The sequence below is a fragment of the Rhodoferax saidenbachensis genome, assembly GCF_001955715.1.
Lineage (GTDB): Bacteria > Pseudomonadota > Gammaproteobacteria > Burkholderiales > Burkholderiaceae_C > Allorhodoferax > Allorhodoferax saidenbachensis.
Map to the genome: position 1 here is coordinate 4,209,276 of NZ_CP019239.1, position 55,580 is coordinate 4,264,855.

The window sequence follows — 55,580 nt, forward strand, 5'->3', positions numbered from 1 at the left end:
GCGTGACTTCCTGCAGCAGGCTGGAGACCATGAAAGCATTGCGCGCAGGGATGGCGCGCTGGCTCTCGTCCAGCACGGCTGGTGGCGGGGCTTCAAACACCACCTCACCACTGGCACGGGCAATGCGCTGGATCAGCAGCGGGCTCACCCGGTAGCCGCCATTGGCCAGCACGGCGTAGGCACCGGCCAGTTGCAAAGGGTTGGTGGAGCCCGTGCCCAGCGCCTGCGTCAGGTTGTCGGGCTGGCGCTCGATATCAAATCCAAACCGGCTGGTCCACTCGCGGGCGCCCTGCGGCGAGAGCAGTTGCACCAAGCGGATGGACACCAGGTTTTTGGAGCGCGCCAGCGCCTGGCGCAGCGTGATGGGGCCGTCAGTGCTGCCGTCGTCGTTCTCCGGCGCCCAGTCACCCACGTTCTGCAGCGGGGCATCGTTGATCAGCGTCTCAGGCTGCACGCCATTTTCAATGGCGCCGGAATAGATGAAGGGTTTGTAGCTGGAGCCGGGCTGGCGCCAGCCCTGGGTCACGTGGTTGAACTGGTTGCGGTGAAAGTCAAAGCCGCCCACCAGCGCACGAATCTCACCATTGGCCGGGTCCAGCGCGACCAGGGCGCCTTCGGTTTCGGGCCACTGCACCAGGCTCCAGGCCTTGCCCTGCTGCAACACGCGCACCACCGCACCCCGGCGCACGCGCAACTTGGCCGGTGCGGAGTCCGCCAGCCCGCTTTGCGCAGGGCGCAAGCCCGCACCGTCCACCGTGACCACCTCGCCCGAGCCCAGCACCAGCGTGACGGCTTTGGTACTGGCGCGTGTCACGATAGCCAGGCGCAAGTCCTCGTCGTCGTCAAAGTCGGCCAACGCCTGGGCCACGGCGGGGTTCTCGTCCTTGAGCGAGTCGGCCAAATTGATCTGCCCCTCGGGGCCGCGCCAGACCTGGCGCAGCGAATGCTCCACCAGCGTGCGGCGCAGTGCCTTGTAAGCCGCCTGCTGCTCGGCCGCGCGCAGCGTGGTGGTGACGTTGAGGCCGGTGGTGTAGCTGAGTTCACCGTACTGGGCATAGACCTGCTGGCGCACCATTTCGGCCGCGTATTCGGCGTGCACATCCACGTCATGCGGCTTGCGCACCACCAGCTTTTCCAGCAGCGCGGCGGCGTACTGGCCGCCGTCAATCACCTCCTGCGAACGCATGCGCCCCAGCGCCACGATCTGGCGCGCGCGGGCGCGGTCCAGGTTCTGGATCGGGTTGGCAAAGTAGGGGTTCTGCGGCAGGCCGGCCAGCATGGCGCACTCGGCCGGTGACAGCGCCGAGAGGGTCTTGCCGAAGTAGGTTTGCGCCGCCGCCTCAAAGCCGTAGGAGCGCGCGCCCAGGTAAATCTGGTTCATGTACAGCTCCAGGATCTGGTCCTTGCTGAGCTGCGCTTCGATACGGTAGGCCAGCATGGCCTCCTTGAGCTTGCGCTCCAGCGTGCGCGAGCGGCTCAAAAAGAAGGTGCGCGCCACCTGCTGCGTGATGGTGGATGCGCCCTGCATGCGCCCACCGGTGACGATGGCCACCAGTGCGCGCCCCACGCCAATCGGGTCCAGCCCACCGTGGCTGTAGAAGCGCGAATCTTCCACTGCCAGCAGGCTGTCTTTCATGAGCGCGGGGATCTGGTCGATGCGCTGGTAGACCCGGCGCTCGGCGCCGAAGCCGCCCATCTCCACCCCATCAGCCGTGAACACACGCAGCGGTTGTTTGGGCTGGTAGTTGGAGAGGGACGCGGTATCCGGCAGCTGGGTGTAGAAAAACGCCGTCGCGACCAACAGCAACACCAGCCCCAGGGCAGCCAGCGCCAGGGCCACTTGGAGCACGCGTTTGGGCCAGGGGCCCTGGAACTGAATTGGCATCTGCATTGGCATCGGCAATTGGGAAGTGAGGCCGGATTATGGGCACAAGCCCGCCGGCCCCCTCCAGGAAGGCATTCGCCATGTGTGTCGAACTGTTGCGGGCGCGGCGGCGGTGGCCGGCTCTGGGCTATGCTTTGAAGCCTCACTCTCTGGATTGCACGCCTTGCCTGCCACACCCCCTTCCACCGCCAGCGCCCCCGCCATGCTGCTGGCCGCCGGCCGCGGCGAACGCATGCGCCCGCTGACCGACCACACGCCCAAACCGCTGCTGGACGTGCGCGGCAAACCGCTGATGCAGTGGCCCATGGAAGCGCTGGCGCAGGGCGCAGGCTCGCGGCTGGTCATTAACACGGCCTGGCTGGGCGAGCAGATCGAAGCCCGGTTTGGGCATCAATTTAGCCTGCAGCCCGCATTGGATGTGCGCAAGCAGCTATCAAAATATGAGCGAATTGCACCGCTGCCGATTGCCTACTCCCACGAAGGCCGCGACTTTGGCGACGCGCTGGAGACCGCCGGCGGCATTGCGCGCGCGCTGCCCCTGCTGGACGACGTGTTCTGGGTGCTGGCCGGTGATGTGTATGCGCCCGACTTTGTATTCGCGCCCGACGCCGTGGCGCAATTCCAGGCCAGCGACGCGCTGGCCCACCTGTGGCTGGTGCCTAACCCGGCGCACAACCCGGGCGGAGACTTTGGACTGTCCGCCGAAGGCCTGGCGCTGAATTCCCCCAAGGACAGTGCCCAGCCCCGCTTCACCTACAGCACCATCGGCCTGTACCGCAAGGCGCTGTTTGCGGCGCCCTGGTGTGACATTCCCGCCGGCAACCCCGATGGCGTCAAGGCTGCGCTGGCGCCGCTGTTGCGTGCGGCCATGGACCAGGGCCGTGTGAGCGCAGCGATGTACACGGGCCGCTGGACCGACGTGGGTACGCCCGAGCGGCTGGCCCAGCTCAACGCCTGAACCCACACATCCACCCCCAGCGCCCAAATCCCGGACAATTCCCCCATGAACGCATCCATGTACCAACAGCGCCGCGCTGCGCTGGCCGCCCAACTGGGCCCCAAGGGCATTGCCATCCTGCCCACCGCGCCCGAACAGCAACGCAACCGCGACACCGACTTCCTGTTCCGCGCCGACAGCTACTTTTATTACCTCAGCGGCTTCGCCGAACCCAAGGCCTGGCTGGTCATCACCGGTGATGGCAAGACCACGCTGTTTTGCCAGCCCAAAGACCTGGAACGCGAAATCTGGGACGGCATCCGCGTGGGCCCCGACGCGGCACCGGCCACGCTGGGCGTGGACGCGGCCTATTCCGTGGACGCGCTGGACGAACACCTGCCCGGCCTGCTGGATGGCTGTGATGCGGTCTGGTACCCGTTTGCCACGCACAAAGGGCTGGAGACACGGGTGGACGGCTGGCTGAACAGCCTGCGCGTGCGGGTGCGTTACGGCACGCTGGTGCCGGAACAGGTGCGCGACCTGTGCGGCCCGCTGGACGAGATGCGCCTGATCAAGGACGCCTACGAACAAGACACCATGCGCCGCGCCGCGCAGATCAGCGCAGAGGCGCATATCCGCGCCATGCAGCTGAGCGCGCGCATGCTGCGTGCGGGCCAGGAGGTGCGCGAGTACCACCTGGACGCCGAGCTGCTGCACGAATTCCGCCGCCAGGGCTCGCAGTACCCGGCCTACGGCAGCATCGTGGCCGCCGGGGCGAACGCCTGCGTACTGCACTACCGCGCCGACGCGGCGCCCGTGCGCGACGGCGAGTTGGTGCTGATTGACGCGGGATGTGAACTGGACGGTTACGCCAGCGACATCACCCGCACCTTCCCCGCCAATGGCAAGTTCACCGGCCCGCAACGCACGCTGTACGACCTGGTGCTGGCCAGCCAGAACGCCGCCGTGGCCGCGACCAAACCCGGCGCGCGTTTTACCGACCCGCACGATGCCACGGTGCGGGTGCTGGCGCAGGGCATGCTCGATGTCGGCCTGCTCGATAAAAACACCGTGGGCACGGTGGACGATGTGATAGCGAGCCGCGCCTACTTCCAGTTCTACATGCACCGCACCGGCCACTGGCTGGGCATGGACGTGCACGACTGCGGCGCCTACACCGAGCCCAGCGAGATTGGCAACACCAGCGAACGCCGCGACGCGCTGACCGGCCAGACGCTGATCAGCCGCCCGGCGCGCATCCTGCAGCCCGGCATGGTGCTGACCATCGAGCCCGGCATCTATGTGCGCCCGGCACCCGGCGTGGCCGAGCAGTTCCACAACATCGGCATCCGCATCGAAGACGACGCGCTGGTCACCGCCACCGGCTGCGAGCTTATGAGCCGCGGCGTACCGGTGGACGCCGACGCGATTGAAGCCTTGATGCGGGCCTGAACGGGACTCCACTTTGACCATGTCTTTCATCGTTTTGACACGCCCCTGGGCAGCGGCCCTTGTGGTGCTGGCAGGCGTATTGGCGCTGCCCGGCCCTGCGCAGGCCCAGGCGTCGCTGCGCTATGGCGTGTTCGAGTCCATGGGGTACCCGCTCAACACGCGGGACCCGCAGGGGCGCTTGAATGGCGGGCTGCTCACGGACATGGGTGCTTTGCTGGCAAAAGAGCTGGGGCGGCAATTGCAGACGGTGCCGCTTTCCCGGCGACGGATTGAGCCGTCCCTGCTGCGCGGTGATGTGGATCTGGTGTGTTACCACAGCCCGGGCTGGACCGAACAACACGCGCAGTTCGGCTGGACCATTGCGACGCTGCCGCAGATCGAACGCATCGTGGTGCGCAAGGGCGCGCCGATGCCTGAGGACCTGCCCCAGGATGTGATGGGCAAGCGCATTTCCACGCAGCACGGTTATGGTTACCCCCCGTTGCAGCCGCTGTTCGAAGCAGGCCAGGCGACACGGGTCGATGACAGCAAGGTGGAATTCCAGTTCAAGTCCGTCGCGCTGGGGGCCAGCGACATGCTGGTGACGTCCGAGGCGGAAATCGAGGGTTATTTTTACGACCATCCGCAGGAGCGTGGGCAATTTGAAACGTCCAAGGCAATCTTCACCTCGGTACCCACACAGTGCGCGGTGTCGCCCAAGTCCCGCGCCAGCCTGACGGAAATCAACAAGGCCCTGGCCCATCTGATGCACACCGGTGCACTGGAGCGCCTGGCCAAAAAATACCGCCTGTCGATGCGCTAAAGCGCGAAGGCCTGCGCCCTAGCGGCAGCCCAGGCCTTCGGCTGCGGCGGGGCACGGCATGTAGTGCTCCCACAGTTGTTTGTAACGGCCGTCGGCCAGCATGCCATTGAGACTGCGGTCCAGCGCGTCGACAAAACCACGCGTGAGGGACTGGCGGCTCAGCGCCACCATGGCAGATTCGCTGGAGACAATGACTTTGGTTTTGACCACGCTCTGGCTGATGCCCAGTTGCTGCAGCTCCACCAGACCGGTCACCTCGTCGGCAATCATGCCGTCCAGGCGCCCGGCCTCCACCATCTTCCAGGCACTGCGGCGCTGGGTGATAGGCACCAAGCGCTCCACGAAGGCAGGATTGCTTTGCAGGGCCACATATTCCGGGCCGTAGGCCACGCCAATTTGGGCGCCCAGCCGAAAGTCGGTGCCCACCATGTCGGTCAGGTTCTTGAGGCGGTATTTCTCGGCCGCGGCCTTGCTGACAAACAGGACATTGGGCGAGCGGTTGATAGGGCGCGAGAAGTAGGCAAAACGCTCGCGCTCGGGCGTCTTCAGCGCACCGGGCAGGATGTCCAGGCGCCCGGCCTCCAGCTCCACCAGTGCACGGGCCCAGGGCATTTCGACAAACCGTGTCGTGCAGCCCATGCGCACCAGCGCCTCCCGGATCAGGTCCGAGGAGAAGCCCTGCACTTCCCCATCTACCCCCTTGAAGGCATAGGGTGCATCGTCGTACCAGCGCACGGTCTTGACGCAGTCACCCGCCCACACTGCAGACGGCAGTGCCAGCGCGCACAGCGCCATCCGCAGCGCAGGCATTGCGCTTTTCCAGGGGGCCAGATGCATGAGGGTCCTCATCAACGGCAGGGAACCGTTATGCAAAAAGCATAGCGCATAACGCAGTCCTGCCAAGGCTTGGGGGCACCTCATTCCTCCAGAAAGCGCACACCGGTCAGGTCTTGTGACAAATTCCACAAACGGGCCGCCGCTGCCACGTCCCGCGAGCGGCGGTTGGAGCCGACCTTGACGGGCGCGCCGCGCATCTGGCGGAACGACTGAGGGCCGCAGTAATCGCCGCCTTCGATGTCATCGCCCAATGCCGCATACAACACGGGCAGGGCGCCGCCAGCAGCCGTGTTGAAGACCAGCCCGACCAGCGGTGCGAACGGATGCAACATGACAGGCAGGTGCTGGAACAGGTTGGTGGCAGAGACGCCGGGGTGCGCCGCCACCGATAACGTGCCATGCCCAGCGCGCGCCAGGCGGCGCTGCAGCTCGTAGGCAAACATCAAGCAGGCCAGCTTGCTTTGGCCGTAGGCGCGGCGTTTGTCGTAGCCCCGGGCAGACTGTGGGTCGTCAAACTGGATATCGCCCCAATGGTGTGCCAGGCTGCTGAGCGACACGATACGAGAGTGGGGCGTCTGGACGATACGCGGCAGCAGCAGGCCGGTCAGCGCGAAGTGGCCCAGGTAGTTGGCCGCGAGCTGGCTCTCAAAGCCGTCTTCGCTGAGCGCATAGGGCGGCATCATGATGCCAGCGTTGTTGATGAGCAGGTCCAGGCGCTCAAAGCGTTTGCCAAACGCAGCGGCAAAAGCGTGCACCGACCTCAGGCTGGCCAGATCCAGCGCCATGCATTCCAGCGTAGCGCCGGGGTGGCGCGCCAGAATGCGCGCCTTGGCCGCCTCGGCCTTGTCTCGGTTGCGGCAGGCCATGACCACGCTGCAGTTCTTCGCCGCCAGCGCCAGCGCCACTTCAAAACCCAGGCCAATGTTGGCGCCGGTCACGATGGCGACGCGGCCGCTTTGGGTCGGCACCTGCTGCAGGGTCCAGGTCATGGTGTGCTCCAGTTGAAAATCGCGCCCTGAAACGTGGGGCGCATGGTATTGGCAAAACGCCTTGGTTGCGACGGTGCGCGAATTTGCTCTTTTTTTGATAGCTGCTTGCGCACTATACATGCTGGCTACAGGCCTGTTTGGCCTACAATTTCGACGCCCTCCCAGACAGTATGCGCTCCCTATGACACACCCCCGCTCCGGCGAACTCCAGGCCTTCTTCACCCAACACGGCATCCGCGATGTCGAGTGCATCTTCCCCGACATGGCGGGTTACCCGCGCGGCAAACTCATGCCGGCGACCAGTTTTGCCGCAGGCAACGAGCTGCGCATTGCGCAGGCCATACCGATGCAGTGCGTCACGGGTGACTACTCCTACGACCCCATCTTTCCCGACTCCGACCCCGATGTGCGCCTGGTGCCGGACTACAGCACCTTGAAACTGTCGCCGTGGTCCAGCGTGCCACGCGCGTTTGCGATCCACGACTGTGTGGAGCTGGACGGCCAGCCCTGCGCGTTTGCGGCGCGCTCATTGCTCAAAACCGTGGTGGCGCGATACACCGCACAGGGCCTTACGCCCGTGGTGGCGCCTGAGATCGAGTTCTACCTGACCGCGCCAAACACCGACGCCAGCCAGCCCCTGCGTGCGCCCGCCGCGCGCAACGGCCGCGCCGAAGTGGGCCAGTCGGCTTTCAGCATGAACATGCTCAACGAGCTGGCGCCGTTCTGGGACGCGCTGCGCAGCGCGCTCGATGGTTTGGGTGTGCAAGCCGACACCTGGATCCACGAGGTGGGCGCCAGCCAGTACGAGATCAACCTGCTGCACGGCGACCCGGTGGCCGTCGCCGACCAGGCCTTTCTGTTCAAGTACGCAGCCAAAGAAATTGCCATCCAGCATGGCCTCAACGCCATGTTCATGGCCAAGCCGATTGCGGGCGACCAGGGTAGCTCCATGCATTTGCACCAGAGCGTGGTGGATGCCGCCGGGCGCAATATCTTCAGCAATGCAGACGGCAGCGAGAGCGCCGCCTTTGGCCACTTCATCGCCGGGCTGCAGGCCTATGTGCCGGACATGATGCTGATCTTTGCGCCGTATGTGAATTCGTATCGGCGCTACGTCTCCAACAGCCAGGCACCGGTGAACCTGCAGTGGGGCTACGACAACCGCACGACCGGCCTGCGCATTCCGGTGAGCGGGCCTGCCGCCCGCCGCGTGGAGAACCGCATTGCGGGCGCAGATGCCAATCCGTATCTCGCCATCGCCGCCTCCCTGGCCGCAGGCCTGGCCGGGATGGATGAGACACTGGCGCCCACCGCGGCGTTGCCCATCACCGTGAATAGCAGCGACCTGGGCCACACGCTGCCGCGCAGCTTTTTGCCTGCGCATTCGCAGATGGCAAACAGTGCATCGGCACGCAAGCTGCTGGGCGATGTATTTGTGACCGGCTTCTGCGCGGCCAAGACCGTGGAGTACGACAGCTACCTGCACGAGATCAGCGCCTGGGAGCGCCGCTTCCTCGGGCCGCAGGCTTGAGGAAACGCTGAATGAATCCGTTCGCGTTGAGCTTGTCGAAACGCAGCCCTTGCACATCAAGGTTTCGCTGATGGCTTCGACAAGCTCAGCCCGAACGGGAAGTATGTTCTGCGCTGGTTAAAGCGTCCCTTCATCCCTGAAGCGATTCGTCGCGGCTACCAGCGCCGACGTAATGCCCGGCTCAAACGCGCCATGCCCCGCATCGGGAATCATGGTGAAGGTCGCCTCGGGCCAGGCCTGGTGCAGGCGCCAGGCGGAGAGCGGCGGGCACAGCATGTCGTAGCGGCCCTGCACGATGACGGCTGGCAGATGGCGGATGCGGTCCACATTGCGCACCAACTGGTCTTCCGAGAGAAATGCACCGTGGTGGAAGTAGTGCGCTTCAAGTCGGCCCACGCCCAGCCCCACAGCGGCACTGGCAAACTGCTCTTCCACCTGCGGGTCGGGGATCAGATGGATGGTGCTGCCTTCGTAACGGCCCCAGGTGCGCGCGGCGTGCAGGTTGTGCGCCGGGTCGTCGCTGAACAACTGGCGCCGGTAACCGGCCAGCAAGTCACCGCGTTCGGCCTCGGGCACCGGTGCGACAAAGCGCGCATGCTCTTCGGGGAAGAACCAGCGGATGCCGTTCAGGAACCAGTCGATCTCTGCCGGGGTACACAGGAAGATGCCGCGCAGCACAAACCCCGTGCAGCGCTCGGGGTGCGCTTGGCCATAGGCCAGCGACAGCGTGGAGCCCCAGGAGCCGCCAAACACCAGCCATTGCGCAATGCCCAGCATGGCGCGGATGCGTTCAATGTCTTCAATCAACAGCGGCAGCGTGTTGTTGCGCACCTCGCCCAGCGGTGTGGACTGCCCCGCGCCACGTTGGTCAAACAGCACGATGCGGTAGTGGGCCGGGTCAAAAAATTGGCGGTGTTTGGGCGAAAGACCAGCGCCCGGGCCGCCGTGCAAAAACAGCACCGGCACGCCCTGCGGATTGCCACACTCTTCCCAATACAGGGTGTGGATATCGTCCACCGGCAGCGTGCCGCTGCGGTAGGGTTCGATGGCGGGATACAGGGCGGTGGGTGGTGAAGACTGTTCGGACATGGTTTGCTGCAAACTGAAGACGGATCGTTACACGGCGCGCGATTTGCGGGGTTTGGCAGCTGGGGCCAGACTGCCGTGGGCCCGCATGGGAGCTCGGCTTTGGTCGTTCTGGATATGGACAAATTTTCTTAGCAAAGACATGAACACTTCCTGCTCTGCCGGGTCCAGTGCATCGAGCAGTTTTTCGCGCATCTGGTGTACGCCACTCACCAGGCTGGACAACAGTGTTTCGCCTTGTGCCGTCAGCGTCAGCTGCAGCTGGCGCCGATCGGCATCGGCCACTGTCCGCTGGATGAGCCCCTTGGTGGCCAACCGGGCCGCGGCCAGCGCGGTGGTCGACGTGTCCAGCGCAATGCTCCGCGCGAGACCGACCTGGTCGATGCCCGGCTTTTCATACACCATGCGCAGGATCGCGTACTGGATGGGCGTGATTTCTGGACCCACCAGATCATTGAAGATGCCTGCCGCAATCTGGTTGGCCCTGCGCAGCAAGTGGCCTGGTTGATCGAAAAGGTCCATGGACACTGCGTCTGGTGTCTCGGCGAGCGGGGCCTCCGGGGGCCGGCGTTTTGGGGGCATAGCGGTTTTGATTGCGTGTCTTTGGAGAGAGGTGATTGTCTCCGGGCACAACCGCCGCTCGACGCAGACGGCCATCTTGTTCCAGGGTAATCACCTAGAAACCACAGCTTGCGGCGCCCGCTTCTGGCGGATACCATTTAATCTTCAGCATACTGAACATTAAGCCACCATGAACAAACGACTCCTTCTTTCCAGCCTTGTCTGCGCAGCCTTTGCCGTGCCTTTGACCGCCATGGCGCAAGCAGAGCCCTTCCGCATCGGGCTGATCCTGCCAATGACAGGGCCATTTGCATCGACAGGTGTTCAGATCAACGCCGCCGTCAAGCTGTACATGGCGCAGAACGGCAGCACCGTGGCAGGACGCAAGGTGGAGGTGATTCTCAAAGACGATGCGGGTATTCCTGACCAGACCAAACGCCTTGCGCAGGAGCTTGTCGTCAATGACAAGGTTGCGGTACTGGCCGGGTTTGGCATTACGCCCGCCGCACTGTCGGTGGGGTCCATTGCCACACAGTCCAAGACTCCCGCAGTGATCATGGCGGCGGCGACCTCCAGCATTGTGGGCACGTCGCCGTACTTTGTGCGCACCAGCTATACGCTGCCACAAACGGCCGTGACCATGGCCGAGTGGGCGAACAAAAACAAGCTCAAGAAGTTCGTCACGCTGGTATCCGACTACGGCCCAGGTATCGACGCGGAAAAGAATTTCAAGGAACGTGTGCTGCTCAATGGCGGCCAGGTGGTGGGCGAGCTGCGCGTACCGATGCGCGCGCCTGACTTCGCGCCGTTTCTCCAGAAGGTGCGCGACCTTTCTCCCGACGCCCTGTTTGTCTTCGTTCCGTCGGGGCCCGCCACAGCACTGATGAAACAATTTGCGGAACGCGGCCTGGACAAGACCGGCATCAAGCTGATTGGCGATGGTGGCGTGACCGACGACGACCTGCTCAACGAGATGGGCGATGTGGCGCTGGGTACCGTGACGTCGTTCCATTACTCGGCGGCACATGACTCCCCGGTGAACAAGAAGTTTGTGGAGGCCTTCAACGCGGCCAACAAGGGCATGCGGCCCAACTTCATGGCGGTGGGCGGTTACGACGGCATGCGCGTGATCTACAAGGCGCTGGAGACCACGAAGGGCAAAGGCGGTGGCGAGGCTCTGGTGGCTGCGATGAAGGGACAGATATTTGAAAGCCCGCGTGGCCCCGTGCTGATTGACGCACAAACACGCGACATCGTGCAGGATGTGTACATCCGCCGCGTCGAACGCAAAAACGGCCAGTTATGGAATGTGGAAATTGACGTCAACAAGGCCGTCAAAGACACCGCCCGCGCCAACTGAAGGAACACCGCGCAATGAATGCAATCTTGAGCGCAGCCGCGCCGCTGTCGGCCATCGCCCCGTTCCCGCTCAACCGCTGGTGGGTGGCCGGTTTCACCTGGGAGTTGACGGACAAGCCCCTGGCGCGCACGTTTCTCAACCGCGCCATGGTGCTGTTCCGCACACCCGACGGCACCGTGTCTGCACTGGAAGACCGCTGTTGCCATAAGGACCTGCCCCTGTCGTGTGGCTCGGTCGAAGCGCGTGGGCTGCGCTGTGGCTACCATGGCCTGCTGTACGACTGCGCTGGGGTCTGCATCGAGATTCCAGGCCAGGAGCACATCCCCACCAAGGCGCGTGTCCCCGCCTATCCGCTGCGCGAGCAGGACCAGATTCTCTGGGTCTGGATCGGCAGCACGCCGGAGTCCACCCCGACAGAAGACCCTCCGCACTACGCCGTGCACAACGATCCGAAGTACAAATTCGGTGGCAACAGCGTTCACTACGACGCACCGTACCAGTTGGTGCATGACAACCTGCTGGACCTCAGCCATCTGGGTTATGTGCACCTGAAAACCATTGGTGGCAATCCGGGCTTGCACATGAATGCCGAGCTCAAGGTGACCGCCGTGGACGATGTGGTGCGTGTCGTGCGGCTGATGCCGGACTCCGAGCCGCCGCCCACCTATGCCGCGGCCTGGCCCTTCAAAGGCCGGATTGACCGATGGCAGGAAGTGGAGTTTCAGGTGTCCCATCTGCTGATCTGGACGGGCGGCATGGACGCTGGCAGTGGCGACATACGGGCTCCGGACCGCGAGGGCTTCCACATGCGTGGATTCCATGGCGTGACGCCGGAGACGGACCACACATCGCACTATTTCTGGACCATCGCCACCAACCCGCATCCGGACAAACAGGACGTCACGCAACTGGTGGTGGACCAGACGGCGATGACATTCGAGGAAGACCGGGTCATCATTGATGCGCAATGGCAGAACCAGCGCCGCTTCCCAGGACGCACGCAGCTGGGCATTCACGTGGATGCGGGCCCGGCCAGGGCGCGCCGGGTTATCGACGCACTGGTTCGCCAATCCCATCAGGCTTCGCCGGGCGGATAGCCTCGTTCCATCGGCAAGTTCAACCGGAAACTGTTCGCACACCTCTCAATAGTTCCTATCAATGACTTAGCAATAAGCGATTGGCCAAATAATCAGCCAAGAACTACCATTCATCCAGTGCTGATAGACAAACCCTACCAGACAAGTAACCCACCGCACTGGAGATGACCATGACCACACTGCAACGCCCTGAGATCAAGACCTTTGCCAACCTCGAAGCCGCTTTCGCGGGCGAGTCCATGGCGCACATCAAGTACCGCTACTTCGCCAAGCTGGCGCGCGAGATGGGCGACGAGGCGACGGCCCGCACCTTTGAAGAAACCGCGGACCAGGAAGTCATGCACGCCTTTGGCCATCTGGATCTGCTCTACCCCAAGGCCACGATGACACCGGCCAAGGCGCTGCAGATCGCCATCGACGGCGAAGTTTATGAATACACCGAGATGTACCCGGGCTTCCGCGCCACCGCCGAAGCCGAGGGCAACGCGGCGGCCGTGGCCGAGATGGACGAGCAGATCGAAGAGAGCAAGGTACATGCGGCGCAATTCAGAGCCACGCTGGAAAAGGCGCAAAAGCGTTTTGCCGCGCTGGCCCGTGTAGAAGAACGCCACGCCAACCACTACAAAGAGCAGTTGGCGCGTCTGGCCACTTGAACAAGCCTTAAGACGCTATTAATTCAGTAGCTGCTTGCGCAATTGCTGCGCGGGCTACAGGCACTTTTAACCCTTAAAATCGGAACCTCCCCATGAAAACCTATATCTGCATTGTGTGTGGCTTTGTGTACGACGAAGCCACTGGCCGCCCCGAAGACGGCATTGCGCCCGGCACCCGCTGGGCCGATGTGCCCGAGAGCTGGGCCTGCCCGGACTGTGGCGTCGCCAAGGCCGACTTTGAGGCTGTAGAAATCTAAGCCCTCGCGGCTTGGTGGAGAATTGCCTCCCTTCCCCGTAGAAAGATTGCTTCAGTGAACCCACTAATCATCATCGGCGCAGGTTTGGCCGGCTGGACCACGGTGCGCGAGTTCCGCAAGCTCGACACCACCACGCCCATCGTGCTGGTCACCTCCGATAACGGCGACTTCTACGCCAAGCCCTCGCTGTCCAACGCCTTCGGCCAGAAGCGCAGCCCCGCGCAACTGGTCACCACACCGGCCGCCAAGATGGCCGAGACGCAAAACGTCACGCTGATGGCGCACACGCGCGTCGAAGCCATCGACACTGCGGCACAAACACTGCAGCTCAGCCATGCGGGCGCCTCCACCACGCTCGCCTATAGCCAGTTGGTACTGGCACTGGGCGCGCAGCCGATCCGCGTGCCGGTACAGGGCAATGCCGCAAACCAGGTGCGGTCGATCAATTCACTGGATGACTTTTCAAGCTTTCATTCAGCCCTGAGCCCGCATGCAGAGAGCGCGGAAAGCTCCGAAATAGATAGCAAAACCGTACTCATCATGGGCGCCGGCCTGATCGGCTGCGAGTTTGCCAACGACCTGCTTCAGGCTGGCCACACCGTGCACGTGGTGGACCCAGCCACACGCCCACTGGCGCTGCTGCTGCCCGAAGGCGCAGGACTGCAGTTGCAGCAGGCCCTGGCAGCACTGGGCGTGACCTGGCACTTTGGCGCCACGGTACAGGCCGTTGACGCAGACGCCACACGCCTGGCCGTGCGCCTGTCGGACGGCAGCGTGGTGCAAGCCGATGCGGTGCTCAGCGCCATTGGCCTGCGGGCCGACACCACACTCGCCGTCGCTGCAGGCCTGCAGTGCGAGCGTGGCATTGTGGTGAATGACTTGCTGCAAACCTCGGCCGCGCACGTCTACGCGCTGGGCGACTGCGCGCAGTACGCCTCGGCCGGACAGCGCACGCTGCCCTATGTCATGCCCATCATGAACGCGGCCCGGGCGCTCGCCGCCACACTGGCGGGTACGGCCACACCGCTGGTGTTTCCGCTGATGCCGGTGTCGGTCAAGACGCCAGCGCTGCCGCTCGTGGTGTCCACCGCGCACCCGGCGCAAGCCGGTTTGTGGCAGGCGGACGCTGACGCGGCAGACGGTGTCTGGCGCTTTCTGGATCCCGAAGGCGCGCAGCGCGGCTTTGTGCTCGCGGGCAAACACACGGCGCGGCGCATGGAACTGGCCAAGCTCACCTTGCTCTGAAAAGCCTGGAATAAAGTCATGCTTGTTCTGCATGATGTAGGGGTGCTGGCACGCAGTTTGCTGGATCGTGAGGTCTACAATGCAAAGCCCATAACGGAGCTACGGGCCAGCCAACTTGGCGCAGGCCCGCAGCCGCAGAGGATGCAAGATGCCCGAACAGTCTTCCGCCGTACCCCACGGCCCCGTGTCCAACTCCGCTGAGAAAAAGGCGCAGTTGCGCCAAGCGGCACTGGAATACCATGAGTTCCCTACACCCGGCAAGATTGCCGTGTCGGCGACCAAACAACTGGTCAACCAGCACGATCTGGCACTGGCCTATTCACCCGGCGTCGCTGCTCCCTGCGAAGAAATCGTCAAAGACCCGAACAACGCCTTCAAGTACACCAGCCGCGGCAACCTGGTCGCGGTGATCACCAACGGCACGGCCGTGCTGGGCCTAGGTGATATTGGTCCGCTGGCGTCCAAGCCGGTGATGGAAGGCAAGGCCGTACTGTTCAAGAAATTCGCCGGCATCGACGTGTTCGATCTGGAAATCGACGAGAAACACGACCTCGACAAACTGGTCGACATCATTGCGTCGCTGGAGCCCACCTTTGGTGGCATCAACCTCGAAGACATCAAGGCACCCGACTGCTTTTACGTCGAGCGCAAGCTGCGCGAACGCATGAAGATCCCAGTGTTCCACGACGACCAGCACGGCACGGCCATCTGCGTGGGCGCTGCGATTCTGAATGGCCTGAAAGTGGCCAACAAGGATCCGAAAAACGTCAAGCTGGTGACATCCGGTGCCGGTGCGGCGGCGCTGGCCTGCCTGGGCTTGCTGGTCAAGCTGGGCATCCCGCGCGAAAACATCTATGTGACGGATCTGGCCGGCGTGGTCTACGAAGGCCGCACCGAACTCATGGACGAAGACAAGATCCAGTTCGCCCAGAAAACCGATGCGCGCACCTTGCGCGAGGTGATTGTTGGCGCCGACATCTTCCTCGGATTGTCCGCCGGCGGTGTGCTCAAGCAGGACATGGTCAAGTCCATGGCCCCACGCCCACTGATCTTTGCACTGGCCAACCCCACGCCTGAAATCCTGCCCGAAGAAGTCAAAGCGGTGCGCGACGACGCCATCATGGCCACCGGCCGCACCGACTACCCGAACCAGGTCAACAACGTCCTGTGTTTCCCCTACATCTTCCGCGGTGCGCTGGACGCCGGTGCCTCCACCATCACGCTGGAGATGGAGATTGCCGCGGTGCACGCCATTGCCGAATTGGCACAGGCAGAGCAGAGCGAAGTGGTCGCCGCCGCGTACGTGGGCGAACACCTGGCGTTTGGCCCCGAATACCTGATCCCCAAGCCGTTTGACCCGCGCCTGATGATGATGATTGCGCCGGCTGTGGCCAAGGCCGCTGCAGACAGCGGCGTGGCGTTGCGCCCGATTGCAGACATGGACGCCTACCGCGAGCGGCTGCAAAGTTTTGTCTATGCCTCTGGCACGACCATGAAGCCCATCTTTACGGCAGCCAAGAAAGCGCTCAAGAAGCGCGTGGCCTATGCCGAAGGCGAAGACGAACGCGTACTGCGCGCCGCCCAGATCGTGGTCGATGAACGCCTGGCCCTGCCCACGTTGATCGGCCGTCCCAAGGTGATTGCCGAGCGCATCGAGAAGTTCGGCCTGCGCCTGAAAGAAGGCGTGGACTACAACGTCGTCAACGTCGAACAGGACCACCGCTACCGCGACTTCTGGCAGACCTACCACCGCATGACTGAACGCAAAGGCGTGACGGTGCAGGTTGCCAAGATCGAGATGCGCCGACGCCTCACGCTGATCGGCGCCATGCTGCTGCACAAGGGTGATGTGGACGGCCTGATCTGTGGCACCTGGGGCACGACCGCGCTGCACCTGCACTACATCGACCAGGTCATCGGCAAGCGCCAAGGCGGCAGCCCGAGCACGCCGCAAGACGTACAGATCTACGCCTGCATGAACGGCCTGATGTTGCCGGGCCGCCAGGTGTTCCTGGTCGACACACACGTCAACTACGACCCCAACCCCGAAGAGCTGTGCGAGATTACGGTGATGGCCGCCGAAGAGATGATGCGTTTTGGTGTCAAGCCCAAGGTCGCGTTGCTGTCCCACTCCAACTTTGGAAGCAGCAACGAACCCAGCGCCATCAAGATGCGCCAGACCCTGGCCCTGCTGCAGCAGCAGGCACCCTGGCTGGAAGTCGATGGTGAAATGCACGGCGACGTGGCACTGGACGGTGCAGCCCGCAAAGCCCTGATGCCCAACAGCACCCTGCACGGCGATGCCAACCTGCTGGTGCTGCCGAATATCGATGCGGCCAACATTGCATACAACCTGCTCAAGACGGCCGCTGGCGGCAATATCGCCATTGGCCCCGTGTTGCTGGGTGCGGCCAAACCGGTGCATGTTTTGACAGCTAGCACCACCGTGCGGCGGATTGTAAATATGACAGCATTGACCGTGGCAGATGCAAACGCCACACGGTAACGTTGTTACAAACAGTTAGCACACACTCTCTTTTGTAAATTCGCCCTAATCCCTGCCCAAATATTGGGCAGGGCCTTGCTTTTTCAGGCTGGATACGCGACACTACGTTCCTTGGATTTTTGGGGTTTACCCGGAGTCGTGGGAGAGGTTTCAAAGTGCGCAGGGGTATTTTCAAGTTAGCGCTTACTGGCATTTTCCTGTTTTCTGCCTGGGCAGGAAACGGAATTCAGGCCAAAGCCCTGGCAACAGACAGTGCCACGGTGGCGCTCAGCCAACTACCTCCGCAAGGCCGCGAAACATACCAGCTGGTTCACCAGGGTGGTCCCTTTCCTTACGCAAAAGACGGCGTGGTATTCGGTAATCGGGAGCGACTGCTTCCCCTGCAAAAGCGGGGCTACTACCGCGAATACACCGTCAAGACACCGGGTTCACGTGACCGGGGAGCCCAACGCATTGTGTGCGGAGGCCCCTCCACCCTGCCAGACGCCTGTTATTACACGGCCGACCACTACGCGAGTTTTCGCAAGGTTGTGCCCTGAATTGGATTTAGTACTTAAAGAAAGAGAATCGGGGATGGATATGCCACTTCGAACTGTTAGAACGAACATCGTTCAATCGATCCGCGCCTTCCGCGTGCCGGATCTGCAGGAAGCCGCCCAAGGTTTGGGTCACCACTTTCTGTACGCCAACCTGGCCAACGCACAAACCAAGCAGGACGTGCTGGACATGATTGGTCAGCAGTTCATGCTGCCGACCACCGTCAGCAAGAACTTCGACGCGCTGTATGACAGCATGACCGACCCGGTGCACAAGTCGGGCCCACAGCCCGGTTTCATCGTCGTGCTGGAGCACATCCCTGCCAACGCCAAATTCGACAAGGAAGCGCGCGAGCAATTGCTCGACATCTTCCGCGACACGGCCGACTACTGGGGAGACCGGAAGATACCGTTCAGGTGCTTCTATTCTTTTCTGTAGCCCGTTCTGCATCCACCAGCCAAGCAGAACGGGCGAACGAGGCAAACAGCGAGGTCACGTCCGCTGATACTGTCACCGGGATCGACCTGATGACCGAAAACGGCGAGAAGATGCCTACCGACAAGTTGTTGGACGTATCGCCCCTGGCACTGCGCATGAGCAGTCCTTTTAACGCGGGATACTGGTTGGCTGCTGCTTGATGTAGCCGCTACGCGGGTCGCTGCCCCCCGAGGGGGCTAATTTCCCTTGGGGCGGCCCGGTGGGAAATTGGCACTACTCAGTAAAAAAGCCCACTGCACGCAGTGGGCTTTTTTACGTCTGCATTCAGCACATCAAAGCTGCTGCACGAGACTCACATATTCCTGCACGGGCACTTCTTCGGCACGCCGCTGCACATCAAACGTGCCAGCAACGCCGCGCGCTTCGAGCCAACGGCCCAAAGTATGGCGCAACAGCTTGCGGCGTTGGCTAAAGGCCACCTGGACCATTTCACTGAACAGCGCAATATCGATCGCCGGGGGCTGCGCCAGCGGCAGCATACGCACCACCGCACTGTCCACCCGGGGTGGCGGATCAAAGCTTTCGGGCGGCACGAACAACACGTTCTCCATGGCGTAACGCCACTGCAGCATCACGCTCAGACGGCTGTAGTCCGAGGTGGCCGGTTTCGCCACCATGCGGTCTATCACTTCCTTTTGCAGCATGAAGTGCTGGTCTTCAATGGCATCCACGTACTGCAGCAGGTGGAACAGGATGGGCGTCGAAATGTTGTACGGCAGATTTCCGACCACGCGCAGCTTGTCCACACCGTGTGACGCAGCATCTGTAATTGCTATATTTTCTATAGCTGGTTGCGCAGACTGGATATGGCCAAAGTCCACTTTGAGCACATCAGATTCAATGACAGTAAGTTGCCCATGGCTACGCAGGCGCACGGCCAAGTCACGGTCCAGCTCGATCACGGTGAGGTGCCCCAGGCGCTCCACCAGTGGCTGTGTCAGCGCGGCCAGGCCCGGCCCAATCTCCACCATACGTTGCCCCGGCTTGGGCGCAATCTCATGCACGATGGCATCGATGATGCCGCCGTCCGACAGAAAATGCTGGCCAAATCGTTTGCGCGCGATGTGTTTCATGACCAAGAGTGGTCCAGCACGCAGGTGAAGGCAATTTCCCGCCGGGCCGCCCCAAGGGAAATTAGCCCCCTCGGGGGGCAGCGACCCGCGCAGCGGCGGAGCGTGGGGGCCATATTTTTCATTGGGGTGGCTCACGCATCTCTACGAAGGCGCGGGCGCGCAATTCCTGCGCCCAGGTGGAATACGTTTCCTCGTACCGACTTTGGCGCAACTGGTTACGCACGGATTCGCGTACCTGTTGCGGGTTGAGTTCCACGCGCCGGCGTTCGATCAACTGGATCAGGTGCACCCCAAAACGCGACACCACAGGGTTGCTGATGTCTCCCTCATTGAGGCGGTTCATGACTTCCTCAAACTCCGGCACAAACATGCCCGGATTAGCCCAACCCAGATCCCCGCCCTGCTCGGCACTGCCATCCTGGGACAAGGCACGCGCCTGGGCCTGAAAGGTGGTGCTGCCTGCCAGAATGCGCTGCTTCACGTCCGCCAAACGGGCGATTGCAGCCGTTTGCGAAAGTTTGGCATCCGTACGCAGCAAGATGTGCCGCGCACGGCTTTGCACCACAAAACGAGTTGCCGTGGCAGGGGCCCGTTTCTCGACGACCTGCAGAATGTGAAACCCCGCACCGGAGCGCACGATTTCGGAGACCCCACCGACGCCCAGTTGCTGGGTTGCCGTTACAAACAGCGGCGGATAGCGGTCTGCGCGACGCAAGCCCAGTTGGCCGCCGTTGTTGCGGTCCGCGGCGGACAGCTCCTGCACCAGGCGGCCAAAGTCTTCACCCGCGCGGATGCGGCTAAGCACCTTCTGCGCCTGTTGAAAGATCAATGCCGTCTGTTCTGCGGTGGCCTTCTCGGGCACGGCGATCAGGATTTGCGCCAGGTTGATGTCTTGCGTCAACGGGTCGACATTGTTGTTTTGCTGGTCCTGGAGGAAACGCTCCACGTCCTGGTCGGAGATACGGATGCGGCCTTCCACATCCCGCTCATGCAGGCGTGCCAAAGTCAGCTGGTCACGCAACTGGGCCCGGAAGGTGGCAACGCTGACGCCATCTTTGGCCAGCCGCTGGTGCAATGCTGGCAGATCGATCTGGTTTTGCTGTGCCACGCTCTGCTCTGCCTGGTCCACCGCCGCGTCGTCCACACGGATACCCGTGTCACGCGCCATCCGCAATTGGATCCGGTCATTGACCATGCGTTCCAGCACCAGGCGGCGCAGCTCCTCAGTGGGGGGAACTGACTGGCGTTGCTGCTCCAGTTGCAGGGTGATACGCCGCACTTCGGAACGCACCTCACTGTTGGTGATGGGCTCCGAGTTGACCACCGCCACAATAAAGTCGGCCTGCTGCGGTGCCTGTGCGTGCACGGAAAACCCGGCCAGCAGAGACAAGGAGACAAGGGCCAGTGAACGGATGTGAGCTTGGAAGTCCATAGGGATTCAATCGTAGTTGCTGAAGCGGCTGGCGCTGCCGCCGGGTTCACGCAAATTCTGGTAACGCGAGATGCTCTGCGTCAAGGTCTGCTGGGGGCTGACACCCAACCGGGTGAAGCCGACAAATTCAATCTGGAACATCACGCGCTGGGTCGCGGTTGCGGTACTGGTTTGCACGCGCTCCAGAACTACCCGGCCCAGCCAGCAGCCTGCATCGTACTCGACGCCAAACACGGTATCCACCAGGCGCCGCTCGTTGAGGCTGTAGTTCAAACGCCCCACGCTGTAGTAGCGCCCCTCGCCCTGGCCGCGTCCCGCGCCCAGTGCTTGGCCCATGTCCCCTAAAAGGTCGTTGAGTGGCCACTGCCAGCTCACGTCGATTTGTTCGCTCACATCGCGCTGGAAACGGTACGCCGCGTTGACCACGCGGTAGTTGCTGGGGCTGTAACGTCCACCGACAGTGGAGCGCGTGGACTGATCCGTTTTGGCGTTGTATTGCACCGTGGAGTCCAGCGCCCAGTGGTCATTCACGTTGACTGAGGCACCGAGCAGCACATCGCTGAAACCCGCCTGCGCCGGCGCCGTGGTGGAATTCAGCGTGACCAGTTGGTCTTCAAAACGCAGGCGCTGGGCAATGCCAAAACGCGCCAACTGGCCACCGGTCTCGGCGTCCAGGTAACGCGTGGTCAGGCCCAGCGTCAACAGGTTGTTGTCCGAAATCTTGTCGTGGCCGCCAAACGCATTTTCCGTATAGATGCTGGCAAAGTTGAAATCGTTGGCACCGGTGTCGTAGTTGGGCAACCCACTCTGGTTGCGGTACGGTGTATTCACATAAAAGGCGCGCGGCTCCAGCGTCTGCACCAGGCCGCGCCCAAACAGGTTGGTGTCGCGTTCAAACACCAGGCCGCTGTCCAGGCTGAATGTTGGCACCACGCTGCTGGCGGTGCTGCTGCCGTTGGGCAACAGGGCATCGAACTGGTAACTCGTCGCGTGCAACTGCACTTTGGGCGTGACGAACCCGGCAGAGCCGAGCCAAGGGCGGCTGATCTGCATCAGCGCCAGACTGCGTTGGGCGTTGGGCTGCAGGGTCAGGCTGCGGTCGGCTTCGAACTGGGTGAAGTCGCCATCCACCGACCAATCCACACCACCCCAGTCATTACTCTTCGCATAACGTGCCGTCAATTGGGGCGCGCGGTCGTAAGGCGGCACGATGGGCGCGGTCGGGTCCTGCAAGGTTTGCCACTTCAGCACCCGTGCGCTGGCGGATACCGGACCACGCCCCCAGCTCGCGGTCACGTCACTGGACAACAGGCGTTGGGTCAGCGTGCCACTGGAGCGCGTGAAATCACGCCAGTAATTGTCGTCACTGACGCGATTCAGATTGGCAGTCACACTCACATTGCCCACAGCCGCGATGCCGGTATCCACCATGCCCTGGTGAACAAAAGCCATGCCCCAGCGGTCTGCCCCGCGCAGGCGGTCACTGGGCATGTAATTGGCCCGGACTACGCCGGAATACGTGGGCTCAAGATATCGAAACTCGGCGCCCAGATCGACGCCGCGCTCGGCCATCACGGTGGGTGTCAGTGTGGCGTCGCGGTTGGGCGCGATATTCCAGTAGTAGGGCACCGAGAGTTCGGCGCCATTGACGCTGTCTACACCAATGGTGGGCGGCAGCACGCCGGATTTGCGTTTGTCCGACAGCGGGAAGCTGATGGCCGGCACCGGCAGGATGGGCACACCCTTGAAACTCAGCACCGCGCCGGTGGCAACGCCCACGTCTTCGTCGTTGTCCAGGCTGATACTCGTGGCGCGCAGTATCCAGTCCGGCATCCAGCTCGGCCCAGGCAGGCGGCGGCAGGTGGTGTACGTGGCGTTGCGCACCACCGCGTGGCTCTCGTCCAGAAAATCGATACGGTCGGCCTCGCCATGGGCATCGTTCTGCAGAAAGTGGTAACTCGGCTCGTTGAAAAAGCCTTCAAAACTCTCGACCTTGAGCTCCAGCAGGCTGCCTTCATAGACATTGCCAGCGCGGTTGATGCGCACATTGCCGGTGGCCTTGGCCTGGTCATCCGGCTGGTAATACTCCAGCCGGTCGGCGCGTATGGTGGTGCCGGCCTTGCGGAACACCGCATCGCCCTCGACCACGGTTTCCAGATCGGGGCGGCCCGAAATCCGGTCGCCCTGCAGGAACACCGGCGCAGCCTCGCGCTGGGCCGGTGTGATGGTTTCTGCCAACAAGCCGCTGGATTGCAGTTGCAAGGGCACCTCCACCGTCAGCGCTTCCACCACCGCTTGTGCGTGTGCCAGGCCACTGCCCACCGCACAGACCAACAGGGCCATGCGGCTCAGGGCAAACCGGGGACTAGGGGACAGAACGCGCAAATCGCGCGGGGGCAAACACATGGAGGCAGGAGGTGGAACGCGGAAAGGTGGGACGGTAAAAAGCGGGGCTTTGTAGAATGGATTATCCATGAGCCCAAGCCCCGCCCCTTCGCCCAATTCCCCCGCCCTGCCAGCATCCGAAATCCTCTGGACCGACCCGACACGCCAGGCCCTGTTTTGGGATTGGTTTGACCGCGTACAAAGCGTCCACCAACTGGACGCCAGCACGCTGGGCCTGGCCTCGGCCGACGCCAGTTTTCGCCGCTATTTCCGGGTGCAGGGTCCGCAGGGCACGCTGGTCATCATGGACGCACCGCCTGACAAAGAGAACTGCCAGCCTTTTGTGGACATCGCCAAGCTACTGACACAAGCCGGACTGCGCGCCCCTGACGTACTGGACTGGGACCAGCCCCATGGCTTCATGCTGCTGACCGACCTGGGCACGCTGACCATGATGCAGTTCATGGACACCCGCGGCGACCTGAATCCCACCTACAGCGTCACCGGTCAGGCGCAAAGCGCCCCACCGCTGGACCTGTACTTGGGCGCGGTGGACACGCTGGTGCAGTGGCAACTGGCCTCCCAACCGGGCGTGCTGCCGCCCTACGACCACGCGCTACTACAGCGCGAGCTGGAACTGTTTCCCCAGTGGTACATCACCGCACACCGCCAGGTGACGCTGGATGCAGCCCAGCGCAAGGTGCTGGACGATACCTTTGCGCTGCTGATCCAGAACAACCTGTCCTGGCCCAGTGTCTACGTGCACCGCGACTTCATGCCGCGGAACTTGATGGCCCCCACGCTCGGCACTGACGTGTCCTCGCTGCCCCCCGAGGGGGCGCAACCCGCCTTGGGGCGGCCCGGCGGCGGGTTAGGTGCCTCGCCCGGCCCACTGTATTGGGGCGTGCTGGACTTCCAGGACGCCGTCTATGGCCCCGTCACCTACGACATCGCCAGCCTGATGCGCGACGCGTTTCTGAGCTGGGACGAAGACTTCTGCCTGGATGTGACCATCCGTTACTGGGAAAAAGCGCGCAAGGCGGGCCTGCCCGTGGGCGATGACTTTGGCGAGTTTTACCGTGGCCTGGAGTGGATGGGCCTGCAGCGCCACCTCAAGGTGGCCGGCATTTTTGCCCGCCTGACGCTGCGCGACGGTAAACCCAAGTACCTGGCCGATGCGCCGCGCTTTATCCACTACATCCGCAGCACCTGCAGCCGCTACAGCGAACTCAAACCCCTGCTGCGCCTGGTGGAGAAGATTGAGGGCATTGAAGTGCCCAATGTCTTCGCTTTCGGTCGTTCATAAAGCGTTTTACAGGCCAAAATGGCCTCCAACCCCCGTGGATATTGCGCAAGCAGCTCCTGATTCAATAGCAAAATAGCCGCATGCCACGTTTCTACTGCCCCACCCCACTGGTGACTGACGCCCTGCTGGAGCTTCCCGCAGGCGCCGCGCGCCATGTGCAGGTGCTGCGCCTGCAGCCGGGCGACGCCATCACGCTGTTCAACGGCGAAAGCACCGAAGAGTTCGACGCCACCGTCACCCGCATGGGCCGCAGTGATGTGCAAGTGCAGGTGGGCGAGGCGCGCACCACGGCCCGTGAACCGGCCCGCCGCGTGCACCTGGCCGTGGGCATGCCCGCCAACGACCGCATGGACTGGCTGGTCGAAAAAGCCACCGAACTCGGCGTGGCCAGCATCCGGCCGTTGATGACCGAACGCAGTGTGCTGCGCCTCTCGGGCGAACGCGCCGAGAAAAAAGTGGCGCACTGGCAAAGCGTGGCCATCTCGGCCTGCGAGCAGTGCGGCGGCAACCGCGTGCCCACGGTGCACCCGGTACTCACACTGGCCCAATGGCTCAAAGCCCTGCCCGCAGCAGCGGGAGACTCGCAGCGCTTGCTGCTGTCCTTGCGCGAAGGCAGCGCCGCGCTGCGCACGCGTCCGTTGACTGACGAGGCTGTGTTTCTGTCTGGCCCCGAAGGCGGCTTGGGCCCCGCCGAAGAAGACCTGGCACTGGCCAGCGGCTTTGCCCCGGTGTCCCTGGGCCCGCGCGTGCTGCGCGCAGAAACCGCCGCGCTGGCCGCACTCACCACCCTGGCACTGCTGCCCTAGGGCCTATTCACACTATTTTTGCAAGATGCGTTGCGGATCAAAAAAGCCATGCGCAAGGCGCGAAACGCAGCCGGGGTATCCCCCCGGCAAGGCTTCGCAACGCCGCGCATGGCTTTTTTGGCCGCAACCCGAAGGGAACGGGGTGCAAACAGCGCCACTCGTTGTTGCACTCCCAGCCCAGACACCCGGTCTGGGCGTCGTCGCGCGCCTAGATTGGCGCTGTTTGCACCTCGTTCGCACTTGCAAAAATAGTGTGAACAGGCCCTAACCCACCACGCCCCACCCGGGCGTTCTCACCATGAACCGCAACCTCTGGCTGCTGGCCCTATGCCAGGGACTGTTCCTCACCAACAACGTCACCTTCATCGCCATCAACGGCCTGGTCGGTCTGGCGCTGGCGCCCTATGGCTGGATGGCGACACTGCCGGTCATGGGTTATGTCGTGGGCGGCGCGCTCGCCACGCCGCTGGTAGCACAGACGCAGGCACGCTACGGGCGGCGCATCTCGTTCCAGATCGGCCTCGCAGTGGCCGTGGTCTCCGCCCTGCTGGGCGCCTGGGCCGTAGCCGAAAAGCAGTTCTGGTGGCTGGTGGCCGCCACCGTGGTGGCGGGCTACTACAGCGCCAACGGACAGCTCTACCGCTTTGCCGCGGCCGAACTGGCACTGCCCGCATTCCGCGAAAAAGCCGTGTCACTGGTGCTGGCCGGAGGACTTATTGGCGCCGTGGCCGGGCCGAATCTGGCTGCACGCACACGCACGCTGCTGGACGTTCCATTCGCCGGTGCCTATGTCGTGCTGGCCGGTGTGGCCTTGGTGGCGATGCTGTTGATGGCGTTTGTGCAGTTTCCCGCACACCAGCCACCGACGGCCCAGACGGTACGTGGCCGGCCGCTGCGGGAGATTGCGCGCCAGCCGGTGTTTTTGGTGGCCACACTCAGCGCCGCGCTGGGTTATGGCGTGATGAACCTGCTGATGGCAGCCACGCCGCTGGCCATGCAACAGTGCGGCCTGGGTTTTGACGACGCCGCGTTGGTGCTGGAGTGGCATGTGATCGGCATGTTTGCGCCGGGCTTTTTTACCGGCCACCTGATCAAACGTTTTGGCACGCTGACCATCATGGGGGTGGGCGTGCTGTTGAACCTGCTGTGTATTGCGGTGGCGCTCACCGGGGTGGAGCTGCACCAGTTCACCATCGCGCTGTTTTTCCTGGGTGTGGGCTGGAATTTCCTGTTCACGGGCAGCACCGCCCTGTCACTGGGCAGCTACCGCCCGGAGGAAAAAGACCGGGCCCAAGCGACCATCAACTTCGTCGTGTTTGCGGTGATGGCACTGAGTTCGCTGGCTTCCGGTGCGCTGGTGGTGACCAGTGGTTGGACCTGGCTGAACTTGGGCTCGTTGCCGCTGGTGCTGCTGACCGGAGTGGCACTGCTGTGGCTGGCCGCTCACCAGCGCCGCCAGCCCGCAGCCTAAGGTTTACTGGCCCAACAGGGCGTCTTTGAGTTTGAAATCGGCGGGCGAGGGGCCCACCCAGATCTTGAGCACCATGTTGAAAAACTCGGCATCCCCCACGGGCGCGCCCTGAGGCTGGCCCTGGATGAAGAAGGTGGTGCCCTTGCCCGGTACGTATTCCATGGCAAAGGTGTCACCTGTCACCAGCTTGGGTTTGCCAGAAAAAATCTCGATCAGGCGGGTGCTGGACGCTGCGTGTTTTTGCACCAGCTCTGGTGCTGAGTTGCTGTTCAGGCCCTTGATGAAGGCCAGGCCCAGATCGGTACCCGGCATGTCACGCAAGGCCACAAAGCTCAGGCGCTTGGGGCCAGGCAAGGCCAGCAGGGCCTCGGGCGTGGTGACTTTGCTGGATGTGTACAGCGCCAGGTCATACACCTTGAAGACGGCACGGTAGCGCGTACCCATGCCATTGACCGACAGGGTGCTGCCCTGCACCACCTGGGTGGGGGCAAACGTGCTGCTTACCGTGGCGGCCTGCGCCTCCAACGCGGTGCAGACGAGTGCGCCGACCAGCAAAACACATCGCAATCGGGTGGAAATCTGTTTCATGCCGTTGTCTCTTTGTTATTGCGGTCTGCCATCCACGCCTCCAGGGCCTCCACCGCCATAGGTCGCGCGATGTAATAACCTTGCAGTGCGTGGCAGCCGGTCTCCCGTAAAAAAGCCTGTTGCTCCACCGTTTCCACACCCTCCGCCACCACATTCAGGCTCAGTGCATTGGCCAGCCCCACGACGCCCCGCACGATGGCGCGCGAATCGTTGTCGGTGGCGGTATCACTGACAAAAGAGCGATCGATCTTGAGCTGGTTAGGACGCAGGCGCTTGAGGTAAGACAGTGACGAATAACCGGTGCCAAAGTCATCGATGGCAATCCCTACGCCCAGCGCGCGCACGCGTTCGATGATGCGCTGGCTGGTGTCGGTCTCGGTCATCAGCACGCTCTCGGTGATTTCGATTTCCAGCTCACCCGGTTGCAGGCCATTGTCCGTCAGGGCCGACTGCAGGCTGTCGAGCAGGCGGTGGTCGCGGAATTCCAGCGCCGAGACATTGACCGACATGCAGCCCACGTCGAGCCCGCGGGCCTTCCACTCTGCCTTCTGGCGGCAGGCCTCGTGCAGGGTCCACACGCCCATTTCGGCGATCTGACCGGACTCTTCGGCCAGGCCAATGAAATGGCCCGGATACAGCAGGCCGCGCTGCGGATGCTGCCAGCGCACCAGTGCTTCAACACCCACCAGTGCACCGGTGTTGGCGTCCACCTGGGGCTGGTAGTGCAGAACCAGTTCCCCGGCCGTAATGGCCTGGCCCAACTGGTGCTCCAGTTCCAGATGGGCCTGGCGGCGCGAGTTGAGTTCACTGTGGAAAAAGCTGTAGCGTGCACGTCCCAGGGACTTGGCCTGGTACATCGCAATGTCCGCGTTCTTGACCAGGTTCTCGAAGTCCTCGGCATCGTCAGGAAACAAGGCAATACCCATGCTGGCAGACACCCGGGCCGAGCCCCCGGCCAGCACCACCGGTGCCTCCACCGCCTGCAGGATGCGGTCTGCCATGTCGCCCAGGGTTTCCCAGTGTGCAATGTCACGCACCAGCACCAGAAATTCGTCTCCGCTTTGGCGGCACACCACATCGACCTCGCGCAGCGTATCGCGCAGGCGACGCGCCACCTCAATCAGAAGCTGGTCTCCGGCCGCATGGCCCATGGAGTCATTGACAGCCTTGAAGCGGTCCAGGTCGATGAAAAACACGCCAAACTTTTGCTGGTTGCGCCGTGCCTGCAGCATTTCGCGCTGCACCAGGTCAATGAACAGCGAGCGGTTGGGCAAACCGGTCAGGTGGTCATACATGGCCAGCTGTTCGAGCTGCGCATTTTTGGCACCGAGCTGACCGAACAATTCGCGCAACCGGTCCTGCACCTGGCCCAGATGTCGGCCCAGCAGGCCCAATTCATCATGGCGGCGCCAGATAAACACAGGCTGCTCTTCACTGCTGTGCTCCACCAGCGCCGAGGCCTGGGCCTTGAGCCGCTCAATGGGTTTCAGCACACGGGACACCAGCATGGGTGTCAGCACCACCAGGCTCACCAGCACCTGCAGCACCACCAGCGTAAACATCTGGCTGCGCCGTTGTTGCAGCAGGCCCTGGCCATAGGTGGCGTCAAACCACACCACCAGACGGCCCAGGTTCTCCCCCGAGCGCACCACTTGGCGTACCTGGTGGTTGAGGCGACCGGCGGCCACTTCGGCATCCAGCACACGCGCATACCCGTCGCGAATGCGCTCCACCGGCGGGGCATTGGTCAAACCGTCTTCGATGCGCACTGCCACGACCTGCGGGTTCTCCAGCAGGCGCTGGGCCGCCGCGTCCAACGCCACGCGGTCCACCACCCACATGGGCTCGGCAATCGACACACTGCCAATCGCCATCAGCGCGGATTCGCCCTGCGCAAGCAGGGCCTGTTGGGATTTTTCACTGAGTTGCTGCTCAATGGCCAGCAACAACGCGGCGGGTGCCGTCACGGCAGCCAGCACCGCAACCATCACCGTGTAGCGCAGGGGTAGCCCACCACGCCAGCGGGCACGCAAGCGGCCCAGCAGTTGGAAAATCGACTTCATCACAGCGGGCTCCCTGCCATGCAGGTCACGCCGCTCAGAACCGCTTCTCCAGCCAGTTCTGGAGCGTTGCAAAGACTTCGCTGGCATCCAGTTCGTTGAAAATCTCGTGGTACAGCTTGTCAAAGCAAACCGTAGTCACAACGTCTTTGGGTGCAGCGGCAGCAAAGTTACGGCTGCCCTGCGGGTTGACCAGCTTGTCTTCACCGGCATACATCAACAGCGTGGGGACCTTCCACTGGCTGGCCAGTGCCACGGTTTGCGGGCCGGCTGTTGCAATGAAACGGGCCAGACGCGCCGAGATACGGTCATGCACCAGGCGGTCGGACACATAGGCCTCTACGACTGCGGGATCGTGCGATATCAGCGTGGCGTTCAGGCCATTGCCAACACGCAGGTCCGGCACGATTTTGGGCAGCACGGCGACCAGGAATTTCTGGAAAGCGCTGAGGCCCGGATCGAGCGCGGGGGAGGACATGATGAGTGCGTCCACAGGGCGGATCTTGAGGGACACAAACCGCCCCACCACCAGACCACCCATGCTGTGGCCCAGCAGGATCAGTGGCGTGTCCTTTTGCATGCGCGCACGGGTGCTGTCCACGATGTCGGCCAGATCGTCCAAGAGCCGGGTGTCGGTCGGCATGCCACCCCGCGCACCACCCGACTCTCCATGGCCACACTGGTCATAACCTCGCACCGCAAAACCCCATGCATTGAGCAGCTTGGCCACATGGTCGTAACGACCGGCATGTTCACCCAGGCCATGCACCAGAATCACCACGCCACGCAAGGCAACGCCAGAATCCAGCGGCCAGTCCTGGATAACAACATTGTCGCCGTCGCTGGCCACAAAAGTGGAGAGGGTGGATTCTGTACTCATGGTTGAGGCGCCTGTCTGGGGTTCAGGGGAAGCGGGAAATCACTTGGGCCACCGCGGCTGTGAGTTTCTTGGCATAGGGTACATGCAAAAACTCGTTGGGTCCGTGGGCATTGCTCTTGGGGCCCAGCACGCCGCAGACCATCATCTGCGCTTTGGGAAAGCCCTTGGAAAGCATATTCATGAGGGGAATCGTACCGCCTTGGCCGATGTAACCGCAAGGTGCGCCGAAATGCGCCTGCGAGGCCAGGTTGAGCGCTTCTTCAAACCAAGGCGCGGTGTCCGGCGCATTCCAGCCAGTGGCAGCGGACAGACCTTCGAACGTGACTTTCGCCTGGTAGGGCGCGTTGTCTTCGAGCAGGGCCTTGAGCTGCTGCACCGCCACGTCGGCCTCCAGCAAAGGGGGCAGACGCAGTGAGAGTTTGAAGGCCGTGTAAGGCCGCAGCACATTGCCGGCGTTCTTGAAATCGGGGAAGCCTTCTGCCCCGGTCACGCTCAGCGTGGGTGCCCAGGTGCGGTTGAGCAGGCCTTGCACCGGGTCGGTGGTGGTGGGCAAGGCAAAAGCAGTGGAGCCGCCGCAGTCGTAGTACGCCCAGGGAAAGCGTTTGTGGATCTCGTCGCCCAGAATCGCCGCCGTGGCTTGGGCCTGGGCCAGGCGCGCGGGCGGCACCTCGCAGTGGAAGCTGGCCGGCAACAAGCGCCCGGTGGCGCTGTCTTCCAGGCGGTCCAGCACCTGGCGCATGATGCGGAAGCTGGACGGCACCAGACCACTGGCATCGCCCGAATGCACACCTTCCGTCAGGATTTCGACCTTGAGCACACCACTGGCCATACCGCGCAGGCTGCTGGTGAGCCAGAGTTGGTCGTAATTGCCGGCACCCGAATCCAGGCACACCACCAGCCCCACATCCCCCAGTCGGGGTTTGAGTGCGTCGATATAGGGCAGCAGGTCGTAAGAGCCGCTTTCCTCGCAGGTTTCTATCAGACCGACGATGCGCGGATGCGGCGTGCTCTGGCTTTTCAGGGCCTGGATCGCTGCGATGGCCGCATAGGCAGCGTAACCGTCGTCCGCACCGCCGCGGCCATACAGCTTGCCATCTTCCATCTGCGGCGTCCACGGGCCCAGATCATTGCGCCAACCGGAGAACTCGGGCTGTTTGTCCAGGTGGCCGTACATCAGCACGGTTTGGGTGGAATTCAGTGCCGTGGCCGGCACCTCGAAAAACAGTACGGGGGTACGCCCTTCCAGACGAATAACTTCAAGCTGGAGGCCGCTGACCTTTTGCGATTCAATCCAGGCGGCAGTGTTGCGCGCGACCCTATCCAGGTAGCCATGGGCGGCCCAGTCGGCATCAAACATGGGCGATTTGGCAGGGATGCGGATGTAGTCCTGCAGCTGCGGAACGATCTGTGCGTCCCAAGCGTGGCTCACCTGGTCCAATGCCTGGGTGGCATTCAAAACAGGTTGGGGTACACGCACATCCATACGGGGCTCCTGATGCATCAAATTTTGGGAATCGCGCATCATGCCACGCCTTGGCGCGCCTGTGTTTCGTGTTCTGCGCTAACGGTGCGCCGCGCTACGGTACGCGGCCATCCACCCCAAGCCCGTGCGTGTGGCACCCGGCTGCGCACCCAAGCGGGGCCGGTACTCACAGCCCACCCAGCCGGTGTAGCCCAGGCTGTCGATCAGATCCAAAAGGTAGGGGAAATGCAACTCACCCGCATCGGGTTCCTGGCGCTCCGGCACACCGGCCATCTGGATATGGGCCACGGCACCCGTGGGCAGGTAGTGGCGCAGCTTGGTGGCCACGTCGCCTTCCACGATCTGGCAGTGGTACAGGTCCATCTGCACCTTGAGCGCGGGCTCCGCAACCGCTTGCACGACGGCGTGGGCGTGGTCCTGGCGTTGCAGGTAGTAGCCCGGCATGTCGCGCGGATTGATTGGCTCGATCAGCACCGCGCAACCGGCCTTCGCCGCCTGTTGTGCGGCCCAGCGCAGGTTGGCTACATAGGTTGCCAACAACACCTCCGGGCTGACACCCTGCGGCGCCAGACCCGCCATGACGTGGATGCGCGGGCATTGCAGCGCTTGGGCGTAGAGCAGCGCCTCCTGTACACCGGCACGGAATTCCGCCTCGCGCCCGGGCAGGCAGGCCGTGCCACGCTCGCCGCGGTCCCACGCCGTGGCCATGGACGCACGGTCTGCGCCACCCGGCGGAGCGTTGAGCAGCACCTGCTGCAATCCATGCGCCTGCAACCGCTGCGCGAGGTCCTGCGGCGCCCAGGCGTAAGGGAAGAGGAACTCCACCGCCGTGAAACCATCCTGCTCGGCGGCTTCAAACCGGTCCAGAAACGGGACCTCGGTGTACATCAGACTCAGGTTGGCGGCAAAACGGGGCATCAGATCCATCCTACTAGGCTGGCCAACCAGCCCGCCAGCGCACTGGCTGCAATCACGGGCACCACGCCCACCTTGTAGCGAATCAGCGCCAATGCAACCAGCGCGGCCAGCCCCAGAGCCAGCACATCAATTTGAGTGCCAAATGAGCCTGTAGCCCCCGTACGGATTGCGATATGCGCTATGAAAAACAGAACAAGGCTGGCGATCACACCGACCACTGCGGCGGTGATAGCCGTCAGTGGCGCGGTGAGCTGCAGGTTGCCGTGGGTCGACTCCACCAGTGGCCCGCCCGCGAGTATGAAGAGAAAAGAGGGTAGAAAGGTGAACCAAGTCACGATGGTCGCCGCAAGCGCCGCACCGAGAAACAGCGCGTCCGGCCCCAGCACCTGTTTGGCCCAGCCGCCCAGAAAACCTACATAAGCCACCACCATGATCAGCGGGCCCGGCGTGGTTTCACCCAGCGCCAAGCCGTCCATCATCTGCGCCGCATTGAGCCAACCAAAGTGCTCCACCGCGCCCTGGTAGACATAGGGCAGCACCGCGTAGGCACCACCAAAGGTCAGCAGCGCAGCCTTGGTGAAAAACCAGCCCATCTGCGCCAGCGTGCCATCCCAGCCCTGCCAGGCCACCAGCACCGCCATGGGCAGCAGCCACAGCAGGACACCCACCACCAGCAGGCGTGCGAGGTGGGATTTGCGAAAGCGCGCGTGGGGCGGGGTGGGCGTCTCATCGTCAATCCAGGCCGGGGCATGGGCGGTCGTAGCCTTGCCACCCCCGTGCCCACTGCCACCGGAAAACTGGTCCGGCCACCAACGCTGGCCCAACCAGCCCAGCAGCGCAGCGCCCAGTACCACCAGAGGGAACGGCACGTTCAACACGGCAACCGCTATGAAACTGGTAGCTGCCACTGCCCATAGCACGGGCGCTGTACGCGGTTTCTTCAATGTCTTGGAGCCGATGCGGTGCACTGCCTGCAGCACCAGTGCGGCGACCGCGGGCTTGATGCCATAGAGCACCGCCGCCACCCAGGGCACGCCACCAAAAGCGACATAGACCCAGCTCAGGCCGATCAACAGCACCAGCGAAGGCAGTACAAACAGCGCACCGGCCGCGATGCCGCCCCAGGTGCGGTGCATCAGCCAGCCAATGTAGGTAGCCAGTTGCTGTGCCTCGGGGCCGGGCAGCAGCATGCAGTAGTTCAGCGCGTGCAGAAAACGCTGGTCCGAGATCCAGCGTTTCTCTTCGACCAGCTCGCGGTGCATGATGGCAATTTGCCCGGCCGGGCCGCCAAAGCTGATGCAGCCCAACTTGAACCAGAACTTCAGTGCCTCAAAGAAAGATACTGGCGCGGGGGCGGCGGAGAGCGTGCTCATCGCGACATCCCGGGCTGCCAGTTGTGGCGTTCGTCCTGGCCCGCCACCGCGTCTACGCACCAGGCATACAGCGCGTCATACACCGGCAACATCGCCTCCAGCATGGCGTGATCGTCCGCGTAGGTCCGCGACATGCCCAGCGACACCGCCAGCAGTCCCGCAGCCTGTGGCGCCAAGTCCAGCCGGTCGGTATCGGCCCCGCGCACGATGGTGGCCAGATGCTGCAACGCCGGGTCGCGCAAGCCGAAGCCCTGCAGCAAGGCATCGAAACTGCACTCTTCACCCACATGGGACACGGGCGCATCGGGAATGTCATAGGCCACGGCACCCAGGCGTTCGGCTTCGCTGAATACCTGCGGCGTGGGCACATACAAGAAGCTGGCGCGCGGATCGACAAAGCGTCGGATCACCCAGGGGCAGGCAATACGGTCGATTTTGGGCCGTTCGCGCGTGATCCAGCGCGAGGGCTGCTCACCCGTCACGCCCCAGTCGGCGCGCTTGGTGACCATGGGCAAGGTCTGACTGCGCCACAGCGCAATATCGGCATGCGTATCCACACCCTCTTCACCACCCGTGATGCCACCGGCCAGGACACGCACCGGCCAACCCGCAGCACGCAAGGTGGCCGCGGCGTCGGCGCTGACGTTGTGGCCATAGACGCAATACACCACCACTTCGCGTGGCGCCTGGGTGCGTGCGAAGTGCGCCACCGCTTCAGGGGCGCAGTACTGTGCCCCTGCCAGCAGGGTGGGGGCTGCGTCAAACTTTTCGCGCCGTCGCACATCGAGCAACAGCGGTACATCAGGCCGGCCCAAATGGGTGACCAGTTCCTGCGGAGAAATGGAAATAGGGATTGAAAAAGCGGTGTCCACGGGCGTACTCCTAAGCGTTTACAGCGTTTGGACGGGACACCGTCTTGGGACCTTGCGGTCCGACGCCGGGGAGCTGACACCCCGACAGGCGCAATGTAGCACGGCCTTTGTCAGCAAGCCATCGCTTTAACTTACCGCGCGAGTTTGTAGACCGAAGTTCCGGCACGCCAGTTGGGTGCAAAGCGCACGGTGCGGCCGTTCTGCAGACCAAAGCTGTCGAGCACACGCAGACCGTTGCGTGCGGCCAGATCGGCCAGATCGGCATGGGTGCCGACGCGGATATTGGGTGTGTCGTACCACTGGTAGGGCAGGCGCTTGGTCACCGGCATGCGCCCTTGCAGGATGCTCAGGCGATTCGGCCAATGCGCAAAGTTGGGGAACGCCACAATGCCGACCCGGCCCACACGTGCGGTCTCGCGCAGCATGACCTCGGCATTGCGCAAATGTTGCAGCGTGTCGATCTGCAGCACCACGTCAAACGACGCGTCCTCGAACATCGCCAGGCCTTCGTCGAGGTTGAGCTGGATCACGTTAACGCCGCGCCGCACACAGGCCAGCACGTTGGCGTCATCAATCTCCACACCATAACCACTGCAACCACGCTCTTTTTGCAAATATTCCAGCATGGCGCCGTCGCCACAGCCCAGGTCGAGCACACGAGCGCCGTGCGGCACCAGTTCGGCAATGGCGTGTTGAATGGAGGCGTCACTCATGCTGTGATTTCCTTCTCTACGCTATCGAAATAGGAGCTGACCACGCGCATGTAGCGGGCGTCATCGAGCAAAAAAGCATCGTGTCCGTGGGGTGCATCGATCTCCGCGTAGCTCACGTCACGCTTGTTATCCAGCAGCGCCTTCACGATCTCGCGACTGCGTTTGGGGCTGAAGCGCCAGTCGGTGGTGAAGCTCACCAGCAGGAATTTGCAGGTGGCGCGCGCCAGCGCCTGGGTCAGGTTGCCGCCATGGCTGCGTGCCGGGTCAAAGTAATCGAGTGCGCGGGTGATCAACAGGTAGGTGTTGGCGTCAAAGTACTCGGCGAACTTGTCACCCTGGTAGCGCAGGTAACTCTCGATCTGGAACTCCACATCCTGCGTGGAGTACAGATAGTCTTGCAACTCGCCCCGCGTGGCCGCATCGCGCAGCTTGCGGCCAAACTTCTCGTTCATCACGTCGTCGCTCAGGTAGGTGATGTGTCCGATCATGCGGGCGATGCGCAGGCCGCGTTTGGGAATCACGCCATGCTGGTAAAAATGCCCGCCATGGAAGTCCGGGTCGGTCACGATGGCACGGCGCGCTACTTCGTTGAAGGCGATGTTCTCCGCCGTCAGGTTGGGCGCGCTGGCCACCACCACCGCGTGTGCCACGCGCTCGGGGTACTGCAACGTCCAGCTCAAGGCCTGCATGCCGCCCAGCGAGCCGCCCATCACGGCGGCGAGTTTCTGGATGCCCAGCGCGTCCAGCAACCGCGCCTGGGCGTTGACCCAGTCTTCCACCGTCACAACGGGGAAGTCGGCGCCATACACCTGGCCACTGTCCGGGTTCACGTGCATGGGCCCGGTGGAGCCGAAGCAGGAGCCCAGGTTGTTGACGCCAATGACAAAGAAGCGATTCGTATCGAGCGGTTTGCCAGGCCCGATCATGTTGTCCCACCAGCCCTCGCTCTTGTCCTGGCCCGCGTACACCCCGGCCACGTGGTGCGAGGCGTTGAGCGCGTGGCAAATCAGCACTGCATTGGACTTGTCGGCGTTGAGCGTGCCGTAGGTCTCATAACTCAGGGAATAACCGCGAATGCTGGCGCCGCTTTGCAGAGGCAAGGCAGCTTCAAACGGCATGGACTGGGGCGTGGCGATCAGCATAAAAACAAAAAAACCCGGAAAGCGCTAAACGCGGTCCGGGTCTCGGGTTTCCGTGTTTAGCTGCATTTATTAAGCGCCCGCAAGCTGGCAAATTGGCGCTGGGTGCAAGTATAACGACTGCTGCGGACTAAGACCACACCAGTGCCGCCACGCCCAGCCCCGCAAAAATCAGCGCCGAGACGATGTGCACGATGCGAATCGGCACCAGCCGCGTCATGCGTTCGCCAAGCCATACCACCGGCGCGTTAGCCAGCATCATGCCCAGTGTGGTACCGGCCACCACCCAAAGGTAAGCGTTGTATTTGGCCGCCAGCATGACGGTGGCGATCTGGGTTTTATCGCCCATTTCGGCGAGGAAGAAAGCAATCACCGTGGTGCCGAACACACCCCAACGCGGTTGCGCATCCGTGTCTTCATCGTCCATCTTGTCCGGAATCAGCATCCACGCGGCCATCGCGATGAAGGAGGCCGCGAGTATCCAGCGCAGCAGGTCGGGGCCGATAACCGTGGTGATCCAGGCGCCGACCGCGCCCGCCAGCGCGTGATTGACCAGTGTCGCGACCAGAATGCCCAGCACGATCGGCCAGGGCTTGCGAAAGCGGGCTGCGAGGATGAGGGCGAGGAGTTGCGTCTTGTCGCCCATTTCGGCGAGGGCAACGATGCCGGTGGAGGTAAGAAAAGCTTCCATGAGGATTCCACGGCCGGGATAAAACCAATGACTGCACGACACCCCCGGCCAAAATCGGAGGCGTGCAGTCAAAGGTCTCGCCAAGACACACACGTGATCACAATCCCGTGCGCGCCCTGCTTGCGCCATGTCGGCCGCGGGGGCTGACAAGTCTGTTGACGCAAGCCCCTCTCAATGAAGAAGGGCGGCTACTCCCCAATGACAAGCCGCGATTGTAACTTGGCGACCCTCTGGCGCCAGGCCGGGGGGGCAGACCAGGCTTAGTTTGCTATTATTTTGGTAGCTTCTTGCGCATGCCCTGCAAGGGCTGCGAAGAAGTTTTGCAGTTTTTCTGCATCCAGATGCCCGTTGCTACGGACGCTGCTGCACAGGTCCAGCCCGTGCGGTTGCACCGCCTGCACCGCGGCCACCACATTGGCTGGGCTTAGGCCACCGGCCAGAAACACCGGCACGCCCGACAGGTCGCGGATGCGCCGGCTCAGCGTCCAGTCGTGGGTGCGGCCGGTACCGCCCAGCTCCTTGACCGCCAGCTTCTGGTTGCCCGAGTCCAGCAACAGCGCATCCACCAGCGGCGCCACAGCCAGCGCCTCCTGCACCGAGGTTTCATCGACGATGTGGATCACCTGCACCAGCTGGATACCGGGAAGCTGCTCGCGCAAGGTGACGAGGTCAGCATGCGGCACATGGTCGACCAGTTGCAGCGTGGTGGTGCGGCAGCGCCGGTGCTGCTCCAGAATGCCAACCGCGTCCTGGCGTGAAGTCAGCAAAAACGTGGCCACGGGTGGTGGCACGCTGGCGGCAATGCGGGTGACCAGTTCGTCCGCAATCACCCCCGGCCCGCTGGGCATGGCGGACACCAGCCCCTGTGCGGCGGCACCATGCTGCACGGCCAGTCGAGCCTCTTCCACACTCGAAATACAGCAGATCTTGACGAAGGGCAGGGTACGCATGGCACCAGTTTATAACTGGTCGAACCAGGTCTGCAATGCGTCTCCGTAGAGCGGGCGGGCGCCCAGATAGCCTTGCATGACGTCGCAACCCAAGCGCGCAATGGTGGCGCGCTCGGCCTCGGTTTCCACGCCTTCTGCCGTCACCATCAAGTCCATGCCATGGCCCATTTCAATCATGGCCTTGACCAGCTTCTGCGTGCCGGGAGAGGCATCGATGCTGTCGATGAAACTGCGGTCAATCTTGAGCTCGCTGACCGGCAATTTCTGCAGATAGGCCAGCGACGAATAGCCGGTGCCAAAGTCATCAATCGACAGCGGCAGCCCGATGCCACGCAGCGTATGCAGCAGGGCCACGCTGTTCTGCGCGTCTTCCATGAGGCCGCTCTCGGTGATTTCCAGCCGCAGGCGGCTGGGGTCTACGCCTGCCGTCTGCAGCATGCCTTCCACGCGGCGGGCAAAGCCGGGGTCCTGCAGGTCCCGGGTGCTGATGTTGACCGCAATACTCAGCTCCGGGTGCAGCGGCGCCCAGGTGGCCAGGGTGCGCAGGGCTTCGCGCAGCATCCAGTCGGTGACCATGGTGATGTAGCCGGTCTGCTCTGCAAAAGGCACAAATTCGGCCGGCGAAATAAAGCCGCGTTGCGGGTGCTGCCAGCGCACCAGCGCCTCTGCACCCACGGACTTGCCAGTGACCAGCGAAAACTTGGGCTGCAGCCACATCTGCAGTTGCGAGGCCGCCACCGCACCACGCAACTCGGACACCAGGCTCAGGTGGGTCAGGCGCGCAGCCTCTTGCGCTTCGCTGTACCAGGCGTGGCCCACGGCGCTGCGCTTGGCCGCATGCAGCGCAATCTCGGCGTTGCGCATCAGCGTGCCGACCGGCTTGGGTGGGCCGTCCGGCCCCGAATCGGCAAAGCCGCAGGCCATGCTCAAGTCCACGCTGTGGCCACTGCATTGGACCGACTCGGCCATGGCCCGCTCCACACGCGTATGCAGGACTTCCACCGCCGCACGATCGGCCGCATAAAAGAACCCGGCAAAGCTGCCACCCGACAGGCGCGCCACCACGGGAGACGGGCCAATCAGGCCCTCATCCGCCGCCAGCTCAAACACCCAGGTCGCACGCTGGGCCATTTCCTGGATCAGCGTATCGCCCGTGGTGTAGCCCAGGGTTTCGTTGATGCCCTTGAGCCGCGCCATGTCCATCAGGACCAAGGTATTCGGTGCTGGTGTGCCTTCGCTGGGGCGCGTCAGCAGGGCGGTGCGATTGGGCAAATGCGTCAGTGGGTCGTGGTAGGCCAGGCGGGCGATTTGCTGCTCGCGCTGGGCCACCGCGTCGGCCATGGTGTTCAGCGCCCGGCCCACACGGTCGACCTCCCGGGTGGCAGTGGTGGGGACACGGCCGGTGTAGTCACCACCGGCAATGGCGCGCGCGGCGGACTCCAGTTGCGCCAGCGGCACGACCACGCTTTGCGTGGTGCGCCAGGCCAGCCAGGCCGCCAACGCCACCATCAGCAAGGACAGTGCGCCCACCCACACCGCCGCCTGCTGGAACAGTTTCTGGGCGTCTTCCAGCTGGCCTTCCACGCGCTGGCGTTCGCGTGCGAGCAGGGTGTTGGACTCCAGCAGCATGGCCTTGAGCGAGGGGTTGATCTGCTCATTGAGTGCTTTGGCCGCGGCCTTGAGGTCACCGGCCTCCACCTCGTCCACGGTGGCGATGAACGCGTCGGCATAGATGGCACGGCAGGCTTTGAGGCGTTTGAGGGTCTCCTCCTGCTCGGGATCGCTCAGGTCGTTGCTAAGCGACTCGATGATGCCGTCAATGCGCCGGTTGCGTTCATCCACATCGGTGTATTCGGCCACGCGGTTTTCGCGCGGTGCATTCATCAGGCGGATCAGCGCACTGCCCACGCCCTCGGTCTGCAGGGACAGCGCCTGCACGCGCAGCAGGCGCTGCATGTCGCCGGTGGCAAAGCGCTGGGTCACTTCGGACACCAGCTTGAGCTGCAATCCAGCCTGTGACAGCGCCAGCAGCATCAGTGCCACCAACGCACCAAAGCCCAGCGCCAGACGCCGCCCAATGCGGTTGGGCCACAGCCGGCGCAAGCCCCGCTGCGCAGGCTGTATCAGGTCGCCAAAAATGCTGTCGCTCATCGCCGCAGACTACCGCGTTTTCGCTGCAACCATCCATCCACAGACCAGGTGCCCGGGCCAAACAAGGCCAGCGCCGCCAGCAAGACGGCCCAAGTGATGTGCTGCTGCAGAGCTGCCGGCGCCACCTCCATCAGCGACACCACGGCCACGGCGTTGACCACGCTCAAGCCCAACGCCGCAAAGCGCCCGCCCAAGCCCAGCACCAACAGCACCGGCAGGCCCAGTTCACCGGCCGTGCCCATAAATGCCGCCACTTCCGGCGGCAGCACCGGCACCTTGTATTCATCCATGAAAAGAGCCAGCGTGATGTCCCAGTCGCGCAGCTTGGTCAAACCAGAGGCGAAGAACACCTGTGCCACGTACAGGCGGGCCAACAGGCACGCCAGCGGCTGCAGCGCATCCAGCACGGTGTTCATCCAGCCCCATGGGCGCAGGAGCAGTTGCAGGGTCCGGTTTTTTGTATTCATGGTGTTGTCTCGTTGTCTGCCATCAGGGTGGCGCCCAGTACCAGTCCGCTTTGCAGCGCTACCGGAAACCATTGCCCAAAATCCAGCGCTTGTGCCTCATCCAGCGCTTGCGCCAGGCATTGACCTTGCAGCAGGCTGCGCAACAGCGCCGCCTCGCCGGCCAGGGCTTCTCGGACGCGGGGCCGAAGTCCCTCGCGCCAGACCACTACGTCCTGCGCCACCGCATCACGCACTTGCTGGCCCACCGCTTCGAACGAGGGGGTCTGCTCCCGGTGCGCACTCAGCAGGCTGGCCAGCGGCCAGGCGCTTTGCAGTACGGCACAACCCGGCGCCAGGCGGATACGCAGATTCTGCGGATCGTGCTCGGCCAGCATGGCCAGGCTGGGCAGGTCTGCCGGCACGTCTGCCGCACCGGCACACCCATGCAGTGCCCATTCCGCCGCCGCCACGTCGGGCAAATAGGGTTCGCTCTGCAACTGCACATTGCCCCGCAGAAAAACCGGCAGTGCCTCGCCCCATAAGCCCAGATCTCCGCGGATCGGCGGGTGGGCGTGCCACAACGCGCGGGCCAGATCCGCAAAGCTGTCCTCGCCCAGCATCTGCTCCAGCACCGGATACGCGGCCTGCAAGGCCCGTTGGGCCATCACATGGCCGTTGGTTTGATAGGCTTTCAGGCCTCTAGCCCCCGTGTCTATTGCACAAGCAGCTACTGTTTTCATAGCGTTTTGCGCAGGCCAGGCAAACAGCGCGTCCAGCAATACCTGTTGCTGGGTGGCCAACGTGCTCATGCGCTGACGCCTTGCAAAGCGTCCTGTGCCACGCCACGCGCGCGCGCCGCTTCGTCCAGCAGCACGTCCAGGGCGGGAATGTCCGTGTCCCACTCCACCAATGTCGGCACCGCGCCAAAACGTTGCACGGCGTGGTGGTATAAATCCCACACCGGGTCGCACACCCGGCTTCCGTGGTCGTCGATGACGATGTCGCCGTGGTCATCGCGCACATGGCGGTGGCCCGCCAGATGCAACTCGCCCACGGCCTCCGCAGGGATGGCGTCAAGCCAGGCGCGGCAGGCCTGCACCGGGTCTGCCATGCCGCCCGCTTTTTGCACATTCAGTGCATTGACATAAATATTGTTCACATCCACCAGCAACTCGCAGCCGGTGCGCCGTGCCAGCTCGGTCAAAAAAGCCGCCTCTTCCCAGGCGGCCTCCTCCGGTGGCACCTGCCAACGCAGGTAGGCGGAGAGGTTTTCCACCATGAAAGGCCGCTGCAGGCGGTCTTGCACCTGCTGCACATGGGCGCACAACACCTGCAAGGCTTCGGCAGTAAAAGGGAGGGGCAACAGGTCTGACGCATGCACCATGCGGCCCTGGAAATGCCCACGCGCAAACGCGGCATGGTCGCTCACACGGATGGGTTCAATGCGCTGCACCAGTTGCGCCAGCTGGTCCAGATGCCAGTCATCGAGTCCCGCAGCGGAGCCCAGGGAAAGACCGACGCCATGCAGGCTGATGGGGTAATGCGCACGGCCTTGCGCCAGCACGGCCAGGGCCGCGCCGCCTTGGGCAAAAAAGTTCTCGGAATGGACTTCCAGAAAGTCCAGCGCGGGCTGCGTCTCCAGCAACTGCGCGTAATGGGGGTGCCGCCAGCCCACTCCGACCGCGGGCGCCCCTGGGGCATCGTGGTCCGCAAGTGGCATGGCGGCGGTTTTCGGCTCTTGCTAGCGGGCCGGATTACATCTTCATTTTTTTGGCTTCATCCGCAGACAAGCCCTTCATGTCCTTGCAGGTGCCCTTGGCCACGTATTTCCATTCGGTCTTGTCCATGTCGACCTTGGACTGGCCGGCACACGAATGGGTGCCAAATGCGCTGGCGCAGTCGTTCTGGCCGGCCTTGGAAATACCAAAGCATTTTTCCTTTTCCTGGGCGGCGGCGGGTACAGCCAGCAGGCCCATGGACATCACGGTCAAGGCAGTGGCGGCGATCATTGCACGTTGGTTCATTTGAAAACTCCTGAAGATTGGAAAGATTAAAAACAACCAGAAAGGCCTTGCAGTGTATGCACCATTTTGCTGGTTAGGGTTTAGTCTGGCCAGCAGCCGGCTTCTTACAAACCGCGCAGAAATATTCTGGTCTGGCACCCGCCTTACACTGCATCTTTCTTCCCGTGCACGTCCATGGCCAGCTTTGAACAACAGATCATTGATCTTCGCGACTATCTGATGAAGTTCGCGCGCCTGCAGTTGCGCAACGACGCCTGGGCCGAAGATGCGGTGTCTGAAACCGTGCTGGCAGCATTGGCCAAACCGCAAGCTTTTGCCAACCGCTCGCAACTCAAAACCTGGCTGGTCGGCATTTTGAAACACAAAGTGGTGGACGCACTGCGCCTGCATGGCCGGGAAGTCAGCACCAGTCCGGAGAGCGACGACGACCAGGCAGACCCGATGGATTACATCCAGTTCCAGGCGGATGGCCACTTCACCGAGGCACCTGCGGAATGGGGTGACCCGGAGCAACAAATGCGCTCGCGCCAGTTCTTTGAAGTGCTCGAAGCCTGCACCAGTCAGTTGCCTGCCGCCCAGGGCCGCCTGTTTTTGATGCGCGAATGGCTGGAGCTTTCCAGCGAAGAGATCTGTAAGGAACTGGGCCTGACACCGACCAATCTGTACGTCCAGCTGCACCGCGCCCGCCTGCGCTTGCGCGAATGCCTTGAGTTGAACTGGTTTGGAAAGGCCGCCGTCCCATGACACCGTTAAAACGCACCTGCAAAGAAGTGGCTGCCCTGCTGGTCGCCCGGGAAGACCGCGACCTGCCACTGGCCGACCGACTGGCGCTGCGCTTGCATATGGTGATCTGTGACGCCTGCCCCCGGTTCGAGCGGCAGATGCTGGCGATGCGCAACAGCATGCAACAGTGGCGAAATTACACAGTTTCTGACCCGTCTCAGGATGGCTAACACGAAAAAACCTGAAAAATATGCACCTTTTTAAAAAATGGGCGCATAATGGCCCGGCATCGCCCAAAAAAGGACGGTGCAAGTTTGCGGTGTTTAGTCAGTTTCGCGTCTGTTAAGTCATTCTTGGTTTGTTGATTGCGGTTATGGACTCCATCGCGTTTTGAGTTATTTTGAGGAGTCCCTCCATGGGCAACAAACTTTACGTAGGCAACCTGCCTTATTCTTTCCGTGACGAAGACCTGCAACAAGCATTTGCAGCACACGGTTCCGTTTCCAGCGCCAAAGTCATGATGGAACGTGACACTGGCCGTTCCAAGGGCTTCGGCTTTGTGGAAATGGGTTCTGACGCTGAAGCACAAGCTGCTATCAACGGCATGAACGGTCAACAATTTGGTGGCCGCGGTCTCGTGGTGAACGAAGCCCGTCCCATGGAACCCCGTCCTCCCCGCACTGGCGGCGGCGGCTTCGGTGGTGGCGCTGGCGGCGGCGGCGGTTACGGCGGTGGTGGCGGTGGCCGCTCCGGCGGTGGCGGCGGTGGTGGTTACGGCGGCGGTGGTGGCGGTGGCCGCTCCGGCGGTGGCGGCGGTGGTGGTTACGGCGGTGGTCGTAGCAGCTACTAAGCAGCAAACCGGTTTGCCACGCAAATCAAACAAGGGCCTTCGGGCCCTTTTTTCATGCCCGCTACACAACAAGCGAAGTAGCAGCAATTTCCCGACGGGCCGCCCCAAGGGTTCTCGAAAAGCGGTGAAGCCAAATTAGCCCCCTTTGGGGGGCAGTGCCCCGCGCAGCGGCGGAACGTGGGGGCTCAAGCCTCGTTGCTGCGGCGTTTGCGCGGCCGCCCGGACAGTACTTTGTCAAACAACCCATTGGGCAGCAGGCGCAGCAGCTTGGCCACCACGCCCATCTGCCAGGGAATCACCCGGTAACTGGCACCGCCTTCGATCGCCGCAAAGGCCTTGTCCGCAAAATCCTGCGGTTGCATGAGAAACGGCATGGAATAACGATTCTTCTGCGTCAACGGTGTGTCGATGTAGCCGGGGCAAATCGTCAGCACTTGAACTCCTTCGGAACGCAGTTCGCCACGCAGTGCCTCGCAGTAGCTGATCACGGCCGCCTTGCTGGCAGAGTAAGCCCCATGCCCAGGCAGACCACGGATGCCGGCCACACTGCCAACACCCACCAGTTTGCCGGAACCGCGCTGCGCCATGGCGTTGATGAATGGGTGGAAGGTCGCGGCCAGACCGATGTTGTTGGTGGCGAAAACCTGGGCCATGACATCGAGGTCTTCCCGCACCGCCGTGTCCATGCCGATGCTGATGCCTGCGTTTGCAATCACCACATCCGGCACGCCCTGGCGCTCGATACATTGCCGAGCTGCAGCCACGATGCTGTCCGTGACTGCCACATCAGCGCTATATATTTGATAGCTGCTTGCGCTTATTCCCTGCGCCTTGGCCCAGTTTTCTATCTCTTGCGTGCGGCGTGCCACCAAAGCCAGGGAATAACCCGCTTGGTGGAAGCGCCAGGCCAAGGCCTGGCCGATGCCACTGGACGCGCCGGTGATGAAGATCAGCTTGGACATGGGATGGATTTCCTGCAATTATTTCTTTTCAGGCACCAAGGTACCGCGCACACGCCCCTGCAGTTGCAACACCTGGTCGACATTGTCAAAGTCCAGGCTGTCTGCGGTGAAACGGTCGCTGCCCCGCGTCAATTCCACGGGCTTGTGGGAGCGGACTTTTTCTGTGGTCATGAAGGCATGCAGAAACTCGCCGCGGTACTCCATGCGGGGTGATGCATTCGCGCCCTTGCCCGTCTCTGCCTCGCGCACCACCAAGGCGTCGCCCAGCAACTGGACTTCGGAGCCATCTTCGTTGGTCAAACCACGCTTCGCGGTGGCTGTGGTCAGGCGACCTTGTGTGTCAAAAGAGCGGATACGGATGCTGTCAATCTCCATCCATTTGGTATCCGGGTAATGGCGTGCCTCACTCCCCATCACCTCGCTACGGATCTGACCGGTTGCGTCAAACGTCTTGATGGAAAAGCCCCGCATGAAATAGTCGGGTGCATGGCCAACCACACGCGGCACCTCTGCCTCGCCGGCCGCCGGCGTACTACGTACCAGCCAGTACGTGCCCAGCGCCATCGCACCCACCACCATCAGGGGTAGGTACAACAGCACACGCTCCCAAGCGTCACGGATCCTTGTTATCACCGCAGGTACTCGTCCAGCAAATCGACATAACGACCACTCGCCACCATCAGCAGGTCGCAAAACTCGCGTGCGGCGCCGTCGCCGCCCCGGGACCGGGTAATGTAATGCGCCGCCGCCAGCACTTCGGTGTGGGCATTGGCCGGGGCACAAGCGAAGGCCGCACGCCGCATCATGGGCAGGTCCGGCCAGTCATCGCCCATGGCTGCAGCCTGGCCCCAGTCCAGCCCCAGCGCCTGCAGCGTTTGCTCTGCGGCGGGGCGTTTGTCTTCGGTGCCAAAGTGGGCATGCACCACACCCAGTGCCTGCAAACGTGTACGCAAAGGCAAGGAATCACGCCCGGTGATTACCACCGGGGTAATGCCGGCCTTTTGCAGCATCTTCAGGCCATGGCCGTCCAGGGTGTTGAAACGTTTGAGCGTCTCACCCGTCTCGGAGAACAGCAGCCCCCCATCGGTGAGCACGCCATCCACGTCAAAGAAAGCGGCTTTGACACCCTGGGCGCGCAGAAGCAAGGCGGGATCGAACTGAATGGCAGGTTTCGCCGCCGGGCCGCCCCAAGGCGAAACAGCCCCCTCGGGGGGCAGCGAGGACACCTTGGTGCCGAGCGTGGGGGCCTTATTCATCAAATCACTTTCGCACGCATCAGGTCGTTGCTGTTGAGGGCACCACACAGGCGACCTGCTTCGTCCACCACCAGCACACTGGTGATGCGCTTACGCTCCATCAGGTCGGCAGCATCTACCGCCAGCGCCTGCAATCCGATGGTGGTAGCCGCACGGTGCATGACTTCCTGCGCGGTTTTTTCACGCAAATCCACGCCTTGCTCCACCAAACGGCGCAAATCACCGTCCGTGAAGATACCCAGCACCTGGTCATTGCCATCCACAATGGCGGTGGCGCCCAGGCCTTTGGCACTCATTTCACGCATCAGCACGCTAAAGCTGGCCTCCGGCAGCACCTTGGGCACAGATTCTCCTGCACGCATCACATCACTGACATGGGTCAGTAGTTTGCGACCCAAGGCACCGCCCGGGTGCGAACGCGCGAAATCTTCGGCGCGAAAGCCGCGTGCGTCCAGCAAGGCCACGGCCAGGGCATCCCCCAATGCGAGTTGCGCCGTGGTGCTGGCGGTTGGCGCCAGATTCAGGGGGCAGGCCTCCTTGTCCACGGCGGTATCCAGCCACAGGTCGGCGTGTTGGGCCATGGTGGACTTGGGGTTGCTTGTCATGGCCACCAAAGGAGCGCCCAGACGTTTGAGCACGGGCAGGATCGCTGCCATTTCCTGTGACTCACCGCTGTTGGAAATGGCCAGTACCAGATCAGACGCGGTGATCATGCCCAGGTCCCCATGGCTGGCCTCTGCAGGGTGCACAAACATGGCGGGCGTACCGGTGGACGCCAGGGTGGCGGCAATCTTGCGACCGATGTGTCCGCTCTTGCCCATGCCCATCACCACCACACGCCCCTGAAGCGAAAGCACCAGGGCCACAACCTGTGCAAACGACTCTCCCACGCGGCTTTTGAGCCCCAGAATCGCAGCCGCTTCGATGTCAAAGGTCTCCTGGGCCAGGCGAATGGCGCGTTGCGCCGCTGCTGCGGGGCCTTGTGGTGCGTGTGCTGTCATGCGCGCATTTTATAGAGTGGACCGTCTCTTGCTAGTATGGCGATATGACCTCCCTTGAAATCACCCTTCTCTATCTGCTGGCTGCAGTACTGGGTGTGGTGGTCTGTCGCTCCTTCAAACTGCCACCGATGCTGGGTTACCTGGCCGTGGGGGTGGTGATTGGCCCCAATGCCCTGGCCTTGTCCAAGAGTGCCGAGGGGGTGCGCCACCTGGGTGAGTTCGGCGTGGTATTCCTGATGTTTGTGATCGGGCTGGAGTTCAATCTGCCCAAACTGCGCGCCATGCGCAAGCATGTGTTTGGGCTGGGACTGATGCAGGTGGTGCTGACCATCGTCGGAGCCACGCTGGTTATCCTGGGACTGGCCATGGCGTACCCATCCCTATGGGGCATGTCCTGGCAATCTGCGCTGGCGCTGGCCTGCGCAGTGGCCATGAGCAGCACGGCGATTGTGGTCAAACTCATGTCCGAGCGGGTCGAGCTGGAGTCCGAGCACGGCAAACGCGTCATGGGCGTGTTGCTGTTCCAGGATCTGGCCGTGGTGCCGCTGCTGGTGTTGATACCGGCACTGAGCGCCTCGGGTGAACAACTGGCCAGCGCACTGGGTTGGGCCGCGCTGAAAGCGGGTGTGCTGGTCACAGTGCTGCTGGTGGGTGGGCAACATGTGATGCGCCGCTGGCTGACCGTGGTGGCCCGGCGTAAAAGTGAAGAGCTGTTTGTGCTCAACCTTTTATTCATCACTCTGGGGCTGGCCTGGCTCACCGAGCTGGCAGGCCTGAGTTTGGCGCTTGGCGCTTTTATTGCTGGCATGCTGATCTCGGAAACCGAATTCAAGCACCAGGTCGAGACCGACATCCGTCCTTTCCACGACGTATTGCTGGGCCTGTTTTTTATCAGCATCGGCATGCTGCTGGACTGGCACCAGGTTGTCGAGCAGTGGCTCCTGGTATTGCTGCTGGTCGTTGTCCCCACCTTGATCAAGGCGGCGCTGGTGGCCGGGTTGGCGCGGACCCTGGGGTCCACGCCCGGCGTCGCCCTGCGCACCGGCCTGTACCTGGCCCAAGCTGGTGAATTCGGCTTTGTATTGCTGACCCTGACCCAGGAAAACGCGCTCATGCCCACAGCCTTGGTCAACCCGATTCTGGCCAGCATGGTGCTGTCCATGCTGGCCACCCCTTTCATCATCATGTACAGCAACCGCATCGTGATGAAGCTGGTGTCCAGCGAATGGCTGCAACAGTCGCTGCAGATGACCAACATTGCGCGCAAATCCATCAATGCCAACCAGCACGTCATCATTTGTGGCTATGGGCGCTGCGGCCAGAACCTGGCCCGCATTCTGGAGCGCGAAGGCATTCCGCATATGGCGCTGGACCTGGACCCAGACCGTGTGCGCCAGGCCACCGCGGCCGGTGACTCCGTGGTGTTTGGGGACGCCGCGCGCCTGCAAGCCCTGATGGCCGCAGGGCTGGCGCGGGCCAGTGCCGTCGTCATTACCTACCTGGACGAAGCGGCCGCGCTCAAGGTTTTGCGCAATACGCGGGAGCACGCGCCCCAAGTGCCGGTGATCGTGCGCACGCAGGATGACCACAGTCTGGAGAAACTCATGCAAGCCGGCGCCACCGAGGTGGTACCCGAGGCGATTGAAGGCTCCCTGATGCTGGCCAGCCATGCGCTGGCGCTGGTGGGCGTGCCCATGCGCCGGGTGATCCGCATCGTGCAGGACCAGCGTGATGCGCGTTACAACCTGTTGCGTGGCTTCTTTCACGGCGCCGATGACAACTCGGTGGACGAACTGCAGCATGAGCGCTTGGGCACTGTGACTTTGCCATTGGGCGCGCGGGCAGGCGGGCGCCTGCTGGACGAATTTGCCTTGGACGTGCTGCATGTACGCGTGGTCAGCCTGCGCCGGGCCAGTGGTAAGACCGTAGTCCTGCAGAAGGACACAGCGCTGGAGCACGGCGACACGCTGGTGCTGTCCGGCAGGGCCGAGGCCATCGCGATCGCGGAACAAAAACTGCTCAAGGGCTGAGTACGACGCGGCTGCGGGCACAATGGCGGCTGGCATCCGCGGGGATGCATTTTTTTCGGGTGACCCATGCAACACACCAGTGTGAACCAGTATCTGCGCGACCACATCCGCACCGTGCCGGATTGGCCGGCGCCGGGCGTGCAGTTTCGGGACATCACCCCTTTGCTGCAGGATGCGCGCGTGTTTCGCGTGCTGATCGATGCCTTTGTACACCGCTACATGGATCCGGCGCTGCGTCCGGACGTGGTGGCAGGGCTGGACGCACGGGGTTTTATCCTGGGTTCAGTCGTGGCCTATGAACTCAATGTCGGTTTTGTGCCGATTCGCAAAAAGGGCAAGCTGCCTTTCACCACCGTGGAAGAGACCTACGAGCTGGAATACGGTAGCGCCACGGTGGAGCTGCACACCGATGCGGTGAAGTCGGGTCAACGGGTCTTGCTGATTGACGACTTGATCGCCACCGGCGGCACCATGATGGCCGGCAAGAAACTGCTGGAGAAGCTGGGCGCCACCGTGATGGAGGGCGCCGCCATTGTGGATTTGCCTGAGCTGGGTGGTTCCGACAAGCTGCGGGCCTCAGGCCTGCCCCTCTTCACGCTAATTGACTTCGCCGGACATTAATTACGGCTCCATCGCTCTGCGAGTCGGTCCGCCCGAGGGAGCTTGCTCACACTGGAACGGCCCGGCGGCAAGTGGCCGCACCTCTTCGGCTCACACGGCTCAGTGCAGATCGCCGTACTGGGTGCCACTCAGGGGTGAGTGGCCCTCATCCACCATCTGGGTGTCCTGAAAGACCGGCAAGGGTGCCGGATTACGGCGTCCGGAGCGAACCACCTCACCTGCATGCGCGGGTGACGCAGCAGGAGTAGCGACGGAGGCGAGTGCCTTTTTGAAGGCCGCTACTTCATCGTCCTGCAGCGGCTCAAAGTGAGGTTTTGCGGGTGCGGCCGTTACGGGCGCCGCGGGTGTTGGCAGGGCCGGACTCAGGGGTGCAGGAGCCGACGCGGGTTCGGCCTTGTGTGACAAACCGGCGGTGACATGTTCGTTCACACGCCAATACACTGAGGTCACCAGAATATCGTGGCGGGTCTTGGCCGTTCGGGCAATCAGGCCTTCAATTTCGGCCAGGCGCGCGGTCTCGCCCGCATACTGGCGCGCCAGATCCATCATGATGAGGTACTGGCGACCCCGGGAGTCCAGGGACAACACCTTGAACTTGAAGCTGGACGACAACACACCTGCACGGGTCATGGCCTCACGCACTACGGTGTACAGCAACTCACGCCGCTCCAGCCGTTCTGTTTTGCGGTTGGCGGCGTTGCCAGCACCCGGCTTGGCCAGTCCGCGGCCCGATGCGCCCAGGGGAAGCGTCGCGTCCACATGGCCCAAGCCCGAGCTTTCGGCACTCAACACACGGTTGGCGGCCGACTTTCTGGAGAACCATTGGAACAAGGACATTGCTTTTTGCTTTCGGAATCCACGACGCAAACAGTGTAAGCCAGCTATTTCCCAATGCAAAATTTTGAGAAGATGACGCCCAGCAGGTCGTCCGATGTGAACTCCCCGGTGATGGCACTCAGCGCGTTCTGCCCCAGGCGCAACTCCTCGGCCAACAAGTCCAGGGATTGGGCACGTGCCGCCAGATGGGCTGCTGCCTCCATCAGATGGGCGTCGACCTCACGCAAGGCCTGCAAGTGGCGTTCGCGGGCAATGAAAGTCCCGCCCGCCGGAGCAGCTTGCCAACCCGCGGTCTGCAGCAGGGCTTGGCGCAAGGCGTCCAGCCCTTGCCCAGTCTTGGCGGACAGCACCACTCCCGTGGGGGATGGCAGATCTGCAGTGACCGCATCGGCCTTGTTCCAGACATCGATGATGGGCACAGATTTTGGGAGTTTTTGGGCCAAAGCCCCCGCCACCTGTGCGTCAGCAGCTATGTAATCTATAGCATTTGCGCGCGTCAGATCGTGCAGGAAGAGCACGGCATCCGCGCCCTCAATCGCTTCCCAGGCCCGCGCAATGCCGATCTGCTCCACCGCGTCTTCGCTGGTGCGCAGTCCTGCCGTATCGACCACGTGGATCGGCACGCCCTCGATCTGTATGGTTTCCTGCACCTTGTCGCGCGTGGTGCCGGCAATCGGCGTGACGATGGCCAGTTCGGCGCCCGCCAACGCGTTGAGCAGGGACGACTTGCCCGCATTGGGTTGGCCGGCAATCACCACCTTTATGCCTTCGCGCAACAGGGCGCCTTGTGCCGCTTTCTGCAACACGGTGCGCAGGCTGTTTTGCAAACGGTCCAGTTGCCCCTGGGCATCCGCCTTTTGCAGGAAATCGATCTCTTCTTCAGGAAAGTCCAGCGTAGCCTCGACCAGCATACGCAAATGGATCAACGCGTCGCGCAGGCCATGGATCTCGCGCGAAAAGGCGCCCGAGAGCGACTGGGTGGCGCTGCGTGCCGCCGCTTCGGTACTTGCGTCGATCAGGTCGGCAATGGCTTCGGCCTGCGCCAGATCAATCTTGTCATTCAGAAAAGCCCGTTCGCTGAACTCACCCGGTTCGGCCAATCGCAGGGCTGGCAGGCAAGGTCGGCCGGTCGTGGAGTTGGTCTGCCGAGCGACTTCCAGGCAACGCGCCACCAGCAGTTGCAGCACGACCGGGCCACCATGGGCCTGCAACTCCAGCACGTCCTCCCCTGTGAACGAGTGGGGCGCCGGGAAGAACAGCGCTAGGCCCTGGTCCAGCGGCTGGCCCTGGGCGTCATTGAAGGGAAGGTAGGTGGCCTCGCGCGGGCGCAGGGCGCGGCCCAAAAACTGCTGCCCCCAAGCACCCAGGCTTTTGCCACTGATGCGCACAATGCCCACGGACCCACGGCCAGGCGCGGTGGCGATGGCAAGGATCGGATCGTGGTGGCGTGGCAGCATGGAGGGCTCCATGAAGAAGGGCCGCTGAGTGCGGCCCTTGCGGGGGTTACTTAAATTTCGGCAGGTTGAACTGCGGTGGTACGCCCATGCGGGTGTTGATGATCCACTGCTGCGCAATCGACAAGACGTTGTTGGTAATCCAGTACATCACCAAACCAGCCGGGAAGAAGAAGAACATCACGCTGAAAGCCAGCGGCATGAACCACATCATCTTGGCTTGCAGGGGGTCCGGCGGCGCGGGGTTCAGCGCCGTTTGCAGCATGGTGGTCAGTGTCATCACCAACGGCAGAATGAAGTACGGATCAGGCGAGGACAGGTCGTGGATCCACAGCGCCCACGGCGCCCCACGCATTTCCACGCTGGACAGCAGCACCCAGTACAGGGAAATAAACACGGGAATCTGGATCATGATGGGGAAGCAACCGCCCATGGGGTTGACCTTTTCCTCACGGTAGATGCGCATCATCTCCTGCTGCATCTGCTGCGGGTTGTCCTTGAGGCGCTCACGCATTTCCATAATCTTGGGATTGACCGCCTTCATCTTGGCCATGCTGGCGTAAGCCTTGGCGTTGAGCCAGTAAAACGCGATCTTGAGCAGCAACACCAAGGCTACGATGGACCAGCCCCAATTCTGGAGAAAGCCGTGCAGCTTTTCCAACAGCCAGTACAGCGGCTTGGACAGCATGTGAAAGATGCCGTAGTCCTTGACGTATTCCAGGCCGGGGGTCAGCAATTCAAGCTTCTTCTCTTCTTGCGGACCGACAAACAGGGTGGCATCGACAACCTTGGTGGCGCCAGGCGCGATGGCTTCCAGCGGCGCAACGAAGGTGGCACGGTAGCAGCAATCGGCCAGCGTGGCGCCAATGTCCACGGCGTCAAACGAGATGTTGCGCTGCACGCCTTCGGGCAAGATCCATGCGCTGGCAAAGTAGTGCTGGACCATGGCGATGTAGCCATTGGTGGATGCCTTCTCGACATCGACCTTCTTTTTCTTGATGTCGGCGAACTCGACCTTCTGGTACTTCTTGGCCTCGGTGTAGACCGCGGGACCGGTGAAGGTGGAGTAGAAAGACGATTCGCCCGGCAGCTTGTTGCCATCACGCACCAATTGCAGGTACAGCTGCGGCGCGATCGGGGCGCCAGAGGTATTCGTCAGTTCGTGTTTGACCGCAATGTCGTAGGCACCGCGCTTCAAGGTATAGGTCTTGACCAGCTTGATACCGCCAACATCGGGTGACACAAATTTAACGACCAGCTCGTTGTCACCTTCTTTAAGGGCGCGCTCACCGCTCATGGTCATGACGGTTTTATGTGTGGGGAATGCGCCGCTTACCGCGCCAGCCACCACACCCGTTTGGGCCATGTAAATACGGTCCTTGCTGTCATCCAGCAGAACGACGTTGCGTGTCTTGTCCGCAGTATCGGTGTACTTCAGGAATTCCGAACGCACCAAGGAGCCGCCTTCTGTGTCGAACGTGAGCTTCAGCACATCGGTGCTGACTTCCACACGCTCTTTGGGCGCCACTGGCGCTGCAGGCGCGGTGGCGGGCAATGTTGCCGCCGCCGTAGCTGGCGTGGCAACGCCGCCGGGCACGCCCGCATCGGCATGCGTCGGCTGAGCGCCTGGAGCCGCCACAGCCGGTGCCGTTTGCTGCGCAGGGCTAGGGAAGAAAGTAGCTTTCTTGCCGTTGTGCACCTGCCATTGGTCCCACAGCAGCACCATGGAAAAGCCAAAGATCACCCACAAAATGGTGCGGCGAATATCGTTCATGAAGGTTTCTTGTTGGAAGGAGAGGGGAACAGCCGGGTGAACAGCCGAGGGGATTCAGTCGGTACGGGGTCAAGGCCGCCCGCACACCATGGGTGGCAACGCGCCAGCCGCGACACAGTCAGATAACTACCGGCCGCTGCGCCATGGGTTTGCAGTGCCTGCAAGGCGTAGGCAGAACAGGTTGGCTCAAACCGGCACGCTGAGCCCAACCAAGGGCTCAGAAAAAAACGGTAGCCCCTGACCACGGCAAGCAGCAGAGACTTCATCACGGTGTGGGTACTCCGGCACGCGCAAACAACTGCTGCAGTTCGGCACGGACTGCCGCTTTGAGTTTGTCGGAGGTCGCGCTCAAGAATTGAGCACGGTCAAATCCCGCGCGCAGACGCACCACATGGGCGTGCTGCGGCAGGGTGTGCTCGAATTCAGCGCTCACGTTGTAGATTTGACGTTTGATGGCATTGCGGGTCACGGCACGCTTGGCCCACCGTTTGGGCGCCATGGCTCCCAGCCACACCCCAGAAATGGGGAACAGGAGGGGCGAAACGCCCTGCGGGACTACGGCCATGACGGCGTCCAGGGCACAGCTATGCAGGGCAAAGTGTGCGGTTTTTGCCACGGTTTTACCCGCCAAAGCAGCCTGGAACTGCGCCCGGGTCTTCAAGCGCTGCACGTTCAGACCGCGCCAAAGCTATGCACCAGCGGGATCCGGAACGGCAAGGCCAGAACTGGACTTGCTTAGACAGCCAGGCGCTTGCGGCCTTTGGCGCGGCGTGCGTTGATCACAGCGCGGCCACCGCGGGTCTTCATGCGAACCAGGAAGCCGTGGGTACGGGCGCGGCGAATTTTGGAAGGTTGGTAAGTGCGTTTCATAATTTTCTCGGCTCTAGCTATCTTGCCCGCAAGCGCAGTGCCCCGGAGCAGGAGGGGTTTTCAGGTTAAACCCCGATCACAATCAGGGGAACCGACGATTATCGCAAATTTTCTCAATGCCGGCAACACCTTGCGCAGGATTTGGTGGGTAAAGCACGAAGCAGCCTCTGGTTCATGAAAATTGTGGATAAGGTTTTGATAATCTACA

The 55,580-nt window shown here is 62.6% G+C and carries 54 protein-coding genes and 1 riboswitch (1 of these 55 only partly in view); of the genes, 20 read left to right on the forward strand and 34 right to left on the reverse strand.

All coding sequences use genetic code 11. The annotated features are described in order from the left end of the window. Positions 1–1,891: the 5' portion of a penicillin-binding protein 1A gene (locus tag RS694_RS19925; RefSeq protein WP_152528842.1), read on the reverse strand. It extends 431 nt beyond the left edge of the window; only the first 1,891 of its 2,322 coding nucleotides appear in the window; the start codon lies at positions 1,889–1,891; its stop codon lies off the left edge, out of view. Positions 1,892–2,087: 196 nt separating this feature from the next. Between RS694_RS19925 and RS694_RS19930 the strand changes: the two genes are divergently transcribed. Genes RS694_RS19930 through RS694_RS19940 form a run of 3 tightly spaced genes read left to right on the forward strand, consistent with a single transcriptional unit; the run spans position 2,088 to position 5,076 of the window. Continuing rightward, entirely contained in the window at positions 2,088–2,843 is a 756-nt protein-coding gene (locus RS694_RS19930; RefSeq protein WP_051391948.1) for a nucleotidyltransferase family protein, read from the forward strand. 45 nt (positions 2,844–2,888) lie between these two features. Beyond that, positions 2,889–4,274, forward strand: a complete 1,386-nt coding sequence (locus RS694_RS19935; RefSeq protein WP_029708255.1) for an aminopeptidase P N-terminal domain-containing protein — start codon at positions 2,889–2,891, stop codon at positions 4,272–4,274. 19 nt (positions 4,275–4,293) lie between these two features. After that, positions 4,294–5,076 carry a substrate-binding periplasmic protein gene (locus tag RS694_RS19940; RefSeq protein WP_029708256.1) on the forward strand — a complete coding sequence of 261 codons (783 nt, stop codon included), beginning with the start codon at positions 4,294–4,296 and terminating at the stop codon, positions 5,074–5,076. An 18-nt stretch (positions 5,077–5,094) separates the two neighbouring features. Here the strand turns inward: RS694_RS19940 and RS694_RS19945 are convergent, their stop codons facing one another. Next, on the reverse strand, positions 5,095–5,913 hold the full coding sequence (locus tag RS694_RS19945) for a substrate-binding periplasmic protein (RefSeq protein ID WP_161631569.1): 819 nt from the start codon (positions 5,911–5,913) through the stop codon (positions 5,095–5,097). A gap of 80 nt (positions 5,914–5,993) precedes the next feature. Beyond that, on the reverse strand, positions 5,994–6,902 hold the full coding sequence (locus RS694_RS19950; RefSeq protein ID WP_029708258.1) for an oxidoreductase: 909 nt from the start codon (positions 6,900–6,902) through the stop codon (positions 5,994–5,996). Between the two features lie 181 nt (positions 6,903–7,083). Between RS694_RS19950 and RS694_RS19955 the strand changes: the two genes are divergently transcribed. Further along, positions 7,084–8,433 (forward strand): glutamine synthetase family protein, encoded by a 1,350-nt coding sequence (locus RS694_RS19955; protein WP_029708259.1) that lies wholly within the window; start codon positions 7,084–7,086, stop codon positions 8,431–8,433. Between the two features lie 117 nt (positions 8,434–8,550). On the opposite strand, the gene pip is transcribed toward RS694_RS19955, so the two are convergent. Together pip and RS694_RS19965 are read right to left on the reverse strand one after the other, a co-directional pair. Next, on the reverse strand, positions 8,551–9,522 hold the full coding sequence (pip, locus tag RS694_RS19960; protein WP_029708260.1) for a prolyl aminopeptidase: 972 nt from the start codon (positions 9,520–9,522) through the stop codon (positions 8,551–8,553). Between the two features lie 27 nt (positions 9,523–9,549). Further along, complete coding sequence (locus RS694_RS19965) at positions 9,550–10,041, reverse strand: MarR family winged helix-turn-helix transcriptional regulator (protein ID WP_338050598.1); 492 nt, start codon at positions 10,039–10,041, stop codon at positions 9,550–9,552. Between the two features lie 229 nt (positions 10,042–10,270). Between RS694_RS19965 and RS694_RS19970 the strand changes: the two genes are divergently transcribed. The 8 genes from RS694_RS19970 (at position 10,271) to RS694_RS20005 (ending at position 18,173) form a co-directional block, all read left to right on the forward strand. Further along, positions 10,271–11,440: an ABC transporter substrate-binding protein gene (locus RS694_RS19970; RefSeq protein ID WP_029708262.1), complete on the forward strand. Its 1,170-nt coding sequence runs from the start codon at positions 10,271–10,273 to the stop codon at positions 11,438–11,440. A 14-nt stretch (positions 11,441–11,454) separates the two neighbouring features. After that, positions 11,455–12,537, forward strand: a complete 1,083-nt coding sequence (locus RS694_RS19975; protein ID WP_029708263.1) for an aromatic ring-hydroxylating oxygenase subunit alpha — start codon at positions 11,455–11,457, stop codon at positions 12,535–12,537. A gap of 170 nt (positions 12,538–12,707) precedes the next feature. Continuing rightward, positions 12,708–13,190, forward strand: a complete 483-nt coding sequence (locus RS694_RS19980; RefSeq protein WP_029708264.1) for a rubrerythrin family protein — start codon at positions 12,708–12,710, stop codon at positions 13,188–13,190. A 92-nt stretch (positions 13,191–13,282) separates the two neighbouring features. Beyond that, complete coding sequence (locus tag RS694_RS19985; RefSeq protein WP_029708265.1) at positions 13,283–13,447, forward strand: rubredoxin; 165 nt, start codon at positions 13,283–13,285, stop codon at positions 13,445–13,447. Positions 13,448–13,501: 54 nt separating this feature from the next. Then, on the forward strand, positions 13,502–14,692 hold the full coding sequence (locus RS694_RS19990; RefSeq protein ID WP_037247530.1) for an FAD-dependent oxidoreductase: 1,191 nt from the start codon (positions 13,502–13,504) through the stop codon (positions 14,690–14,692). Between the two features lie 148 nt (positions 14,693–14,840). Further along, positions 14,841–17,198 (forward strand): NADP-dependent malic enzyme, encoded by a 2,358-nt coding sequence (locus RS694_RS19995; protein ID WP_029708267.1) that lies wholly within the window; start codon positions 14,841–14,843, stop codon positions 17,196–17,198. 197 nt (positions 17,199–17,395) lie between these two features. Then, positions 17,396–17,737: a guanyl-specific ribonuclease gene (locus RS694_RS20000; protein ID WP_241464071.1), complete on the forward strand. Its 342-nt coding sequence runs from the start codon at positions 17,396–17,398 to the stop codon at positions 17,735–17,737. Between the two features lie 34 nt (positions 17,738–17,771). Further along, positions 17,772–18,173 (forward strand): barstar family protein, encoded by a 402-nt coding sequence (locus tag RS694_RS20005; RefSeq protein ID WP_029708268.1) that lies wholly within the window; start codon positions 17,772–17,774, stop codon positions 18,171–18,173. A 332-nt stretch (positions 18,174–18,505) separates the two neighbouring features. Here RS694_RS20005 and rsmA read toward each other — a convergent pair whose 3' ends face one another. The 3 genes from rsmA to RS694_RS20020 all read right to left on the reverse strand — a co-directional run bounded on the left by rsmA (position 18,506) and on the right by RS694_RS20020 (position 23,081). Next, entirely contained in the window at positions 18,506–19,306 is an 801-nt protein-coding gene (gene rsmA, locus RS694_RS20010; RefSeq protein ID WP_029708269.1) for a 16S rRNA (adenine(1518)-N(6)/adenine(1519)-N(6))-dimethyltransferase RsmA, read from the reverse strand. Between the two features lie 118 nt (positions 19,307–19,424). Further along, positions 19,425–20,738, reverse strand: a complete 1,314-nt coding sequence (locus tag RS694_RS20015; protein WP_029708270.1) for a peptidylprolyl isomerase — start codon at positions 20,736–20,738, stop codon at positions 19,425–19,427. Positions 20,739–20,744: 6 nt separating this feature from the next. Then, entirely contained in the window at positions 20,745–23,081 is a 2,337-nt protein-coding gene (locus RS694_RS20020) for an LPS-assembly protein LptD (protein ID WP_241464061.1), read from the reverse strand. Between the two features lie 130 nt (positions 23,082–23,211). On the opposite strand from RS694_RS20020, the gene RS694_RS20025 reads away from it, so the two are divergent. From RS694_RS20025 to RS694_RS20035, 3 genes are all read left to right on the forward strand, one after another. Next, the gene (locus RS694_RS20025; RefSeq protein WP_029708272.1) at positions 23,212–24,429 is read left to right on the forward strand and encodes an aminoglycoside phosphotransferase family protein; all 1,218 of its coding nucleotides are present in this window, start codon (positions 23,212–23,214) and stop codon (positions 24,427–24,429) included. 80 nt (positions 24,430–24,509) lie between these two features. Continuing rightward, a complete protein-coding gene (locus tag RS694_RS20030) occupies positions 24,510–25,235 on the forward strand; it encodes a 16S rRNA (uracil(1498)-N(3))-methyltransferase (protein ID WP_029708273.1) in 726 nt (241 codons plus the stop codon). Between the two features lie 298 nt (positions 25,236–25,533). Next, the gene (locus RS694_RS20035; RefSeq protein ID WP_029708274.1) at positions 25,534–26,706 is read left to right on the forward strand and encodes an MFS transporter; all 1,173 of its coding nucleotides are present in this window, start codon (positions 25,534–25,536) and stop codon (positions 26,704–26,706) included. 3 nt (positions 26,707–26,709) lie between these two features. On the opposite strand, the gene RS694_RS20040 is transcribed toward RS694_RS20035, so the two are convergent. The 16 genes from RS694_RS20040 to RS694_RS20115 all read right to left on the reverse strand — a co-directional run bounded on the left by RS694_RS20040 (position 26,710) and on the right by RS694_RS20115 (position 42,994). After that, positions 26,710–27,294 (reverse strand): chalcone isomerase family protein, encoded by a 585-nt coding sequence (locus tag RS694_RS20040; protein WP_029708275.1) that lies wholly within the window; start codon positions 27,292–27,294, stop codon positions 26,710–26,712. Further along, the gene (locus RS694_RS20045) at positions 27,291–29,357 is read right to left on the reverse strand and encodes a putative bifunctional diguanylate cyclase/phosphodiesterase (RefSeq protein ID WP_051391942.1); all 2,067 of its coding nucleotides are present in this window, start codon (positions 29,355–29,357) and stop codon (positions 27,291–27,293) included. The genes RS694_RS20040 and RS694_RS20045 overlap by 4 nt, the downstream gene beginning before the upstream one ends. Positions 29,358–29,391: 34 nt before the next feature. Further along, positions 29,392–30,234: an alpha/beta hydrolase gene (locus RS694_RS20050; RefSeq protein ID WP_029708277.1), complete on the reverse strand. Its 843-nt coding sequence runs from the start codon at positions 30,232–30,234 to the stop codon at positions 29,392–29,394. Between the two features lie 22 nt (positions 30,235–30,256). Then, the gene (locus tag RS694_RS20055) at positions 30,257–31,717 is read right to left on the reverse strand and encodes a M20/M25/M40 family metallo-hydrolase (protein ID WP_029708278.1); all 1,461 of its coding nucleotides are present in this window, start codon (positions 31,715–31,717) and stop codon (positions 30,257–30,259) included. A 78-nt stretch (positions 31,718–31,795) separates the two neighbouring features. Further along, positions 31,796–32,635, reverse strand: a complete 840-nt coding sequence (gene otnI, locus RS694_RS20060) for a 2-oxo-tetronate isomerase (RefSeq protein ID WP_029708279.1) — start codon at positions 32,633–32,635, stop codon at positions 31,796–31,798. Next, the gene (gene chrA, locus RS694_RS20065; protein ID WP_029708280.1) at positions 32,635–34,008 is read right to left on the reverse strand and encodes a chromate efflux transporter; all 1,374 of its coding nucleotides are present in this window, start codon (positions 34,006–34,008) and stop codon (positions 32,635–32,637) included. Before chrA ends, otnI begins: the two co-directional genes overlap by 1 nt. After that, on the reverse strand, positions 34,005–34,880 hold the full coding sequence (locus tag RS694_RS20070; protein ID WP_029708281.1) for a chromate resistance protein ChrB domain-containing protein: 876 nt from the start codon (positions 34,878–34,880) through the stop codon (positions 34,005–34,007). Before RS694_RS20070 ends, chrA begins: the two co-directional genes overlap by 4 nt. A gap of 131 nt (positions 34,881–35,011) precedes the next feature. Beyond that, a complete protein-coding gene (metW, locus tag RS694_RS20075) occupies positions 35,012–35,593 on the reverse strand; it encodes a methionine biosynthesis protein MetW (protein ID WP_029708282.1) in 582 nt (193 codons plus the stop codon). Further along, complete coding sequence (metX, locus tag RS694_RS20080; protein WP_029708283.1) at positions 35,590–36,735, reverse strand: homoserine O-succinyltransferase MetX; 1,146 nt, start codon at positions 36,733–36,735, stop codon at positions 35,590–35,592. The genes metW and metX overlap by 4 nt, the downstream gene beginning before the upstream one ends. A 127-nt stretch (positions 36,736–36,862) precedes the next feature. Beyond that, entirely contained in the window at positions 36,863–37,423 is a 561-nt protein-coding gene (locus RS694_RS20085) for a TMEM165/GDT1 family protein (RefSeq protein WP_029708284.1), read from the reverse strand. Beyond that, positions 37,424–37,632, reverse strand: a riboswitch (yybP-ykoY riboswitch). A 51-nt stretch (positions 37,633–37,683) separates the two neighbouring features. Beyond that, entirely contained in the window at positions 37,684–38,373 is a 690-nt protein-coding gene (locus RS694_RS20090) for a phosphoribosylanthranilate isomerase (protein WP_051391943.1), read from the reverse strand. A 9-nt stretch (positions 38,374–38,382) separates the two neighbouring features. Then, positions 38,383–40,524, reverse strand: a complete 2,142-nt coding sequence (locus RS694_RS20095) for a putative bifunctional diguanylate cyclase/phosphodiesterase (protein ID WP_051391944.1) — start codon at positions 40,522–40,524, stop codon at positions 38,383–38,385. Further along, entirely contained in the window at positions 40,521–40,991 is a 471-nt protein-coding gene (locus RS694_RS20100; protein ID WP_081708656.1) for a DoxX family protein, read from the reverse strand. The genes RS694_RS20095 and RS694_RS20100 overlap by 4 nt, the downstream gene beginning before the upstream one ends. Beyond that, the gene (locus RS694_RS20105; protein ID WP_051391945.1) at positions 40,988–41,779 is read right to left on the reverse strand and encodes an HvfC/BufC family peptide modification chaperone; all 792 of its coding nucleotides are present in this window, start codon (positions 41,777–41,779) and stop codon (positions 40,988–40,990) included. Before RS694_RS20105 ends, RS694_RS20100 begins: the two co-directional genes overlap by 4 nt. After that, complete coding sequence (gene bufB, locus RS694_RS20110; protein ID WP_029708289.1) at positions 41,776–42,690, reverse strand: MNIO family bufferin maturase; 915 nt, start codon at positions 42,688–42,690, stop codon at positions 41,776–41,778. The genes RS694_RS20105 and bufB overlap by 4 nt, the downstream gene beginning before the upstream one ends. A gap of 34 nt (positions 42,691–42,724) precedes the next feature. Next, positions 42,725–42,994: a BufA1 family periplasmic bufferin-type metallophore gene (locus RS694_RS20115; protein ID WP_029708290.1), complete on the reverse strand. Its 270-nt coding sequence runs from the start codon at positions 42,992–42,994 to the stop codon at positions 42,725–42,727. 174 nt (positions 42,995–43,168) lie between these two features. On the opposite strand from RS694_RS20115, the gene RS694_RS20120 reads away from it, so the two are divergent. The 3 genes from RS694_RS20120 to RS694_RS20130 all read left to right on the forward strand — a co-directional run bounded on the left by RS694_RS20120 (position 43,169) and on the right by RS694_RS20130 (position 44,567). Next, a complete protein-coding gene (locus tag RS694_RS20120) occupies positions 43,169–43,738 on the forward strand; it encodes a sigma-70 family RNA polymerase sigma factor (protein WP_029708291.1) in 570 nt (189 codons plus the stop codon). Further along, on the forward strand, positions 43,735–43,947 hold the full coding sequence (locus RS694_RS20125) for a zf-HC2 domain-containing protein (protein WP_029708292.1): 213 nt from the start codon (positions 43,735–43,737) through the stop codon (positions 43,945–43,947). The genes RS694_RS20120 and RS694_RS20125 overlap by 4 nt, the downstream gene beginning before the upstream one ends. Before the next feature lie 185 nt (positions 43,948–44,132). Next, positions 44,133–44,567 (forward strand): RNA recognition motif domain-containing protein, encoded by a 435-nt coding sequence (locus RS694_RS20130; RefSeq protein WP_076069956.1) that lies wholly within the window; start codon positions 44,133–44,135, stop codon positions 44,565–44,567. Between the two features lie 185 nt (positions 44,568–44,752). On the opposite strand, the gene RS694_RS20135 is transcribed toward RS694_RS20130, so the two are convergent. The 4 genes from RS694_RS20135 to RS694_RS20150 are packed head-to-tail and all read right to left on the reverse strand — an operon-like array spanning position 44,753 to position 47,786. Then, a complete protein-coding gene (locus tag RS694_RS20135; protein WP_029705620.1) occupies positions 44,753–45,529 on the reverse strand; it encodes an SDR family oxidoreductase in 777 nt (258 codons plus the stop codon). A gap of 18 nt (positions 45,530–45,547) precedes the next feature. Next, positions 45,548–46,162, reverse strand: coding sequence for an LPS export ABC transporter periplasmic protein LptC (lptC, locus tag RS694_RS20140; RefSeq protein ID WP_029705619.1), 615 nt, complete (start codon positions 46,160–46,162; stop codon positions 45,548–45,550). Then, positions 46,159–46,785, reverse strand: coding sequence for a KdsC family phosphatase (locus tag RS694_RS20145; RefSeq protein WP_029705618.1), 627 nt, complete (start codon positions 46,783–46,785; stop codon positions 46,159–46,161). The genes lptC and RS694_RS20145 overlap by 4 nt, the downstream gene beginning before the upstream one ends. Then, on the reverse strand, positions 46,785–47,786 hold the full coding sequence (locus tag RS694_RS20150; protein ID WP_029705616.1) for a KpsF/GutQ family sugar-phosphate isomerase: 1,002 nt from the start codon (positions 47,784–47,786) through the stop codon (positions 46,785–46,787). Before RS694_RS20150 ends, RS694_RS20145 begins: the two co-directional genes overlap by 1 nt. A 44-nt stretch (positions 47,787–47,830) precedes the next feature. Between RS694_RS20150 and RS694_RS20155 the strand changes: the two genes are divergently transcribed. Both RS694_RS20155 and RS694_RS20160 read left to right on the forward strand, forming a co-directional pair. Then, on the forward strand, positions 47,831–49,816 hold the full coding sequence (locus RS694_RS20155; protein ID WP_029705614.1) for a monovalent cation:proton antiporter-2 (CPA2) family protein: 1,986 nt from the start codon (positions 47,831–47,833) through the stop codon (positions 49,814–49,816). Between the two features lie 66 nt (positions 49,817–49,882). After that, the gene (locus RS694_RS20160) at positions 49,883–50,437 is read left to right on the forward strand and encodes an adenine phosphoribosyltransferase (RefSeq protein ID WP_029705613.1); all 555 of its coding nucleotides are present in this window, start codon (positions 49,883–49,885) and stop codon (positions 50,435–50,437) included. Between the two features lie 99 nt (positions 50,438–50,536). Here the strand turns inward: RS694_RS20160 and RS694_RS20165 are convergent, their stop codons facing one another. The 6 genes from RS694_RS20165 to rpmH all read right to left on the reverse strand — a co-directional run bounded on the left by RS694_RS20165 (position 50,537) and on the right by rpmH (position 55,372). Further along, a complete protein-coding gene (locus RS694_RS20165; protein ID WP_029705611.1) occupies positions 50,537–51,274 on the reverse strand; it encodes a hypothetical protein in 738 nt (245 codons plus the stop codon). A 44-nt stretch (positions 51,275–51,318) separates the two neighbouring features. Then, a complete protein-coding gene (gene mnmE / locus RS694_RS20170; RefSeq protein ID WP_029705609.1) occupies positions 51,319–52,731 on the reverse strand; it encodes a tRNA uridine-5-carboxymethylaminomethyl(34) synthesis GTPase MnmE in 1,413 nt (470 codons plus the stop codon). A 46-nt stretch (positions 52,732–52,777) separates the two neighbouring features. Beyond that, positions 52,778–54,502: a membrane protein insertase YidC gene (gene yidC, locus RS694_RS20175; RefSeq protein WP_029705608.1), complete on the reverse strand. Its 1,725-nt coding sequence runs from the start codon at positions 54,500–54,502 to the stop codon at positions 52,778–52,780. Next, positions 54,499–54,771 (reverse strand): membrane protein insertion efficiency factor YidD, encoded by a 273-nt coding sequence (yidD, locus tag RS694_RS20180; protein ID WP_076069958.1) that lies wholly within the window; start codon positions 54,769–54,771, stop codon positions 54,499–54,501. Before yidD ends, yidC begins: the two co-directional genes overlap by 4 nt. Further along, on the reverse strand, positions 54,768–55,172 hold the full coding sequence (locus tag RS694_RS20185) for a ribonuclease P protein component (RefSeq protein ID WP_029705607.1): 405 nt from the start codon (positions 55,170–55,172) through the stop codon (positions 54,768–54,770). Before RS694_RS20185 ends, yidD begins: the two co-directional genes overlap by 4 nt. Positions 55,173–55,237: 65 nt before the next feature. Further along, complete coding sequence (gene rpmH, locus RS694_RS20190) at positions 55,238–55,372, reverse strand: 50S ribosomal protein L34 (RefSeq protein ID WP_006299042.1); 135 nt, start codon at positions 55,370–55,372, stop codon at positions 55,238–55,240. Between the last annotated feature and the right edge of the window lie 208 nt (positions 55,373–55,580).

Coding starts and splice junctions, on each gene's coding strand:
- RS694_RS20115 (WP_029708290.1), bottom strand. CDS start 42,994: ATGAACCAACGTGCAATGATCGCCGCCACTGCCTTGACCGTGATGTCC.
- bufB (WP_029708289.1), bottom strand. CDS start 42,690: ATGCCACTTGCGGACCACGATGCCCCAGGGGCGCCCGCGGTCGGAGTG.
- RS694_RS19950 (WP_029708258.1), bottom strand. CDS start 6,902: ATGACCTGGACCCTGCAGCAGGTGCCGACCCAAAGCGGCCGCGTCGCC.
- RS694_RS20050 (WP_029708277.1), bottom strand. CDS start 30,234: ATGAGTACAGAATCCACCCTCTCCACTTTTGTGGCCAGCGACGGCGAC.
- RS694_RS20125 (WP_029708292.1), top strand. CDS start 43,735: ATGACACCGTTAAAACGCACCTGCAAAGAAGTGGCTGCCCTGCTGGTC.
- RS694_RS20025 (WP_029708272.1), top strand. CDS start 23,212: ATGAGCCCAAGCCCCGCCCCTTCGCCCAATTCCCCCGCCCTGCCAGCA.
- RS694_RS20135 (WP_029705620.1), bottom strand. CDS start 45,529: ATGTCCAAGCTGATCTTCATCACCGGCGCGTCCAGTGGCATCGGCCAG.
- RS694_RS20020 (WP_241464061.1), bottom strand. CDS start 23,081: ATGGCCCTGTTGGTCTGTGCGGTGGGCAGTGGCCTGGCACACGCACAA.
- RS694_RS19970 (WP_029708262.1), top strand. CDS start 10,271: ATGAACAAACGACTCCTTCTTTCCAGCCTTGTCTGCGCAGCCTTTGCC.
- RS694_RS20035 (WP_029708274.1), top strand. CDS start 25,534: ATGAACCGCAACCTCTGGCTGCTGGCCCTATGCCAGGGACTGTTCCTC.
- RS694_RS20045 (WP_051391942.1), bottom strand. CDS start 29,357: ATGAAGTCGATTTTCCAACTGCTGGGCCGCTTGCGTGCCCGCTGGCGT.
- RS694_RS20040 (WP_029708275.1), bottom strand. CDS start 27,294: ATGAAACAGATTTCCACCCGATTGCGATGTGTTTTGCTGGTCGGCGCA.
- RS694_RS20005 (WP_029708268.1), top strand. CDS start 17,772: ATGGATATGCCACTTCGAACTGTTAGAACGAACATCGTTCAATCGATC.
- RS694_RS20145 (WP_029705618.1), bottom strand. CDS start 46,785: ATGAATAAGGCCCCCACGCTCGGCACCAAGGTGTCCTCGCTGCCCCCC.
- RS694_RS19945 (WP_161631569.1), bottom strand. CDS start 5,913: ATGCATCTGGCCCCCTGGAAAAGCGCAATGCCTGCGCTGCGGATGGCG.
- RS694_RS20090 (WP_051391943.1), bottom strand. CDS start 38,373: ATGCGTACCCTGCCCTTCGTCAAGATCTGCTGTATTTCGAGTGTGGAA.
- RS694_RS19985 (WP_029708265.1), top strand. CDS start 13,283: ATGAAAACCTATATCTGCATTGTGTGTGGCTTTGTGTACGACGAAGCC.
- rpmH (WP_006299042.1), bottom strand. CDS start 55,372: ATGAAACGCACTTACCAACCTTCCAAAATTCGCCGCGCCCGTACCCAC.
- RS694_RS20015 (WP_029708270.1), bottom strand. CDS start 20,738: ATGGACTTCCAAGCTCACATCCGTTCACTGGCCCTTGTCTCCTTGTCT.
- RS694_RS20150 (WP_029705616.1), bottom strand. CDS start 47,786: ATGACAGCACACGCACCACAAGGCCCCGCAGCAGCGGCGCAACGCGCC.
- RS694_RS19995 (WP_029708267.1), top strand. CDS start 14,841: ATGCCCGAACAGTCTTCCGCCGTACCCCACGGCCCCGTGTCCAACTCC.
- pip (WP_029708260.1), bottom strand. CDS start 9,522: ATGTCCGAACAGTCTTCACCACCCACCGCCCTGTATCCCGCCATCGAA.
- RS694_RS20120 (WP_029708291.1), top strand. CDS start 43,169: ATGGCCAGCTTTGAACAACAGATCATTGATCTTCGCGACTATCTGATG.
- metW (WP_029708282.1), bottom strand. CDS start 35,593: ATGAGTGACGCCTCCATTCAACACGCCATTGCCGAACTGGTGCCGCAC.
- otnI (WP_029708279.1), bottom strand. CDS start 32,635: ATGCCCCGTTTTGCCGCCAACCTGAGTCTGATGTACACCGAGGTCCCG.
- RS694_RS19940 (WP_029708256.1), top strand. CDS start 4,294: ATGTCTTTCATCGTTTTGACACGCCCCTGGGCAGCGGCCCTTGTGGTG.
- mnmE (WP_029705609.1), bottom strand. CDS start 52,731: ATGCTGCCACGCCACCACGATCCGATCCTTGCCATCGCCACCGCGCCT.
- RS694_RS20055 (WP_029708278.1), bottom strand. CDS start 31,717: ATGGATGTGCGTGTACCCCAACCTGTTTTGAATGCCACCCAGGCATTG.
- RS694_RS20130 (WP_076069956.1), top strand. CDS start 44,133: ATGGGCAACAAACTTTACGTAGGCAACCTGCCTTATTCTTTCCGTGAC.
- RS694_RS19935 (WP_029708255.1), top strand. CDS start 2,889: ATGAACGCATCCATGTACCAACAGCGCCGCGCTGCGCTGGCCGCCCAA.
- metX (WP_029708283.1), bottom strand. CDS start 36,735: ATGCTGATCGCCACGCCCCAGTCCATGCCGTTTGAAGCTGCCTTGCCT.
- RS694_RS20155 (WP_029705614.1), top strand. CDS start 47,831: ATGACCTCCCTTGAAATCACCCTTCTCTATCTGCTGGCTGCAGTACTG.
- RS694_RS19965 (WP_338050598.1), bottom strand. CDS start 10,041: ATGGACCTTTTCGATCAACCAGGCCACTTGCTGCGCAGGGCCAACCAG.
- chrA (WP_029708280.1), bottom strand. CDS start 34,008: ATGAGCACGCTCTCCGCCGCCCCCGCGCCAGTATCTTTCTTTGAGGCA.
- rsmA (WP_029708269.1), bottom strand. CDS start 19,306: ATGAAACACATCGCGCGCAAACGATTTGGCCAGCATTTTCTGTCGGAC.
- RS694_RS19980 (WP_029708264.1), top strand. CDS start 12,708: ATGACCACACTGCAACGCCCTGAGATCAAGACCTTTGCCAACCTCGAA.
- RS694_RS20105 (WP_051391945.1), bottom strand. CDS start 41,779: ATGAGCACGTTGGCCACCCAGCAACAGGTATTGCTGGACGCGCTGTTT.
- RS694_RS19975 (WP_029708263.1), top strand. CDS start 11,455: ATGAATGCAATCTTGAGCGCAGCCGCGCCGCTGTCGGCCATCGCCCCG.
- RS694_RS20095 (WP_051391944.1), bottom strand. CDS start 40,524: ATGAGCGACAGCATTTTTGGCGACCTGATACAGCCTGCGCAGCGGGGC.
- RS694_RS20085 (WP_029708284.1), bottom strand. CDS start 37,423: ATGGAAGCTTTTCTTACCTCCACCGGCATCGTTGCCCTCGCCGAAATG.
- RS694_RS20165 (WP_029705611.1), bottom strand. CDS start 51,274: ATGTCCTTGTTCCAATGGTTCTCCAGAAAGTCGGCCGCCAACCGTGTG.
- RS694_RS19930 (WP_051391948.1), top strand. CDS start 2,088: ATGCTGCTGGCCGCCGGCCGCGGCGAACGCATGCGCCCGCTGACCGAC.
- RS694_RS20100 (WP_081708656.1), bottom strand. CDS start 40,991: ATGAATACAAAAAACCGGACCCTGCAACTGCTCCTGCGCCCATGGGGC.
- yidC (WP_029705608.1), bottom strand. CDS start 54,502: ATGAACGATATTCGCCGCACCATTTTGTGGGTGATCTTTGGCTTTTCC.
- RS694_RS20030 (WP_029708273.1), top strand. CDS start 24,510: ATGCCACGTTTCTACTGCCCCACCCCACTGGTGACTGACGCCCTGCTG.
- RS694_RS19955 (WP_029708259.1), top strand. CDS start 7,084: ATGACACACCCCCGCTCCGGCGAACTCCAGGCCTTCTTCACCCAACAC.
- RS694_RS20160 (WP_029705613.1), top strand. CDS start 49,883: ATGCAACACACCAGTGTGAACCAGTATCTGCGCGACCACATCCGCACC.